At 72.0% G+C, this 57,671-nt stretch carries 51 protein-coding genes (2 of these 51 cut by a window edge); 22 read left to right on the top strand and 29 right to left on the bottom strand.

Going from position 1 to position 57,671, the window contains the following annotated elements:
- Positions 1 to 345 carry the 5' portion of a DNA gyrase subunit A gene (gene gyrA, locus KLO01_RS06435; RefSeq protein ID WP_147063699.1) on the bottom strand. It extends 2,361 nt beyond the left edge of the window, so the window shows 345 of its 2,706 coding nt (coding positions 1-345); its start codon is at positions 343 to 345; its stop codon lies beyond the left edge, outside the window.
- Positions 346 to 576: 231 nt separating this feature from the next.
- Complete coding sequence (gene gyrB, locus KLO01_RS06430; RefSeq protein ID WP_222611944.1) at positions 577 to 2,607, bottom strand: DNA topoisomerase (ATP-hydrolyzing) subunit B; 2,031 nt, start codon at positions 2,605 to 2,607, stop codon at positions 577 to 579.
- 348 nt (positions 2,608 to 2,955) lie between these two features.
- On the opposite strand from gyrB, the gene KLO01_RS06425 reads away from it, so the two are divergent.
- Positions 2,956 to 3,627 (top strand): hypothetical protein, encoded by a 672-nt coding sequence (locus KLO01_RS06425; protein WP_147063345.1) that lies wholly within the window; start codon positions 2,956 to 2,958, stop codon positions 3,625 to 3,627.
- Between the two features lie 87 nt (positions 3,628 to 3,714).
- On the opposite strand, the gene KLO01_RS17095 is transcribed toward KLO01_RS06425, so the two are convergent.
- From KLO01_RS17095 to KLO01_RS06375, 9 genes are all read right to left on the bottom strand, one after another.
- The gene (locus KLO01_RS17095) at positions 3,715 to 4,440 is read right to left on the bottom strand and encodes a hypothetical protein (protein WP_186827940.1); all 726 of its coding nucleotides are present in this window, start codon (positions 4,438 to 4,440) and stop codon (positions 3,715 to 3,717) included.
- 69 nt (positions 4,441 to 4,509) lie between these two features.
- Positions 4,510 to 5,151 (bottom strand): GNAT family N-acetyltransferase, encoded by a 642-nt coding sequence (locus KLO01_RS17090; protein WP_186827939.1) that lies wholly within the window; start codon positions 5,149 to 5,151, stop codon positions 4,510 to 4,512.
- On the bottom strand, positions 5,148 to 5,639 hold the full coding sequence (locus KLO01_RS06405; RefSeq protein WP_147063340.1) for an acyl-CoA thioesterase: 492 nt from the start codon (positions 5,637 to 5,639) through the stop codon (positions 5,148 to 5,150). Before KLO01_RS06405 ends, KLO01_RS17090 begins: the two co-directional genes overlap by 4 nt.
- Before the next feature lie 115 nt (positions 5,640 to 5,754).
- Positions 5,755 to 6,612, bottom strand: coding sequence for a MetQ/NlpA family ABC transporter substrate-binding protein (locus tag KLO01_RS06400; protein WP_147063338.1), 858 nt, complete (start codon positions 6,610 to 6,612; stop codon positions 5,755 to 5,757).
- A 128-nt stretch (positions 6,613 to 6,740) separates the two neighbouring features.
- Positions 6,741 to 7,424, bottom strand: a complete 684-nt coding sequence (locus KLO01_RS06395) for a methionine ABC transporter permease (protein ID WP_147063337.1) — start codon at positions 7,422 to 7,424, stop codon at positions 6,741 to 6,743.
- Positions 7,421 to 8,434, bottom strand: a complete 1,014-nt coding sequence (locus KLO01_RS06390; protein WP_147063334.1) for a methionine ABC transporter ATP-binding protein — start codon at positions 8,432 to 8,434, stop codon at positions 7,421 to 7,423. Before KLO01_RS06390 ends, KLO01_RS06395 begins: the two co-directional genes overlap by 4 nt.
- 116 nt (positions 8,435 to 8,550) lie before the next feature.
- A complete protein-coding gene (locus KLO01_RS06385) occupies positions 8,551 to 9,642 on the bottom strand; it encodes an ABC transporter ATP-binding protein (protein WP_246136088.1) in 1,092 nt (363 codons plus the stop codon).
- Positions 9,639 to 11,366, bottom strand: a complete 1,728-nt coding sequence (locus tag KLO01_RS06380; RefSeq protein WP_147063329.1) for an ABC transporter permease — start codon at positions 11,364 to 11,366, stop codon at positions 9,639 to 9,641. Before KLO01_RS06380 ends, KLO01_RS06385 begins: the two co-directional genes overlap by 4 nt.
- A gap of 56 nt (positions 11,367 to 11,422) precedes the next feature.
- Entirely contained in the window at positions 11,423 to 12,460 is a 1,038-nt protein-coding gene (locus KLO01_RS06375) for an extracellular solute-binding protein (RefSeq protein ID WP_246136087.1), read from the bottom strand.
- An 86-nt stretch (positions 12,461 to 12,546) separates the two neighbouring features.
- Here KLO01_RS06375 and KLO01_RS06370 point away from each other — a divergent pair, with 86 nt between their 5' ends.
- The gene (locus tag KLO01_RS06370; protein WP_147063324.1) at positions 12,547 to 15,219 is read left to right on the top strand and encodes an AMP-binding protein; all 2,673 of its coding nucleotides are present in this window, start codon (positions 12,547 to 12,549) and stop codon (positions 15,217 to 15,219) included.
- Here KLO01_RS06370 and KLO01_RS06365 read toward each other — a convergent pair.
- The 7 genes from KLO01_RS06365 to KLO01_RS06335 form a co-directional block, all read right to left on the bottom strand.
- A complete protein-coding gene (locus KLO01_RS06365) occupies positions 15,212 to 16,036 on the bottom strand; it encodes an ABC transporter permease (RefSeq protein ID WP_147063322.1) in 825 nt (274 codons plus the stop codon). The two genes, KLO01_RS06370 and KLO01_RS06365, sit on opposite strands and share 8 nt — an antisense overlap.
- The gene (locus KLO01_RS06360; protein ID WP_147063320.1) at positions 16,033 to 18,936 is read right to left on the bottom strand and encodes an alpha/beta fold hydrolase; all 2,904 of its coding nucleotides are present in this window, start codon (positions 18,934 to 18,936) and stop codon (positions 16,033 to 16,035) included. Before KLO01_RS06360 ends, KLO01_RS06365 begins: the two co-directional genes overlap by 4 nt.
- Positions 18,937 to 19,033: 97 nt before the next feature.
- Entirely contained in the window at positions 19,034 to 20,488 is a 1,455-nt protein-coding gene (locus KLO01_RS06355; RefSeq protein ID WP_147063318.1) for a protealysin inhibitor emfourin, read from the bottom strand.
- Positions 20,489 to 20,563: 75 nt separating this feature from the next.
- A complete protein-coding gene (locus KLO01_RS06350; protein ID WP_147063315.1) occupies positions 20,564 to 21,316 on the bottom strand; it encodes a copper chaperone in 753 nt (250 codons plus the stop codon).
- Between the two features lie 7 nt (positions 21,317 to 21,323).
- The gene (locus tag KLO01_RS06345; RefSeq protein WP_147063314.1) at positions 21,324 to 22,832 is read right to left on the bottom strand and encodes a tyrosinase family protein; all 1,509 of its coding nucleotides are present in this window, start codon (positions 22,830 to 22,832) and stop codon (positions 21,324 to 21,326) included.
- A 17-nt stretch (positions 22,833 to 22,849) separates the two neighbouring features.
- Positions 22,850 to 24,268: an MBL fold metallo-hydrolase gene (locus KLO01_RS06340; RefSeq protein ID WP_147063312.1), complete on the bottom strand. Its 1,419-nt coding sequence runs from the start codon at positions 24,266 to 24,268 to the stop codon at positions 22,850 to 22,852.
- Positions 24,268 to 26,541, bottom strand: a complete 2,274-nt coding sequence (locus KLO01_RS06335) for a S8 family serine peptidase (RefSeq protein ID WP_147063310.1) — start codon at positions 26,539 to 26,541, stop codon at positions 24,268 to 24,270. Before KLO01_RS06335 ends, KLO01_RS06340 begins: the two co-directional genes overlap by 1 nt.
- Positions 26,542 to 26,668: 127 nt before the next feature.
- On the opposite strand from KLO01_RS06335, the gene KLO01_RS06330 reads away from it, so the two are divergent.
- From KLO01_RS06330 to KLO01_RS06315, 4 genes are all read left to right on the top strand, one after another.
- Entirely contained in the window at positions 26,669 to 27,745 is a 1,077-nt protein-coding gene (locus KLO01_RS06330; RefSeq protein WP_147063308.1) for a T6SS phospholipase effector Tle1-like catalytic domain-containing protein, read from the top strand.
- A gap of 156 nt (positions 27,746 to 27,901) precedes the next feature.
- A complete protein-coding gene (locus tag KLO01_RS06325) occupies positions 27,902 to 29,305 on the top strand; it encodes a M12 family metallopeptidase (RefSeq protein ID WP_222611937.1) in 1,404 nt (467 codons plus the stop codon).
- A gap of 4 nt (positions 29,306 to 29,309) precedes the next feature.
- Positions 29,310 to 30,305 (top strand): MvdC/MvdD family ATP grasp protein, encoded by a 996-nt coding sequence (locus tag KLO01_RS06320; RefSeq protein WP_186827938.1) that lies wholly within the window; start codon positions 29,310 to 29,312, stop codon positions 30,303 to 30,305.
- Positions 30,306 to 30,352: 47 nt separating this feature from the next.
- A complete protein-coding gene (locus KLO01_RS06315; protein WP_147063304.1) occupies positions 30,353 to 30,703 on the top strand; it encodes a YbaY family lipoprotein in 351 nt (116 codons plus the stop codon).
- A 19-nt stretch (positions 30,704 to 30,722) separates the two neighbouring features.
- Here the strand turns inward: KLO01_RS06315 and KLO01_RS06310 are convergent, their stop codons facing one another.
- The 5 genes from KLO01_RS06310 to dnaA form a co-directional block, all read right to left on the bottom strand.
- Entirely contained in the window at positions 30,723 to 31,340 is a 618-nt protein-coding gene (locus KLO01_RS06310; RefSeq protein WP_246136086.1) for a DciA family protein, read from the bottom strand.
- Positions 31,333 to 32,529, bottom strand: coding sequence for a DNA replication/repair protein RecF (recF, locus tag KLO01_RS06305; protein WP_147063301.1), 1,197 nt, complete (start codon positions 32,527 to 32,529; stop codon positions 31,333 to 31,335). Before recF ends, KLO01_RS06310 begins: the two co-directional genes overlap by 8 nt.
- 9 nt (positions 32,530 to 32,538) lie before the next feature.
- The gene (gnd, locus tag KLO01_RS06300; protein WP_147063299.1) at positions 32,539 to 33,651 is read right to left on the bottom strand and encodes a phosphogluconate dehydrogenase (NAD(+)-dependent, decarboxylating); all 1,113 of its coding nucleotides are present in this window, start codon (positions 33,649 to 33,651) and stop codon (positions 32,539 to 32,541) included.
- 109 nt (positions 33,652 to 33,760) lie between these two features.
- A complete protein-coding gene (dnaN, locus tag KLO01_RS06295) occupies positions 33,761 to 34,894 on the bottom strand; it encodes a DNA polymerase III subunit beta (RefSeq protein ID WP_147063297.1) in 1,134 nt (377 codons plus the stop codon).
- A 606-nt stretch (positions 34,895 to 35,500) separates the two neighbouring features.
- Positions 35,501 to 37,042, bottom strand: a complete 1,542-nt coding sequence (dnaA, locus tag KLO01_RS06290; protein ID WP_147063693.1) for a chromosomal replication initiator protein DnaA — start codon at positions 37,040 to 37,042, stop codon at positions 35,501 to 35,503.
- A gap of 403 nt (positions 37,043 to 37,445) precedes the next feature.
- Between dnaA and rpmH the strand changes: the two genes are divergently transcribed.
- The 8 genes from rpmH (at position 37,446) to KLO01_RS06250 (ending at position 43,773) form a co-directional block, all read left to right on the top strand.
- Positions 37,446 to 37,583 (top strand): 50S ribosomal protein L34, encoded by a 138-nt coding sequence (gene rpmH / locus KLO01_RS06285; RefSeq protein WP_010849920.1) that lies wholly within the window; start codon positions 37,446 to 37,448, stop codon positions 37,581 to 37,583.
- A gap of 7 nt (positions 37,584 to 37,590) precedes the next feature.
- A complete protein-coding gene (gene rnpA, locus KLO01_RS06280) occupies positions 37,591 to 37,956 on the top strand; it encodes a ribonuclease P protein component (protein WP_147063295.1) in 366 nt (121 codons plus the stop codon).
- On the top strand, positions 37,953 to 38,246 hold the full coding sequence (gene yidD, locus KLO01_RS06275; RefSeq protein WP_147063294.1) for a membrane protein insertion efficiency factor YidD: 294 nt from the start codon (positions 37,953 to 37,955) through the stop codon (positions 38,244 to 38,246). Before rnpA ends, yidD begins: the two co-directional genes overlap by 4 nt.
- 66 nt (positions 38,247 to 38,312) lie before the next feature.
- On the top strand, positions 38,313 to 39,317 hold the full coding sequence (yidC, locus tag KLO01_RS06270; RefSeq protein WP_147063292.1) for a membrane protein insertase YidC: 1,005 nt from the start codon (positions 38,313 to 38,315) through the stop codon (positions 39,315 to 39,317).
- Positions 39,318 to 39,408: 91 nt separating this feature from the next.
- Positions 39,409 to 40,008 (top strand): Jag family protein, encoded by a 600-nt coding sequence (locus tag KLO01_RS06265; protein WP_147063290.1) that lies wholly within the window; start codon positions 39,409 to 39,411, stop codon positions 40,006 to 40,008.
- Between the two features lie 77 nt (positions 40,009 to 40,085).
- Positions 40,086 to 40,712 (top strand): 16S rRNA (guanine(527)-N(7))-methyltransferase RsmG, encoded by a 627-nt coding sequence (gene rsmG, locus KLO01_RS06260; protein WP_246136085.1) that lies wholly within the window; start codon positions 40,086 to 40,088, stop codon positions 40,710 to 40,712.
- 911 nt (positions 40,713 to 41,623) lie between these two features.
- Complete coding sequence (locus KLO01_RS06255) at positions 41,624 to 42,634, top strand: ParA family protein (RefSeq protein ID WP_186827937.1); 1,011 nt, start codon at positions 41,624 to 41,626, stop codon at positions 42,632 to 42,634.
- The gene (locus tag KLO01_RS06250; RefSeq protein ID WP_147063286.1) at positions 42,631 to 43,773 is read left to right on the top strand and encodes a ParB/RepB/Spo0J family partition protein; all 1,143 of its coding nucleotides are present in this window, start codon (positions 42,631 to 42,633) and stop codon (positions 43,771 to 43,773) included. The genes KLO01_RS06255 and KLO01_RS06250 overlap by 4 nt, the downstream gene beginning before the upstream one ends.
- Before the next feature lie 117 nt (positions 43,774 to 43,890).
- Here KLO01_RS06250 and trxA read toward each other — a convergent pair whose 3' ends face one another.
- From trxA to KLO01_RS06220, 6 genes are all read right to left on the bottom strand, one after another.
- A complete protein-coding gene (gene trxA, locus KLO01_RS06245) occupies positions 43,891 to 44,217 on the bottom strand; it encodes a thioredoxin (protein WP_147063284.1) in 327 nt (108 codons plus the stop codon).
- 61 nt (positions 44,218 to 44,278) lie between these two features.
- Positions 44,279 to 45,301 carry a thioredoxin-disulfide reductase gene (trxB, locus tag KLO01_RS06240; RefSeq protein ID WP_147063282.1) on the bottom strand — a complete coding sequence of 341 codons (1,023 nt, stop codon included), beginning with the start codon at positions 45,299 to 45,301 and terminating at the stop codon, positions 44,279 to 44,281.
- A gap of 101 nt (positions 45,302 to 45,402) precedes the next feature.
- On the bottom strand, positions 45,403 to 46,209 hold the full coding sequence (locus KLO01_RS06235; RefSeq protein WP_147063280.1) for an RsmA family anti-sigma factor: 807 nt from the start codon (positions 46,207 to 46,209) through the stop codon (positions 45,403 to 45,405).
- A gap of 85 nt (positions 46,210 to 46,294) precedes the next feature.
- Positions 46,295 to 46,876, bottom strand: a complete 582-nt coding sequence (gene sigM, locus KLO01_RS06230; RefSeq protein ID WP_147063278.1) for an RNA polymerase sigma factor SigM — start codon at positions 46,874 to 46,876, stop codon at positions 46,295 to 46,297.
- A 1-nt stretch (position 46,877) separates the two neighbouring features.
- Entirely contained in the window at positions 46,878 to 49,040 is a 2,163-nt protein-coding gene (locus KLO01_RS06225; RefSeq protein ID WP_147063276.1) for a protein kinase family protein, read from the bottom strand.
- A 61-nt stretch (positions 49,041 to 49,101) separates the two neighbouring features.
- The gene (locus KLO01_RS06220; protein WP_147063274.1) at positions 49,102 to 49,584 is read right to left on the bottom strand and encodes an NUDIX hydrolase; all 483 of its coding nucleotides are present in this window, start codon (positions 49,582 to 49,584) and stop codon (positions 49,102 to 49,104) included.
- Between the two features lie 102 nt (positions 49,585 to 49,686).
- On the opposite strand from KLO01_RS06220, the gene KLO01_RS06215 reads away from it, so the two are divergent.
- From KLO01_RS06215 to KLO01_RS06180, 8 genes are all read left to right on the top strand, one after another.
- Positions 49,687 to 50,817: a PucR family transcriptional regulator gene (locus KLO01_RS06215; protein ID WP_147063272.1), complete on the top strand. Its 1,131-nt coding sequence runs from the start codon at positions 49,687 to 49,689 to the stop codon at positions 50,815 to 50,817.
- A gap of 143 nt (positions 50,818 to 50,960) precedes the next feature.
- Positions 50,961 to 52,241: an NAD(P)/FAD-dependent oxidoreductase gene (locus KLO01_RS06210; RefSeq protein WP_147063270.1), complete on the top strand. Its 1,281-nt coding sequence runs from the start codon at positions 50,961 to 50,963 to the stop codon at positions 52,239 to 52,241.
- 88 nt (positions 52,242 to 52,329) lie between these two features.
- Positions 52,330 to 53,775 (top strand): CCA tRNA nucleotidyltransferase, encoded by a 1,446-nt coding sequence (locus KLO01_RS06205; protein ID WP_147063689.1) that lies wholly within the window; start codon positions 52,330 to 52,332, stop codon positions 53,773 to 53,775.
- A gap of 78 nt (positions 53,776 to 53,853) precedes the next feature.
- Positions 53,854 to 54,324: a hypothetical protein gene (locus KLO01_RS06200; protein WP_147063268.1), complete on the top strand. Its 471-nt coding sequence runs from the start codon at positions 53,854 to 53,856 to the stop codon at positions 54,322 to 54,324.
- Positions 54,325 to 54,463: 139 nt separating this feature from the next.
- Entirely contained in the window at positions 54,464 to 54,943 is a 480-nt protein-coding gene (locus KLO01_RS06195) for a hypothetical protein (RefSeq protein WP_147063266.1), read from the top strand.
- Entirely contained in the window at positions 54,940 to 55,755 is an 816-nt protein-coding gene (locus KLO01_RS06190; RefSeq protein ID WP_147063264.1) for a PP2C family protein-serine/threonine phosphatase, read from the top strand. Before KLO01_RS06195 ends, KLO01_RS06190 begins: the two co-directional genes overlap by 4 nt.
- An 11-nt stretch (positions 55,756 to 55,766) precedes the next feature.
- Positions 55,767 to 57,326, top strand: a complete 1,560-nt coding sequence (locus KLO01_RS17480) for an FHA domain-containing protein (RefSeq protein WP_147063262.1) — start codon at positions 55,767 to 55,769, stop codon at positions 57,324 to 57,326.
- A protein-coding gene (locus tag KLO01_RS06180) for a serine/threonine-protein kinase (protein ID WP_147063260.1) crosses the window boundary here: on the top strand, positions 57,323 to 57,671 show its 5' portion. Its footprint extends 1,139 nt past the window's final position; only the first 349 of its 1,488 coding nucleotides appear in the window; the start codon lies at positions 57,323 to 57,325; its stop codon lies off the right edge, out of view. Before KLO01_RS17480 ends, KLO01_RS06180 begins: the two co-directional genes overlap by 4 nt.

Raw genomic sequence — 57,671 nt, 5'->3', positions numbered from 1 at the left:
GCTGCCGAAGTTGCCCTGGCCCTGCACGAGTGGGTAGCGCAGCGACCAGTCCTGCACGAGGCGGACGAGGGCGTCGTAGATCGCGCTGTCACCGTGCGGGTGGTACTGACCCATGACGTCACCGACGACGCGGCTGCACTTGTTGAAGCCGCGGTCGGGCCGGTAGCCACCGTCGTACATCGCGTAGATGACGCGCCGGTGCACGGGCTTGAGCCCGTCGCGCACGTCGGGCAGGGCACGGCTGACGATGACCGACATCGCGTACTCGATGTAGGAGCGCTGCATCTCGGTGTTGAGGTCGATCTCCTCGACCCGGTCGGTCTCACCGGGAGAGCGGTCGTGCATGACCGAGCCCTGCTCGCCCGTGTCCTCGGTGTCCAGGTCGTTCTCGGTGCCGTCGATGTCGTCAGCCATCAGTTCCCTTGTCTCTCAGTGCAGTTCGCACACGGCGAGGTATGCCGTGAAGTCAGTTCGTGGGCCGTGCGCCGGTCCCCGGCGGTGCTGCGTCCGCAGATGTGGTCGAGCTCTCGACCATGGCTGCGGACGCAAGCGGGAGGTGGGCGGACGGCATACGGGTCAGATGTCCAGGAAGCGCACGTCGCGGGCGTTGCGCTGGATGAACGAGCGGCGCGACTCGACGTCCTCGCCCATGAGGACCGAGAAGATCTCGTCGGCGGCAGCGGCGTCGTCGAGCGTCACCTGGAGGAGCACCCGGTGGTCGGGGTCCATCGTGGTCTCCCACAGCTCCTGGTAGTCCATCTCGCCCAGACCCTTGTAGCGCTGGATCCCGTTGTCCTTGGGCATGCGCCGGCCCTTGCTCTGGCCCTCGGCGACGAGGGCGTCGCGCTCGCGGTCGGTGAACGCGAACTCGTGCGGGGCATTGCTCCACTTGATGCGGTAGAGCGGGGGCTGCGCGAGGTAGACGTAGCCGGCCTCGATCAGCGGCTTCATGAACCGGAAGAGCAGCGTGAGCAGCAGCGTCCGGATGTGCATGCCGTCGACGTCGGCATCGGCCATGATGACGATCTTGTGGTAGCGGGCCTTCTCGATCGTGAAGTCCTCGCCGATGCCGGTGCCGAACGCCGAGATGAGCGCCTGGACCTCCTGGTTGGCGAGGGCCTTGTCGAGGCGGGCCCGCTCGACGTTGAGGATCTTGCCGCGGATCGGGAGGATCGCCTGGGTGAAGGGGTTGCGGCCACGCACGGCCGAGCCGCCGGCGGAGTCACCCTCGACGATGAACACCTCGGAGACGGCCGGGTCCTTGGCCTGGCAGTCGCGCAGCTTGCCGGGGAGTCCACCGGACTCGAGCACGCGCTTGCGGGTCGCCTCACGCGCCTTGCGGGCGGCGAGACGCGCCGTCGCGGCCTGGATCGCCTTGCGGACGATCTCCTTGCCCTCGGCGGGGTGGCGCTCGAGCCAGTCGCCGAACGAGTCGGTCATGGCGCGCTGGACGAAGCCCTTGACCTCGGAGTTGCCGAGCTTGGTCTTGGTCTGGCCCTCGAACTGGGGCTCGCCGAGCTTGACGCTGATGACGGCGGTGAGGCCCTCGCGCACGTCGTCGCCGGTGAGGTTCTCGTCCTTGTCCTTGAGCTGGTTCTGCTTGCGGGCGAAGTCGTTGATCATCTTCGTCATCGCGGCGCGGAAGCCCTCTTCGTGGGTGCCACCCTCGTGCGTGTTGATCGTGTTGGCGTAGGTGTGGACCGACTCGCTGTAGGCGGTCGTCCACTGCATCGCGAGCTCGAGGCTGAGCGCGCGCTCGGTGTCCTCGACCTCGATGCTGATGATGTCGGGATGCACCGGGTCGGACTTCTTGCTCGACACGAGGTGGGTGACGTAGTCGACGAGGCCGTTGTCGTAGCGGTAGGAGACGGTGCGCTTGCGCGACTCGTTGCCCTCGACCGCCTCGGCCGCCTCGTCCTCGGAGGCCTCGGCGACGCGCTCGTCGGTGAGGTTGATCGTCAGGCCCTTGTTGAGGAAGGCCATCTGCTGGAACCGCGCGCGGATCGTCTCGTAGTCGTAGGCGACGGTCTCGAAGATCTTGTCGTCGGCCCAGTAGGTGATCGTCGTGCCGGTCTCGTCGGTCTCGCCGACCTGCTCGAGCGGCGCGAGGCGCTCACCGTGGTCGAACTCCATCCGCCACACGTGGCCGAGCTGGCGCACCTCGGCGATGAGCCGGGTGGCGAGCGCGTTGACGACGGACGAGCCGACGCCGTGGAGACCACCGGAGACCTTGTAACCGCCGCCGCCGAACTTGCCACCGGCGTGGAGCTGGGTGAGGACGAGCTCGACGGTGGAGATGCCGTAGGCGTCGTTCATGCCCGTCGGGATGCCACGGCCGTTGTCCTTGACCCGGACACCGCCGTCGGCGAGGAGGGTGACGTCGATCGTGTCGGCGTGGCCGGCGAGGCTCTCGTCGACCGCGTTGTCGACGATCTCCCAGACGAGGTGGTGCAGGCCGCGCTCACCGGTGGACCCGATGTACATGCCGGGACGCTTGCGGACCGCCTCGAGGCCCTCGAGCACCTGGATGGCGGAGGCGTCGTATGCCGCGTCCGCGTCGACCGCGGAGGAGCTGCGTGCCGGTGTGGTCGTCTCGCTGCCGGTCACCTCGGCCGGGGCCGCGGCGGTGTCCTGCGGCGCCTCCTGCCCGGTGGTCTCGGGCGTCTCGATGCTGTTGTCGTCGGGCGTGCTGGGCACGGTGCTCCTTCAGCTGGTCTGGCTCATGCCACGCGCCCGGGACGGAGATTCGCCCTGGGCGCGATGTTCGCCCTCCAGTTTACCCGTCAGTCCTGTCAGCGCACGTCGCTGGAGGCCCGTCAGCGGTGTTTCTTCGACTTTTCACTCCTCTTTCCGACCCGGCATACGGCCCCCACCCCTCTCAGGGCGTCTGGTGGCGTTTTCCGAGGGTTGTGGAAAAGGCGCTCCCACGCACGTTCGTCTGGTTACTCTTCGGCCATGCTCAAGCCGTGGGTCCCTCTGGCGACCGTCCTGTCCCTCGCCCTCACCGCGTGCGGGGTCCTCGAGGGACCGCCCACCCGGCCGGCCGGCTCTGCGGTCAGCTCCTCCACGGCCGCTGGCTCGCCCAGCACGGCGCCGACGCCGACCCCGGACCTCCCGGCCGGGCACGCTTGGCAGACCGTCGACGAGGTCTCGGTGACGTTCGCCGTCCCCGAGACATGGACGGCGATGAACCCCAAGAAGCTCCTCGAGGGTGGCGACACCTCGGCCTTCGACGAGATGGCCTCGAAGATGGGCGTGACGTCGAGGCAGATGATGCAGGCCGTCGGCAACGCCGACCTGCTCATGCTGGCGCCGCCGCGCAGCGGCTACGCCGACAACATCTCGGGGCTCGTCGTGCCGCTCGAGGGCCTGCCCACCGACGCCCAGCTCATGGCCGAGCTGGGCAAGGTGTCCGAGGCCCCCGTGGTCGTCACGCCGGGGGAGTCCCCGGCCGGGCCGACGATCTCGGCCGACTACTCCCTCCAGGTGTCCGGGCGCACGGTGACGGGGCGCTCGCTCTTCGTCGAGACCCAGGACGGCGTCCTCAACCTGTCGGTGTCGGCCCTCGACCCGGCGACGACGAAGGCGGTCGCCGAGACCATCGCCTCCACGATGCACCCGGCCTGAGCCACTCCGGCCTCAGCCGCCCGGGCGTGGGCCGACCCGGCCTGAGCCGCCCCAGGCCCGTTCGAGCCCCGCGAGTCGGAGGGCTCGTCAGCGACCGGTGGTGAAGTAGGTCCAGGTGCCGTCCTCGGAGATGCCGACCCGGTAGCCGGTGTAGCCGCCGTCGTCCTGGCGCATCTTGGTCGCCTGCGCCCGGGTGATGAGACCCGCGCTGACGACCTTGTCCCACTCGGCGTCGCTCTGGGCGAACTGCTCCGAGAAGACCTTGGGCTGGATCGTCCCGTCGAACGCCTCGGTGGGGGCCATCGACAGCAGGATCGCGAGCGCGACGTAGCTCGAGCCGGCCTTGCTCGTGAAGACCGAGGCGGCAGGCTGGTCGCCGGCGAGGCCGGTGGCGTCGGCGCGGGCCAGGGTGACGAGGGTCGCGGCGTCACATGCACGTGCTGCCGTGGAGATCTTCTTGGCCTTCGTCGCAGCGGCGGCCGACATGCCCGCCGTGTTGGCGGGGGCCACCTTCGAGGCCGCACAGGCGGGCGCGGCGGTGCGGGTGGGCGTCGGCGTGGGGGACGCGGTGGTGGGTGTGGGGGTCGGCGTCGGGGTCTGCGTGGGGGTCGGGGTCGGTGTTGCCGTTGCCGTCTCCGTCTCCGGGGTCGGCGTCTGCGACGGTGTCTCGCTGGCGCTCGAGCTCGTCGAGGGGGACGGTGCCGCCGTGGGCTCGTCGTCCGAGCAGGCGCTGAGCGCGAGCGCGGCGAGCAGCAGCGGTGCCACCGTGCGGGTGACCCGGCGGGTGGACAGGACGGAGCCCCGGTGCGTCATGCGGTCACTGTAACGGGAGTGACGGGTGTGACTCCAGAGCGCCGCGGCGCCGGGAAGGACTCGAACCGGTCACGGCCGGTAGAGCTGCACCGACCCCACGGGCTCGAACCCGGCGGCGAGGGCGGCGCGCAGGCTCGCGACGTTGCCGGGCGAGACGAGGGCCAGCACCGGCTCGCCCGCCGGCACCAGCGCACGGGCCTCGCGCACCGTCCGGGTCCCGAGACCGGTCCCACGGGCCGACGGCGCGACCTCGTAGCTCACGACCGCGAGCCCGCCGAAGGACCGGCCCAGCGTGACCACGACGTCGTCGCGCCCCGGCCAGCCGTGCACCGAGACGTCGTCACGCACCTCCGCGGCGTGCACGGCACGCGGATGCTCGACCAGGTCGGGCCGCTCGACGAGGGCGCCGCCGTCGGCGTCACCGCCGGTGCCGGGCGCGACGAGGACGGCGTCGAGCACGTCCACCCAGCCCGTGTCACCGACGAGCCGCGCCATGACCCGCGGGTCGTGGGCGCCGCCGAACCCGTCGACGCCCCACGCGGTGAGGTCGTCGTCGGACACCTCCGGCGGGGCACTCACGGCGGCGTGTCCCGTGAACGCGAGCACGGCATACAGGTCGGTTCTCCACGGCGCGATCCGTTGCCACGACCCGTCGGCGGGGCGGTGCCGGCCGCGCCACGCGTCGACGACGAGGTCGGCGGCGGACGTCACGGCTGGGCGGGACGGACGGACTCGGCGGGCTGGGCGGCGAGGGCCCGCTCGACCACGGACCGCACGTCGTCCGGGATCGCCACCGAGTGCCGCCCGGCGCGGTCGATGTAGACCTGCGCCCACAGCCCGTGGGCCGCGATCTCGTCGCTGCCGTCGGCGAAGAGCCCGAACGCGAAGGTCACGCTCTTGGTGCCGACGCGCTCGACGCGGACCCCGACGTCGACGGGGTGCGGATAGGCCAGCTCGGCATAGAAGCGGCACGACGACTCGGCCACGACACCCAGGGTCGGGGTGCTCGTCTCGTCGGTGCCGGTCTCGCGGATGAGCCACGCGTTGAGGACCGAGTCGAAGAGCTCGTAGTAGACGGCGTTGTTGAGGTGGCCGTACATGTCGTTGTCGGCCCACCGGGTCGTGACGCGCTGGAGCTCGGGGAAGTCGGCGCGGGTGAGGGTGCGGGGGTCGGGGGTGGCGCCGGTCTCCGAGGTCATGCCGCCGAGCGTAGTTGCGCCCCGCTGCGGTTCCACTGATTGCCCTTCCGTGAGGAGCTCGCCGGGGCTGGCCGGAGCTCGCCCTCACGGAAGGGCAATCAGTCGGGGGGTGCGGTCAGGCAACGAAGCCCGGGAGCACCGAGCCGTCGGGCCAGGTCTTCTCGATGTAGGCCTTGACCTCCGGGGAGTGGAGCAGCTCGTCGAGCTTCTTGAGCGCCGGGTTGTCCTCGTCCTTCTTCTGCACCGTGAGGAAGTTGGCGTAGGGGTTGCCCTCGGCCTCCTCGACGAGGATCGCGTCCTTGGTCGGCGACAGCTTGGCCTCGAGCGCGTAGTTGCCGTTGATGACGGCGACGTCGAGGTCGTCGAGCGAACGCACCAGCTGGGCCGGGTCGGTCTCCTTGAACTGGAGCTTCTTCGGGTTCTGGTCGATGTCGTAGACCGTCGCGTTGGTCGCGTCCTTACCGGCCTTGAGCGTGATGACCTTGGCCTTGGCGAGCAGCTCGAGCGCCCGGCCCTGGTTGGACGGGTCGTTGTTGATGCCCACCTGCGCGCCGGTCGCGAGCTCGGAGACGTCCTTGACCTTCTTCGAGTACAGCGCGAACGGCTCGATGTGGACGCCCTCGTAGTGCGCGAAGTCGTAGCCGCGGTCCTTGACCTGCGCCTCGTAGTAGGGCAGGTGCTGGAAGTAGTTCGCGTCGAGCGTGCCCTCGGCGAGCTGGACGTTGGGCTGGACGTAGTCGTCGAAGCTCTTGATCTCGAGGTCGAGCCCGGCCTTGGCGGCGAGGTTGGCGTCGACGAACTCGAGGATCTTGGCGTGCGGCGTCGGGGAGGCGCCGACGACGAGCTTCGTCACGCCCTTGTCGTCGGCCTCGGGACCGCTGGAGTCGCCACCGCCCGCACCACAGGCCGAGAGACCCGTGACGGCGACGAGGGCGAGACCGGCGACGAGTCGGGAGCGGGCCGGGGTGTTCATGGTGGTGTCCTTTCGTGGTGCGGCAGGTTTGCCGCGGGGTGGGGGTGAACAGCGGAGGTATGCCGTCCGCCCAGGTGGGCGGCCGGCATACCCGGTCGTCCTTGACCGGAGAGGGAGGGTGGTGTGGCTCAGCGGTGGTCGACGGCCCTGGCGACGCGGTCGCCGACGACCTGGACGAGCTGGACGACGACGACGAGCAGCACGACGGCCGCGATCATGACGTCGGTCTGGAACCGGTTGTAGCCGTACGACATCGCGGTGGCACCCAGGCCTCCACCGCCGACGGCACCGGCCATCGCCGAGTAGCCGATGAGGGCGATGACGGTCGTGGTCAGCCCGGCGACGATGCCGGGGAGCGCCTCGGGCAGGAGCACCTTGCGGGTGACGTCCCAGCGGGTGGCGCCCATCATCGTCGCGGCCTCGACCTTGCCCGAGCTCACCTCGCGCAGCGAGGTCTCGACGAGCCGGGCGAAGAAGGGCACGGCGCCGACGGTGAGCGGCACGATCATCGCCCGCCAGCCGACGGTCGTCCCGGCGATGAACCGGGTGATCGGGATGATCGCGATCATGAGGATGAGGAAGGGCAGCGAGCGGCCGACGTTGACGACGGCGCCGAGGACGCGGTGCAGGGCGGGCTGGGGGTTGACGCCGCCGGGTGAGGAGTTGTGGAGCAGCACCCCGACGACGACGCCGAGGACCGCGGTGATGAGCGCGGACCCGGCGGTCATGGCGAGCGTCTCCCACAGCGCGGTGGGCAGGCCCTGGGTGATGACGGGGTTGTCGAGCCAGGTCGGGTCGCCGTCGAACCTCATGCCGCCACCTCCGGGTGGAGGCGAGCCTGCTCGAGCAGGTCACGGGCGCGGTCGGTGGTCGTGGCGTCCGCAAGCTCGACGAGGAGACGGCCGACTCGGCGGCCGGCGATCGTCTCGACCGTGGCCGCGGCGACGTCGGCCTCGATGCCCTCGTGGCGGAGCAGCGCGATGATCCCGTCGATCGACCCGACGGTGGAGTCGGGGTGGCCGAGCGCGACCTGGAGCCGGACGAGCCCGTCGGTCGCCGGCTCGACGAGCGGGATGAGCTCGCGGTGCAGGCGGGTGGTCGGGTCGGCGATGACCTCGCTGAGCCGACCCTGCTCGACGACGGCGCCGTCACCGAGGAGGGTCACGGCGTCGCAGATCTCGCGGACGACCGAGGGCTCGTGCGTGATGATGACGACGGTGATGCCGAGACGGTCACGCAGCTCGCGCAGCAGGGCGAGGATCGAGCCGGTGGTGGCCGCGTCGAGCGCCGAGGTCGGCTCGTCGCAGAGGAGGATCTCGGGTCGGGCCGCGAGCGCGCGGGCGATGCCGACGCGCTGCTGCTGGCCACCGGAGAGCTGACCCGGGTGGTTGCCGGCGCGGTCGGTGAGCCCGACGAGGTCGAGCAGCTCGGTGACGCGGGCGTCGCGGTCGGCCTTGTCCCAGCCGGCGACCTCGAGCGGCAGCGCGATGTTGTCGGCGGCGGTGCGCGAGTCGAGGAGGTTGGCGTGCTGGTAGACGACGCCGAACCGGCGACGGGCCGCGCGCAGCTCGGCGCCGCGCAGGGCGGTGATGTCCTCACCCGCGACGACCACCTCGCCCGACGTCGGGCTCTCCAGACCGGTGAGGCACCGGATGAGCGTGGACTTGCCCGCTCCCGACCGCCCGACGATGCCGTGGATCTCGCCCCGGGGGACGGTGAGCGACACCGCGTCGAGGGCGGTGACCCTCGTGCCCCGGGCGTCGAAGACCTTGGTCAGGTCGCGGACGGCGAGGGCCGTCCCTGCTGATGACTGTTCAACCACTGGACAATAAGTAGACGTTATCCTAAGGATAAGCAAATCAGCAGTGAGGATGTCTCAGGGACTGGGCCCGCCTGCGTCTGCGGAATCGGCGCCTCTAGCAGCCGCATCCGCAGACGTCAGCGGTCGGGGTGCGCTGTGGGGGTCGGCGTGGGCGTCGGCGCCAGGGCGGCGTCACCGCTGAGCAGGCTCGGCACGATCCCCGCGGAGATCGAGGCGAGCACCTCGGTGCCGACGGGGTAGCGCACCGAGTGCGGCTGCCACGACCGGACGGTGCGGCCCGACGCGAGCCGGACGGTGTGGAGGATGAACGGGCCCTGGTACTCGACCCGGTCGACGACGGCCGGCGCCCCGGTGACCCCGGCGGCGGGCAGGCGCAGGCTCACCTCGTGGGGGCGGACGACGACCTCGGCGTCGGGCACGTCCTTGCGGATGGTGACGAGCCCGAGCTCGCAGGCCAGCCCACCGTCGACGAGGGAGGCGGGCAGGAAGTCGGCGTCACCCATGAACGACGCGACGAACCGGCTCACCGGGCGCTCGAAGACCTCGACCGGGCGACCCCACTGCTCGACGACCCCCGCGCGCATGACGCCGATGTGGTCGCCGATCGACAGGGCCTCGGTCTGGTCGTGGGTGACGAGGATGGCCGTCGTGCCGGTGGCACGGAGCGCGCTCACGGTGTCGGCGCGCACGCGGGCACGCAGCGACTCGTCGAGCGAGGAGAACGGCTCGTCGAGGAGAACGACCTCGGGGCGGGGGGCCAGGGCCCGGGCCAGCGCGACGCGCTGCTGCTCGCCGCCGGAGAGCTCGTGAGGGTAGCGGTCGACGACGTGCGCGAGGTGGACGAGGTCGAGCACCTCGCGCACCCGGGCGTCCTGGTCGGGGGGGGGCTGCCGGTCGAGCCCGAAGCGGATGTTGTCCCCGACGGAGAGGTGCGGGAAGAGCGCGTGCTCCTGGAAGACGAGGCCCACGCGCCGCCGCTCGGGCGGCACCCACTCGGCACCGGCGACGACGCGGTCACCCACGGCGACGGTGCCGGCGTCGGGACGCTCGAGCCCGGCGACGAGGCGCAGCAGGGTGGACTTGCCGCAGCCGGACGGGCCGATGAGCGCGACGATCTCGCCCTGCTCCACGGTGAGGTCGAGGGCGCTCACGGCAAGGGTCTCGCCGTAGGACTTCGAGACACCCCGCAGGGTCACCGCGCTGCTCACGAGGTCACCTGCCGGTGCGGCTCGGCGAGGCGCACCTGCCGGACGAGGAACCACACCGGGATGATCGCGAGCGCGACGATGAGGAGGGCGGGCAGGGCGGCCTGCTCCCAGAAGTTCTCGTTGGCGAGCTCGTAGACCCACACAGAGACGGTGGTGAAGCCGAAGGGTCGCAGGAGCAGCACGAGGGGCAACTCTTTCACGGCGTCGACGGCGACGAGCACGAGCGCCACCGCGATGCCCGAGCGCGACAGCGGCAGGTGCACCCGTCGCAGGACCCGCAGCGGCGAGGCGCCGAGCGAGAACGCCGAGTTCGTCACCGACGGTGAGATCGTCGCGAAGCTCGCGTCGACCGCCTGGTATGCCGGCGCGAGGAACCTCACGACGTAGCTCGCGAGCAGGCCGATCACCGACCCGGTGACGACGAGCCCCGTGCCACCGGGGACCCCGAGCGCCTCGAGCGAGCGGTCGAGGGCCGCGAAGGAGACGAGGACGCCGATCCCGATGACGGCGCCCGGCACGGCATACCCGAAGGTCGTGAGCTGGGCGGCGGTGCGCGCGAGCCGGCCCCCGGTCATGCGCACCCCGTGGGTGACGAGCAGCGCGAGGGTGACGCAGGCGAGCGCGGCGAGCGCGGCCATGACCGCGCTGTTGGTGAGGTTGGTGGCGAAGCGGCCGGTCGACAGCGACGACGAGTCGGCCAGGGTCGCGGTGACCGCCCACCAGAGGAGCTGGAGCACCGGGAGGACGAACCCGGCCGCGAGGACCGAGGCCGCGGCCGCGAACGCCCACCAGCGACCGGCGCCGGTGAGGACGGTCGGCGAGGCCGGGGGGCGGTGCGAGCCACGTGCGTCGTAGCGGGCGCCGCCGCGCAGCAGCCGCTCACCGGTGAGGACCATGACGGCGAAGGCGAGGACGAGGACCGAGAGCTGGGCCGCCGAGGCGAAGTCGAACGTGCCCTTCCACGTGAGGTAGACACCGACCGAGACGGTGCGGACCCCGAAGTACTGGACCGTCGCGAAGTCGGTGAGCGTCTCCATCATGACGACGGCGAGGCCACCGGCCAGCGCCGGGCGCGCGAGCGGCAGCAGCACCTGGCGGAAGGCCCGCCACGGCGTCGCGCCGAGCATCCGCGCGGCGTCCCACGTCACCTGGCCCTGGCCCCGGAACGCCGCCCGCGCCAGCAGGTAGACGTAGGGATAGAGCGTCAGCGAGAGCACGACCGGCGCACCCATCCAGCCCGACAGCAGCTCGACGACGCTCGACCCGCCGAACACCGAGCGTGACGCATGGGCTGGGCCTCCCGCGGGACCGAACGTCGACAGGAAGAGGAACCCGAGGACGTAGGCCGGCATCGCCAGCGGCAGCACGAGCATCCACGAGAAGAGCCGCCGGCCCGGGAAGTCGTAGGCCGTGACGAGCCACGCCAGACCGACGCCGAGCACCGACGTGCCGAGCCCGACGAGCGCGAGCAGGGCCACGGTCGTGACGACCATCTCGCCGAGGTTGCCCGGCAGCGCGAGGTCGCCCGCGCTCGCGAGCGCCTGGACGAGCACCGAGACGACGGGCACCGAGACGACGAGCGCGATGACCACGACGAGCGCGGACCACCACGGCCGACCCGTGCCCGAGAGCCGGGCCGCGCGGCTGTCGCCGGCGCGCGGGCGCTCACCGGCGTCCGGGCGCCCACCGGCGTCCGGGCGGGCGTTCTCCACCTCGGCGCTCACGCAGGCATCATCCCAGCGCTCCCGGGCGGTCCCACGAGCAGGTCACGCGCCGAGACTCACTTGTAGCCGGCCTCGGAGAGGAGCTTGACCGCCTCGGCGTTCTCGGAGCCGTAGGCCTCGGCGGAGATCGGCATGCGCTTGAACTCGCCGAAGTCGGCGATGAGCGGCTCGGGCTTCACGCTCGGGTTGACGGGGTACTCGTGGTTGCCGTCGACGAACGAGCTCTGGCCCTTGGTCGCGAGCCACTCGATGAGCTGCTGCGCCTTGGCCGGGTTGTTCGAGGTCTTGACGACGCCGGCGCCCGAGATGTTGACGTGCGTGCCGGCACCGGACTGCGAGGCCCAGAACGGCTTGACCTTCATGTCCGGCTTCTTCTTGAGCTCGCGCGCCAGGTAGTAGTGGTTGGTGATGCCCACGTCGCACGTGCCGGCGTCGATCGCCTTGAGCAGCTCGACGTCGTTGGACTTGATGTCCACGCCGTTGGCGACCCAGCCCTTGACCGTGGCGAGCGTCTGCTCGCGTCCCTCGAGCCCGATGAGGCTCGCGACGAGGCTCTGCGTGTAGGCCGAGGTGGCGTCGCGCATGCAGAGGCGACCCTTCCACTTCGGGTCGGCGAGACCGGCATACGTGTCGGTCGGGTCGAAGTCCGCGGGCTTGACCTTGTCGGGGTTGTACATCGTCGTGCGGGCCCGCATCGCCAGGCCGAACCACTGGTTGCCGCTGTCGCGCAGGTCCTCGGGGACGGCCTGGGTGAGCGCGGCCGAGTCGACCGGGCGGAGCACGCCCTGCTCGGCGGCGTTCCAGAGGTTGCCGGCGTCGACGGTCATGAAGACGTCGGCCTCGCCGTCCTTGCCCTCGGCCTTGATCCGCTGGAGGAGCTCGGCGTCGCTGCCCGAGATGAACTCGACGGTGACCCCGGTCTCGTCGGTGAACTCCTTGAACGCACCCTCGAGGTCGTAGTGCCGCGCCGAGTAGATCTGGAGGTCGGCGTTGCTGCCACCGATCCCGAGGACGCCGCACCCCGCGAGGGGCAGGACGGTGGCGGTGGCGACGAGACCGGCGAGACCGGCACGCGTGAGGCGGCGAGAGGGCACAGGGGACTCCTGGGAGGCGGAACGCGGACGATGCATTGTTGCCCAGGTTAGGTAAGCCTGTCCAAATCCCCCTATCATCCTGCGGTGTGACGGCCCGGGTCCTGCCCCAGCACCGCGTCGCCCTCGTCGGGCGGTTGCGGTCGTTCGGCGACGCCGTGGCGCTCACGTGGGCCGGCCGGTCCGGGATGCAGACCCTCTCGTATGCCGGCCTCGCAGCTCGCGTGGACGTGCGCCGGTCCGCGCTCGGGACGACGCCACGGCTCGTCGTGCTCGAGGCGGGCAACGACGTCGAGTCGGTCGTGACGCTGCTCGCGGCGCTCACCGGCGGGCACCCGGTGGTGCTCGCGGCTCCCGGTGGCAGCGCCGGTCTCGTCGAGGCATGGGACCCCGACGTCGTCGCGTGCGGGGCCGAGATCGAGTCGCGGCGCGAGGGGAGTGCGCACGCGCTGCACCCGGACCTCGCCCTCATGCTCTCGACGTCGGGCAGCACCGGCTCTCCCAAGCTCGTCCGGCTCAGCACCGCCAACCTCGACTGCAACGCGGGGCAGATCGCCGACGCGCTCGGGCTGCGGCCCGACGACGTCGCCGCGACGACCCTGCCGCTGCAGTACTGCTACGGCCTCTCGGTTCTGCTCAGCGCCCTCTCGGTCGGCGCCGGGGTGCTGCTCACCGACCTCTCCGTCGTGGACACGTGCTTCTGGTCGGCCTTCGAGGAGTCGGGGGGCTCGATCCTCGCCGGGGTGCCCTACACGTTCGACCTGCTCGACGCGGCCGGGTTCGCGTCGATGTCGCTGCCCCGGCTGCGGCTGCTCACCCAGGCGGGGGGCCGGATGGACCCGGCGGCGGTACGGCGCTGGGTCGCGCTCGGCGAGGAGCGCGGGTTCGACCTGCTCGTGATGTACGGCCAGACCGAGGCCACCGCCCGGATGGCCACTCTCCCCACCCACCTCGCCGCCGACCACCCGTCGAGCATCGGCGTCGCGGTGCGTGGCGGTCGCTTCTCGCTCGCCTCGGTCGAGGGTGCTCCGGTGGGCGTCGGCGAGCTCGTCTTCGAGGGCGGCAACGTCATGATGGGCTACGCCTCGTCGGCGGCTGATCTCGCACGTGGTGCCGAGGTGTCCTCGCTCCACACCGGGGACCTCGCGCGGTTCACCGCCGACGGTCTCGTCGAGATCGTCGGCCGGCGCAGCCGGTTCGCCAAGGTCTGCGGGCTGCGCATCGACCTCGACCGCGTCGAGGCCGACCTCACGAGGGGTGGGCGCACGGCATACGTCATGGACGGCGGCGACCGCCTGCTCGTCGCGGTGACCGAGGACTCCGGTCGGGTCGACGTCGCGGCCGTGCGTCGCGAGGTCGGCGAGCGGTATGCCGTCCCGCGCGCCGCCGTCGTCGTCACCGACGTCGGCGAGGTCCCCCGGACGGCGTCGGGCAAGGTCGACCGTCCGGCCCTGGCCGCACTCGTCGACGCGTTCGGTGAGGGCACCTGCCCCACCCCGGGTCGACTCCTTGCCCGTTCGGGCGAAGACTCGGCTGGCGCACCCGCCCTCGACGGCGCCCGAACGGACAAGGGGTCGGAGGCGGTGCGGGCGCTCTATGCCGAGCTGCTCGACCGGCCCGACGCCACGCTCGACGACTCGTTCGTCACGCTGCGCGGCGACTCGCTGTCCTATGTCGAGGCCTCGGTGCGGCTCGAGGGCCTGCTCGGCACGCTCCCCGAGTCCTGGCACGTCCGGCCGGTGCGTGAGCTCGCCGCCGAGGTCGGTCCCGTGGAGGAGGCGACCTCGCGGTCGACCGGGGCTGCAGCCAAGGGTCGGTGGGGTCGGTTTGGTCGATGGGGTCGGTGGCGCTCGCTCGAGACCTCCGTCCTCCTGCGCGGCGTCGCCATCGCCGTCATCGTCCTCACCCACGCCGGCGTGCTCGACGTGCGCGGCGGGGCGCACGTGCTGCTCGCGGTCGCCGGGTTCGCGTTCGCCCGCTTCCAGCTCTCGGCGAGTGCGCGGACCGAGCGGGTGGCGCACGCCCTCGAGTCGGCGACCCGGATCGCCGTCCCGGCCATGGTGTGGCTCGGGGTGCTCTTCCTCGTCGACGAGCGCTACTCCCCGTGGAACCCGGTGCTCCTCACCTCGATCGGTGGCAGCAACGTCCACCCGCAGTGGCGCTACTGGTTCGTCGAGGCAGTCGTCCACATCCTCGTCGGGGTCACCGCGCTGCTCGCGGTCCCGACCCTCGACCGGCTCGAGCGCGCGCGGCCCTTCGCCGTGCCGCTGGGGCTGGCGCTCGTCGCTCTCCTCTTCCGCTACGGCGTCATCGACGTCGGGTCGCACCACGTCAACGGGCGGCCGGCGGTCGTGCTCTGGCTCTTCGCCCTCGGGTGGGCCATGGCCCGCACCCGGGTGACGTGGCATCGGTGGCTGCTCACGGCATACGTGCTCGTCGTCGTCCCCGGCTTCTTCTCGGACCCGGTGCGCGACGCCACCCTGGCCGGCGGGCTCCTCGTCCTGCTGTGGGTGCGGTCGGTGCGGGTGCCGGCGTTCGTCGTGCCCGTCGTCGTGCCGGTCGCGTCGGCCTCGCTCTTCATCTACCTCGTGCAGTGGGAGGTCATGGGCCGGGTCGGCTACTCGCCGCTCGGCGCGGCCGTGGCCATCCTCACGGGGTGGATCGCCTGGCGCGGTGCGAGCCCGGTCATCGAGCCGGTCGCCCGACGGGTCGGCGCCGCGGCCACGCGGGTCCTCACGAGGTCCGGGTCGACCCTCAGCTGAGGATGTCCTGGCGGCGGAAGCGGCGGTAGCCCAGCGCGAGGAACAGCACGGTGTAGAGGGTCGCCCACAGCGCCCCGTGCCGCAGGTCGGTCCAGTCGACCGGACCGGAGACGAGAAGGTCGAGCCACGCCCGTGAGTAGTGCCCCGGCAGCGCCTTGCGCCAGTCGCCGAGTGCGTCGATCGAGTCGAGGATCCCCGAGACGATGAGCAGGACGAGCGCGCCACCGACCGCCGCCAGGGGGGTCTGGCTCCGCACGCCCACCCAGAACGAGAACGCCCCGATGGGCAGGATCATCACGAGGACGTAGACGACCGCCACCGCCATCCGTGGCAGCCACTCGGCCCACGGCAGCTCGCCGCCACCGAGGATGCTGAACGGCTGGGGCCCGTAGGCGAGCGTGCCGACGACGAGCGACCACGCCGGCAGGGCGATGACGAGCGTGGCCGTCGAGAGGAAGCCGATGACGAGCTTGCTCGTGAGCAGCCGGGCGCGCGACACCGGCGCGGTGAGCAGGTAGCGCAGCGAGGCCCACGACGCCTCGGCCGGGACGGGGTCACCGGCGAAGAGCGCGGCGACGATGAAGAGCAGCAGCTCGGCGGAGACGACGAAGGCGAAGACGGTGAAGTTCGGACCACCCCCGGTCGCGAGGTCGACGAGCCGCACGGTGGGGTCGCCCGGGCGGCCGGGCTCGTCGTCGAGCGAGAACGCGGCGACGAGGACGAGCGGCAGCGCGACGACGATGCCGATCATCCACAGCGTGCGTCGTCGCCCGAGCTGGCGCCGCAGCTCGGCCCGCCAGGAGAGTGGCTTGCTCATCGGGCACGCACCTGTCGTAGTCGCTCGACGATCGAGCCGGCCCCGTCGCCGTCGCCCGAGCCGTCGCCCGACGGCCCCTGCGAGGAGGCGATGACCCCGAGGAAGACCTCCTCGAGGTGGCGGCGGCTGCCGACCCCGACCACCTCGGCGCCGGACTCGACGACCGCCCGGACGACCGCCTCGCGGGCCCGGTCGGAGACGACCGTGACCGTGGGCTTCGTGGGGTCGTCGACGACCTCGACCGACCGTATGCCGTCCGCCCCCGCGAGCGCGGCCCGCGCCGGGGCGATCGAGGCGACCGACGCGAGCTCGAAGACCGTGGTGTCCTCGCTCGCGAGGAGCTCGGTGACGGGACCGGCCGTGACGACGCGGCCCGCGTGCATGACGACGACGTGGCTGCAGGTCATCTCGACCTCGGCGAGCAGGTGGCTGGAGACGACGACGGTGCGTCCGGTCGCGGCATACGACTGCAGGATCGGGCGCATCGCCGCGATCTGCGGCGGGTCGAGGCCGTTCGTCGGCTCGTCGAGGAAGAGCACCTCGGGCCGCCCGAGCATGGCCTGGGCGATGCCGAGTCGCTGCTTCATGCCGTGGCTGTAGGTGCGGACGGGGCGGTCGAGGGCCCCGCCGAGCGCGGCGACAGCGAGGGCCTCGTCGAGTGCGGCCTCCTCGGCGGGGCGTCCGGTCGCGGCCCAGTAGGCCTCGAGGTTCTGGCGACCGGTGAGGTGGGGCAGGAAGCCGGGTCCCTCGACGAGCGCGCCCACCCGGCCAAGGACCTCGGACCCGGGGTGGACGGGGCGGCCGAGAACGTGGACCGACCCCGAGTCCGGGGTGATGAGGCCGAGCATCATCCGCATCGTCGTCGTCTTGCCGGCGCCGTTGGGCCCGAGGAGTCCGACGACTTGGCCGCGCTCGGCGCGCCACGAGACGTCGTCGACCGCGCGGTGGCCGTCGCTGTAGGTCTTGACGAGCGAGTCGACGACGAGCGGGATGTCGGCGTAGTCCTCACGCACCGCCTCGCGGTGGCGGCGACGTCGCCGCAGCAGGGCGGCGCTGGTGATCCCGGCGAGCAGGCCGAGGATCGCGCTGGCGAGGGCGAGCGTCTCGGTGTCGCGCTCGGTGGACGACGCGGCGATCCGGCCCTGCGCCGTCGGGACCTCGAGGACGGGGTCGGCCAGCGTGATCCGGTCGGCCCGGGCCTCCCGGGGTGTGGTGAACGAGCTGTCGGTCGAGGTGACGAGCACCCGCCAGCGGCTGCCGGCGGCCATCGACCACACCGAGGCGGGCAGGTCGACCGTGACGTCGGTGGCCTTGCCCGGGGTCAGCGCCACCCGCACCGGGGTCGTGAGAGAACGCTGCTGCACCGCGTCCGTGCCCTCGACCCGCCACATCGAGACGAAGAGCGTCGCCTCGGCGCCCGTCGACGTCACGCTGAGCCGGACGCTCGGGGTGCCGACGACCGTGAGCGACCGGTCGAGGACAGTGCTGTCGAAGGCGGCGGACATGCCGGGCAGCGCGGCGAGCCGGTAGGTCGGCAGTTCGGTGGCGCCGAGCCCGGGGATCGAGGTCATCGAGCTCGGCTGCCCGCCGGGCGGGGTGAGGACGACCGCGGGCCGGTCGGGCCGACGCAGCGGCACCTGCTCGAGACCATCGCGCAGCCCGGGATAGGTGTCGAGGGTCGCGACCGGCGCCGTGTCGGTGCGTCGGGGGATGGGCAGCGAGTAGGTGAACGCGGGCACCGGCAGGGCGTCGGTGCGCGTGCCGGCGAGATAGGTGCGCACCCAGGTGCGGGCGGCGTCCTCGTCGAGGCCGGGGTTGGACGACGCACCGTCGTGGCCGCCGTCGGTCCACCGCACAGCGTGGCGGGTGCCCGCGGTGGCCAGGCCGGCGGCGTTGGCGTCGGCCTGGTCGAGCCCGAAGAGGGTGTCGGACTCGCCCTGGACGAGCAGGGTCGGCGCGGTGACCTCGGCGATCGTGGGCCGGGGGCTGTTGCGGTGCAGCGTCGCGAGCAGTGCCGGGCTCGGCCGACCGGTCTCCGCGGCGTCCTGGAGCTGCCGGCAGAGCGTCACGTCGAAGCGGCCGCACAGCACGTCGGCGGGGGACGTCGCGCCGGCCGGGGTCGTCCCGCCCGTCCCGCCAGACGAGGGTCCTGTCGCGCCCGTCGCCCCGGCCGGGCCGGTCGCACCCGTCGCACCGCCGGCGGAGCCGACACTCGCACCGAAGAACCGCGCGCCCCACAGCTGCTTGTAGGGGCCGGGGTCCGTGCTGCCCTCGGCACCCTGCGGGAACAGCGAAGTGGCCAGGTCGTTCCACGTGATGGCGGCGACGGTGGCATCCACCCGTGGGTCGACCCCCGCGAGCATGAGGGCGAAGGCGCCACCGTAGGACCCGCCCGCCACGGCGACACGCGGGTCACCCGTGCCGTCGCGGCGCACCTCGGGCCGCGACCCGAGCAGGTCGAGCAGGGCCTTGCCGTCGGCAATCTCGAAGTCGGGGGAGTTGAGGTGGATGCGCCCGCCGGAGCGACCGAAGCCGCGCGCGGTGAAGGTGAGGACGACGGTGCCGTCGGCGGCGTACTGCCGCGCCTCCTTGTCCACGGACTCCTTGCTGCCGCCGAACCCGTGGGCGAGCAGCACCGCCGGGTGGGGTCCCGTGCCTGCCGGCAGGTAGAGCCGGGTGTCGAGGCGGACGGCCGTGCCGTCGCTCTCGGGCCCGACGTCGACCATCTGGTCGGTCGTCCGGACCCCCGACTCGGCCGGGACGACGCCCGGTGCGGAGGGTGCGGCGGGTACGGCGGACGCGGGTCCGGCCGGCGCAGCGACGAGCACGAGTGCGGCGAGGGCGGCGACGGCCGCGGACGCGACGGCACCGCGACGACGTTGCCGAGCGAGCCGCTGCATGGCTCATCCTCTCGCGACGACGTCAGGGGTGCGGGCTGTGCCCGCCGCACACCCCACGAACGCTTCGACCTCCTCGGTGGTTCCGGGGGGCGTCGGGTCAGGGCTCGAGGGTCCTGTCGAAGAGCGCGCGCACACCCTCGGGCAGCGCGGGCTCGGGGATCGTCACGTCGAGCGGTGGGGCGTCGCAGCTCACGGCGTAGCGGAACGCGTCGGGAACCATCCGCCCCTGCGCGAGCGCCATGAGGGTCGGGCTCGCGAGCAGGGTGCGCCAGGCGGTGGCGTCGTCGTCGGGCAGCTCGTCGAGGGTCACCGAGCGCTCGCGCACCTGCCCGGCGAACCCGCCCGTGCGTCGCACGAGCAGCTGGCTCGGGCCACCGTCACCCGGGGCAGGTGCAGGCGTCGGCGAGGGCTCGGGCTCCGGCTCCGGCGCAGGCTCGGGAGCCGGGTTGGCCGCCTGGGTGACCCCGACCTCGCGCCACGCGTCGCGCACGGCACGCACCTCGTCGGAGTCCTCGCCGTGGGCCTCGACGGCGGCCACCTCGGTGAGCCCGGCGAAGGTCACGAAGTCACAGTCCGCCTTGATGTCACCGGTGACCGCGGCATACCAGATCGCGCCGGCGCGCTCCCAGGCGTTGCCGCCGAGGGCGGTCGCGACGAGGTGGAAGGCGCGGTTGGCGATGCCGGAGTTGATGTGCACGCCGCCGTTGTCGTCGTCGGTGACGACGAAGTCGCGCATGTGGCCGGGCTGCGGGTCCTTCCCCAGGCGCGGGTCGTCGTAGGCGGTGCCCGGCTCCTTCATCGAGCGCAGCGCGACGCCCTTGACGTCGGGTCCGAGCAGCTCGGCACCGATGAGCCAGTCCGACTCGTCGGCGCTCTGGCCGAGGGCGCGCTGCTTGACGAGGATCCCGAAGACGTCGGAGACGTGCTCGTTGAGCGCACCGGCCTGGTCTTGGTAGACGAGGCCCGAGGTGTACTGGGTGACGCCGTGGGCGAGCTCGTGACCGATGACGTCGAGGCTGCGGGTGAACCCGAGCAGCACGACCCCGTCGCCGTCGCCGAAGACCATCTGCGACCCGTCCCAGAACGCGTTGTCGTAGTCCTTGCCGTAGCGGACGGTGGCGACGAGCCCGAGGCCCTTGTCGTCGAGGCTGTTGCGACCGTATGCCGCGTTCCACAGCTCCCAGGTGGCGCCGAGCCCGTCGTAGGCCTCGTTGACGGCGGTGTCGTCGACGGCCGGGTCGCCCTCGCCCCGGACCTTGGTGCCGGGCAGCGTCGTGCCGCCGGCGGCGTCGTGGACGACCCGGTTGGGCGCCTCTGTCGTGGCGCGGTTGGCGCTGCGACTCACGCGCGGCCGGTCGGGACGCAGCGCGTGCTCGCGGGCGTGCTCCTCGTAGCGGCGCCGATCGAGGCGAAGCGTCTCGCGGGCACGCTCCTCGAGGTGGGGCTCACCCGAGGACGAGAGCGCCTCGAGCAGGTAGGGCGGCACGATCCCGCACCGCACGGCCGGGCGCGGGTCGCTGGTCGGCTGAGGCGTGGGCTCGGTCGTCGTCATGTCCCCATCCTGTGCCAGCCCTCCGACACCCGCACCTCGGCGAGGCACCAGGGGCGCGGACCAGCACGCGCCGTCTCACGCCACCGCGAGGACCGTGGCCGCGAGCGCCAGCAGGGCCGCGGCCTGGGCGGGGCGCGCCGGCCGGTCGGCAGGGTTGGGCCCGCGCACCCGCTCGCTCCACAGCACCAGCGTGACTCCGAGCATGAGGAGGACCCCGTGCGACAGGAGCATCACCGCCATCGCCGGACCGCAGGTGCCGACGCACCGCACGCCGATCGTCCACCCGTTGCGCAGGGCGTCGACGCTCGCCCGTCGTCCGGCCAGGGCCCCCGGCTGCACCGCACCGCACCGGGTCATGAGCCGGCGCCGGGGTGGTGCGACGTGCCAGGCCGCGGCGACGACGAGCACGCCGGCGACCACGCGCGGCCCGGCCACACCGCCCATACCTCCCATGCCGGCCACCCCGGGCAGCACCACCTGCACGACCACGAGCCCGACGAGACCCACCGCGAGCCACGGCGCCGCGTAGCCGACCACGACCTCGGTGACCGTCCGCCGACGGCGAGCCCACAGACCCCCGGCGGCGACCCGGCATACGACGGGGGTGACGAGCGGCAGCATCATCGCCGTCACCATGAGCGACCACAGGAGCCAGCCGCGCAGCAGCGAGCCCTCGGCGTGGTGACCCATGTGCCCGGAGGCGTTGCGCGACAGCGCGACCAGGAGCACGACGGCGGAGAGCGAGACCGACCAGAGCCACAGCGCCGGCCGCCGGTCCGGCCGGGTCACCCGCGACCAGCCGCGGACCGGCAGTGCGAACGTCGTCATCGCGGGCTCACGCGCTGAGCACGACGACGCGCGCCGCGCGCAGGTCCGGGGGCTGCGGCGCACCGGTCGACGCCTCGGCCAGCGCGTCGGTGTCCGAGGGTGCGGGCAGCACCGGCTCGAAGCTCACCGCCACCTGCGCCGGGTCCCACCGCCCCCGGTCGGCGAGGGCGTCACGCACCCGCGTGATCTCGAAGACCTTGGTGAGCCCGGCGCCGCCGTGCACCGAGTCTCCCTTCGACGCCTCGGCCAGCCCGAACGTCGCGAGCCGTCCGGCGAGCAGCTCGGGGTGCTCGGCTCCCGTCGAGCCTGCCGGGAGGTTGACGTAGACCTCGTATGCCGGTGCCGCCGCGGTTCCCGTGATGCCCTCGAGCCGGAGGTACACGCGGGTCGCAGCGGCGGCGTCGGCCTCGCCCAGCCCGAGGTCGGAGGGTTCGCTCAGGTCGACGACGGCGGGTGCCGGCGCGGCCAGCGAGACGTCCTGCGTCGCCCCGACGACCTGCGGCGTGACCCGGCGCCGGGGCGGGGGAGCCTCGGCACCGCCCATCCCGATTCCTCCGTCGGCAGGCGCGTCGGCCGGCGCCGCGCCCGGGGCCGCCACGAAGGTGCTCGGCACCGACAGGTCCTCGTAGGTGTAGCCCAGCGCCTGCGGGTCGAGGACGTCGCCGACCCGGAAGGTGCGGGTCCCACCACCCGGTGCCGGGAAGCGGAACGACGTGCGCAGCCACGCCGCGTCGTCGTCGGGCGGGTTGCGGTGCTCCGGGTCCGCGTCGAGCCACACCTGCCAGAGCCGGTCGAGGTTGGCGTGGTGCAGCCAGAAGATCGGGTCGAGCCCGGCGGTGAAGAACGAGCCCATCCAGCCTTCGCGCACGGTGTTGCCCTGCGCGTCGAAGTCGTTGCCGACGACGACGTGGACGAACCCGTGGGGCGTGTCCTCGATGGCGCCCATCTCCTCGCCGAAGAAGCTCGGCTGCGAGCGCTCGCCCCCACCGAACGACGCGACGCCGGTGTCGGTGGCGAACACCTCGACCTCGAGCGCCTGCGTCACCGATCCGGAGACGTCGGGGAGGGGGTCGCCGCCGTTGGCGAGGACCGACCGGTGCTCGGTGAACAGGGCGTTGTCGGCGCGGGCCTCGCGGAACGCCGGCGGCAGCACCGCGGTGCTCGGGCGGTCGGGGTCGAGGGCGTACCAGTAGGGCAGGGACCAGTCGTCGTCGCCGAGGTGGTGCTGGACGACGGCCTCGAACGTCGCGAGGTACATCCGGTGCCACGGCAGGAAGAACCAGCTGCCGTGCTGGCACCTGCTCCACAGCGAGTTGCTCCGGTCGGCGCGGCCGGTGCGGGTCGCGCGCCCGTGCATCGCCGCCTGGAACTGCCACGACAGCGGGTCGCGCGGCTTGCCGGTCGGCGGGTCGAGGCCGCGCATCCCCTCGACCGCCCGCGCGTAGGCGACGAGGACGTCGGGCCAGGTGCCCTCGTCGTCGGTGCGGGTCCAGACGTCCATCCGCGTGCGTGCCATGTCTCCTCCTCGGTGGGCTACACCTCGATGTCGAGGAACGGCTGGTCGTCCGGGAGGACGCGCACGGTCACCTGCCCGGTATGCCGTGCCTCCAGCCGTCGTGCTTCGTCCAGGGCCGCGCGCATCGCCTTGCGTCGCGGGGGGACGGTCCGCTGCTCGGAGCAGGTGAACCAGACCGTGAAGGGCCGCGGGTCGGCCTCGGCGCGGGTCTCGAGGAGCGTGCGCACGACCGACGGGTTGGGGTTGCCGTGCGCGCCGTCGGCGCAGAAGACGTAGTGCTCCGCGAGGACCCTGCTGGCGAAGCTCGTGCTGAGGTTGTACTCGGAGCCGTGGTGCTGGACCTTGACGAGGGTGCACCAGAACGGTGTGTCCTGGGTGAGGTGGCCGGCCGCGGTGAGGCCCTCGAGGATCTCGTCCTCGGCGGCGTCACCGCTGAGCAGCGCCGTCCGTCCGGCCTCCTCGGCGAGCAGGATGATCGAGGCACAGTTCGGTGCGGTGACCCCGGTCGGGCTGAGGTGCTCGATGAGCGCCGGCGGTCCGGCGTCGTGCGGCTCGGCAGCGGGGGCGGCCGGTGCGGGGGGCGCGGCGGCAGCCGCCGCCTCTGCTGCTCGCGCCACCTCGCGGACGAGGTCGCGGGCCTGCGGTGGCGACATGGGCAGCGAGCTCGTCGCGGTGCCCGGACCCGCACCGCCTCCGGCCGCTCCGCCGGCCGCGCCGGGTCGTGCCCCGGCGTTCCTCGCGGACGCCGGCTGGCGGGCGATCCACGCCCGCCACTCCTCCCGCAGCTTCTTGAGGTGGACCTCGGCCGGGCCGAGGACCTGCAACGCCATGGAGCCGACCTGCTCGACGTGCACCGGTGACCGGAGCAGCACGAGGCCGTGGTCGAACGCCGCGTTGCGGGCGACCGGGGTCTCGTCGTCGGCGAGCCGCAGGAGCGTGACGCCGTCGGCGATGCTCTCGGCGAGGCCGGAGAGCGAGTCGAGTGCCAGCCGGGCCGCGCCGGTCGCGTCGTCCGCCTCACCCGAGGCGAGCGAGAGGGCCTCGGCGGTGTGGGCCGCGAGGGCGGCGACCGGGCCCTCGAGGTCGCCGAGCTGGGCGCGCCACGCGTTGTGCCAGAGCCCGACGACCTTCGGGGGGCGGGGTGTCGGTGGCGCCGGGTGGGTCGGGTTGCCCCCCTCGCCCACCTGGTAGTCGTGGACCTCCCAGGCGGCGACCTCCTTGAGCAGCGAGATGACGCCGGCGATGTGGTCGGCGTCGATGTGGCTCACGACGAGCAGGTCGACCTGCTCCCCGGCGCTCGCGAGGTCGGCCAGGACGGGTCGGGCGTTCTCGCGGAACGGCACGGTGCGGCCGCCGTCGACGAGCACGTGCCGCCCCTCACCGGTGGTGAGCAGGAGGCAGTCCCCGTCGCCGGCGAAGAACACGCGCAGCCGCATCACCTCGCCGCCTTGCGCCGTTCGTCCTTGAGCATCGCCAGGTGCATGTCGGCGAACTCGCGGGTGCGGGTCAGGCAGGACTCGGCGTCGATGACACCGAAGCCGGTGTCGTTGCGCCACCCGAACGTCTGGCCGGGCAGCGGGGACGAGGTCGAGCGCATGATCCCCTGGATCTGCGCGGAGGTCAGCGTCGGCGACACCCCGAGCATGAGCGCCGCGACCCCGCAGACATAGGGCGAGGCCATGCTCGTGCCGGTCATCTCGATCCACGGGAACCGCGCGTCGAAGCCCCGCGCCGCCACGACCTCGGTGCCGTCCGCCGCGATGTCCGGCTTGGAACGGCCGTCCCGGGTGGGTCCGCGGCTCGAGGTGACGTGGGCCGCGCTGTGGCCGAGGTCGGCGTTGGCCACCGAGAGGATCCGGTCGGCGCAGGCGAGAGAGCTGATCATCCGGTCGTCGGTGTAGGAGCCCGGACCGAACGACGACGGGTAGCGCCACTGGTTGCCCGTCCCGGGGAGCCGGACCGGGTCGTCGCGCTCGATCCATGCGTCGAACCTGCCGTCGCGCACGACCACACCGGTGAGGCGCACCCGCCAGCTGCCGGAGGCGATCGGCCCCAGGGACCGGGAGCCGTCGGCCGCGACCTCGCCGAAGAACGGCGAGAGGAGGACCGAGATCCGGTTGAGCCCGTTCGCCGGGTGGTAGGCCTCGTTGTAGATGCTGAGCACGGTGCCGTTCTCGAGGATCTGGTTGCGGATCTTCGAGCCCTGCGCGACCTTCGGGAGCCACGGCATACCGGGTGGTTTGACCTCGACGTCGAAGCGGTCCTGGGGGCCGTACCAGATCTCGAGCTCGTTCTCGGAGACGTCGAGGATCTCCTCGCCACCCACGACCCACTCGAGCTCGTGGCGCAGGCTGGTCGCGGGCAGCGAGCCGCCCGCGTGGATGCGGCCCTTGACGTAGTCGCGGTCGTCGGGCCAGCGCGGCTCGACCTGCCCCGCGTTGCCGGCGGCGACCGAGACGCACCGGCCGCGGGTCGCGAGCGCGTTGTCGATCCAGCGGGCCATCGAGCTCGAGGTGTCGTGGGCGTGCCCGTTGGTGCCCAGGCTGATGTTGATCGAGACCGGCAGCGGGCTCTTGTCGGGGTGACGCTCCTCGCCGAGACGGGCGGCGAGGTCGATGAGGTAGTCGACGGCGTCGGCGATCCGGGTGGAGTCGTAGAAGCTCGAGGCGGCCTCCTTGTCCTCGGGGCGCAGCGCGACGAGGACGCCGGCGATGAGCGCCCGACGGGCGACACCGCGGTTGCCCGCGGCGATCGACGCGACGTGCGTGCCGTGCGAGGCGACCGCCATCTGCGACTGCGGCTCGAGGGCGGTGGCCGCCATGGAGCGCTTGGCCGAGGCCGCGATCGCCGCGTTCATGTGGGTGGCGAGGATCTCGGAGCCGTAGCTCAGGGCCTCGCGGTCGTCGCGCCTCGAGGAGGCCGGAGGCGGACGGGTCACACCGCCCTGGTCCCAGATCGCGGCCCACCGGGTGGTGTCGCCGTCGAGGAAGTCCGGATGGGCGAAGTCGAAGCCGCCGACGTCGATGATGCCGACGAGCACGTCGCTGCCGTCCTTGTGCCGCCGTCGTTCGGAGGCGACCCGACGCGCCGCGCGGTCCGGGGCCTGGGTCTGCGCGCCGACGGCCGGCTCGGGTCCGCGCAGCGACTGGCCCGGCTCGACGTACGAGACACCCGGGATCTGCAGCAGCCGGGCGACCTGACCGGCCGGCACCTCGACCGAGGCCATGTCGAGCTTCCACCGCACCCGGGTCGCGCACCCCTGCACGGCCGCGACCGCCTCGGCATGGGCCACCGGGTCGAGGTCGCGGTCGATCTGGACGAAGAGCGAGAAGCCCACCTGGGTCGGGGTGACGTCCTGCGGCAGGGACGCTGCCAACCGGGCCACCTTGGCCGCGGGCAGGATCCGGATCGACCGGGCCGGCTCGTCGCGGTCGGGCCCCGACGCCTTCGCTGGCTGCGTCGCGAGCGAGACGTTCCCGGGGCTGGCGACCGCGTCCGCCGCGTCCGCCGCGTCCGCCGGGTCCCCCCGCGTCACCGCGCCAGTCGCCACCCACGACCCGGAGCCGCCCGACGGCGAGGCGACCGCGGACATCGCGACCGAGGGGCACTGCTCGGCCCGACCGGCGTTGACCTCGTCGGAGCCACCGAGGAACACGTCGAGCTTGGGGGACAGGCGTGGGTTGAGGGCCCTGACCTCAGCAGGCTTCATGCGTGACCCCTAGCGCCGGCCCCCCGTGTTCCTCGTGGTGTGCGCCGGCAGAGCGACGCATTCTCCTGACAGACCTCGCCTCTCCCACGATGATGGACCTCAGCTCGGCACGGAGAAGGGCGAAACGATGAAAAACATCGTCATCTGCTTCGACGGCACGGGGAACCAGGTCAGGGCCCGCGACAACACGAGCGTCGTGCGGCTGTTCTCGCTCCTCGATCTCTCCGACGCGGCCCGGCAGGTCGGCTACTACGACCCGGGCGTCGGCACGATGGGATCGTCGCGGTCATGGACGCCGTGGGGCCAGGCGACGACCAAGGTCCTCGGGCTCGGGTTCGGCATGGGCCTGCGCGAGAACCTCGGCGAGGCCTACGAGTTCCTCATGCGCCGCTACCAGGACGGCGACGCCATCTACGTCTTCGGGTTCAGCCGGGGCGCCTACACCGCCCGCGCGCTCTGCGGGATGCTCCTCAAGCTCGGGCTGCTGCGCGACGGCGCCCAGAACCTCGTTCCGTATGCCGTGAGCCTCTTCACGGCGCGCGACCCGGACTGGGTGCGGTTGGGTCAGTTCGGAAGTGCGCTGTCCCGCAAGGGCATCGACGGCCGGATGGGCGTGCGGGTGCACTACCTCGGCATCTGGGACACCGTGAAGGCCGCGGGCATGCTCCGTGGCGGTCTTAAGTGGCCCGACACCCGCCAGCTGCCCAACGTCGACCGGATCCGGCACGCGGTCTCCATCGACGAGAAGCGGCGACCGTTCGAGGAGTACCTCGTCCACGACGTCGTCAAGCCCGCGAAGAACGCCCCGCCCCGCTCGCTGTCCGAGGTCTGGTTCGCCGGGGTCCACTCCGACGTCGGCGGGACCTTCGAGGACCACGAGCTCTCGGACATCGCCCTCAAGTGGATGGTCGAGGACGCCGTCGCGTGGGACCTCCTCGTCCGGCCCGAGCCCTATGCCGAAGCGGTGACCGTCGAGCGCGACTACGCCCACGGCCGCGTCCACGAGATGGGCCGCACCTGGGCGCTGCTCGGCTACCGGCACCGCACCGTGCCCGATGACGCCCTCGTCCACGCGAGCGTGCAGGACCGCGTCGCCCGCGACCCGGCATACGCCTCGCGTCTCCCGGCCCGGCACCGCTGGGACGATCCGCAATGGTTCGAACGGAGGGCCCCGGAAGAGCCAGCCGCGACGTCACCGAACTGACCGGGTCGGCGCAGTGCGTCCTGCTCATTGCCCGCCCCCGACGCTGGTCCTAGGTTGCGCTTGGGTGGCGTCGGCCGCAGCCGCTGGTCACGAGGTGTGCCGGGTGACGGCCGCCACCGACGTGGCCACCCATTCGCCCAACGCAAGGGGTCGGACATGTCCGAGACACCACGGCGTGGCGCCAAGAAGGGCTCCGCCAGGAAGAGCACCGCCAAGAAGTCAGCATCGCGCTCGAGCGCATCGTCGTCGGCAGGGTCGTCCGGATCCGGCGACAACCCCGAGCTGATGAGCTCGCCCGAGGTCGGGACCGCGATCATCGCCGGCCTCACCTTCGGGCCCAAGGCCGTCCAGTACTCCGTCGTCGACGGCCGGGCGATGTTCGAGGGCGACATCGACCTCGGCAGCGTCGAGGAGGTCACGGCGGCGACCGAGGCCATGCGGGGTGAGGGCCTCGAGCAGGGCGTCGTCCTCCCCGGCAGCCAGTTCCGCTGGCCCGGTGGGCAGGTGCCCTACGAGATCGACCCGGCGATGCCGGACCAGCAGCGGGTGCACGACGCCATCGCGCACTGGGAGCAGAACACCGTCATCCGGTTCGTGCTGCGCACCGCGGCCAACGCGGCGGGGTTCCCCAACTTCGTCCACTTCATGCACGGCACGGGCTGCTCGTCGCAGGTCGGCATGCGTGGCACCGGACGCCAGGACATCTCGATGGGCACCGGCTGCGACGCCGGTCGCGGCATCCACGAGATCGGGCACGCGGTCGGCCTCTGGCACGAGCAGAGCCGCGAGGACCGCGACCAGTTCGTCACGATCCACTGGCAGAACATCCAAGCCGGCCGGGAGCACAACTTCAACCAGCACATCGTCGACGGTGACGACGTCGGGGCCTACGACTACGGCTCGATCATGCACTACGAGCGGACCGCGTTCTCGAGCAACGGCCAGGACACGATCACCCCGACGAGCCCCCCGACCGCGCAGATCGGGCAGCGCGTCGCGCTGAGCCAGGGCGACCTCGACGCGGTGGCGTCGATGTACGGCGCACCCGGAGGCCTCAAGCCCAAGAAGAACCTCGACGACGGCGGTGGCGTCGGCAAGTTCAAGAAGTTCCGCGACGACGGCGGCGGCGGCAAGACGCCGTTCACCGACCCTCCGCAGTCGCTCAAGAAGCTCCGGGACGACGTGCCCAAGCAGCCGTGGACGGACCCGATCAAGAAGTTCCGCGACGACGTGCCCGGCGGCGGGATCAAGAAGGTCGTCGACGACCTCCCCATCGACCCCGGTCCGCGCTTCCCCCGGCCCCCGATCTTCCGCGGCCTCTCGCCGTTCCTGCTGTCGACCGGTCACCACGCCGACGTCGGCGCCGCGGCGCAGGGCGGGATGGGCGCCGATGCCGAGGCGGTGCTCGCCGAGGCCTTCGGTGCGGCGACTGCAGCGGTCGACGAGGCCCGACGCAACGTCGTCGCGCTCCAGACCGCCCTCACCTCGGCCACCTCGGAGCTCGCGCGAGCCCAGGAGGGCTACGACGCGGTCGTCGCGGCGATGCAGTCGCTCGGCTGACGTCGTGATCCTGCTCGTCTCTCACGACGAGGACGACCACCTCGCCCCGATGCTCGCCGAGCTGGCGAGCCTCGGGAGCGAGGCCGTCGTCGTCGACACCTCGGGCCTGCCCGGCAGGGTCGCCGTCGCGGCCGAGCACGGGCCGCAGGGCGACCGGCGACGGCTCCGGCTGGCCTCGGGCGACTGGCTCGACCTCGACCGTGTCGGGTCGGGGTGGTGGCGCCGGCCGCTGCCACCCCCACCCGACTCCCGGATCACCGACCCGGCCGAGGCGGTGTGGGCGGCCAACGAGACCTACGAGGCGCTGGCCGGCTTCTGGGACGGGCTCCCGATCGCCTGGGTGAGCCCGCCCAAGGCCATCGAGACGGCGATGATGAAGACGTGGCAGCTGCCCGCGGCCCGGGCCGCAGGACTCGAGATCCCCCGGACCCTCGTGACGAGCGACCCCGGCGAGGCTCGGGCGTTCGTCGACCGGCTCGGGCTGGGACAGGTCATCTGCAAGGCCTTCTCCGCCACCGAGGAGCACTGGCGCGAGACCCGGCGGGTGGGGCAGGCGGAGTACGACCTGCTCGACCGCGTCGAGCTCGCTCCCGTGATCTTCCAGGAGCTCGTGCCAGCCGAGGTCGACCTGCGCGTCACGGTCGTGGGGGAGGAGGTCTTCGCTGCGGCGATCCACAGCCAGGAGCTGTCGTACCCGCTGGACTTCCGGATGTTCCTCGACTGGGGCGCCGGTGTGCGGATGACGGCGACGACCCTGCCCGACGACGTCACGCAGTCCCTGCTCCACCTGCTCAAGGCGGCGGGTCTGCGCTACGGCGCCGTCGACATGCGGCGCACACCCGACGGTCGCCACGTCTTCCTCGAGGTCAACCCCGCGGGACAGTGGAGGTTCGTCGAGGAGGTCACCGGCCAGCAGGTCACCAGGGCCATGGCCCGGCTGCTCACCGACCTCGACGCGACACGGCACCCACGCACGGCCCCCGTCACGGCATGCTGCTGAAAGTCGGTCACCGCCCGGACCCCGGCCCACCCCACGAAGGAGCATCCATGGCCACCGTGCACGTGCAGATCGAGTGGCCCGACGGCGCACCCCTGCCGGAGGACCCGTGCGCCCGCGTCACGGTCGAGGACGTCACCGACCTTGACGCCGCCTCGACCGTTGTCGCCGAGACCGTGCTCGAGGACCTCGACCCGACGGCAGGGCCGGCGACGACGTCGCTCGAGGTGCCCGAGGTGGACCCGGCGTCCGACCTCGTCGTGCGGGTGCACGTCACCCAGCGGGACCGTCGGGGAGGACCGGTCGCGGTGGGTGACCTGCTCTCGATGCAGGCAGACCCGGTGCTCACCCGGGGGCACGGCGCCACCGTCGTGGTCCGTCCCCGCGTCGTCGGCGGCTGACCCTGCGTCTGACCCTGCGTCAGCCGTAGGTGTCGCGCGGGCCCCGACCGTCCTGGACCCGGCGAGCACCGCGCGACCACGACGGCGCGCTCGGTCCGACGACCCGGATCTCCCTCACCGTGCCCTCGCCCACCTCGCGGGTCAGCGAGGCCATGAGGGTGTTGGCCATGAGCCGCAGGTTGGTCGCCCACGCCGTCGAGTCGGCCCGGACGGTGAGCACCGAGTCGACGAACTCCACGGGCTGGCAGTGCTGGGCGACCTCGGAGCCGACGATCGAGGGCCACCGCCCGATGACCGAGCCGACGGCGACGTCGACCTTCCACCCGCGCTCGCTCACGAACGCGTCGAGCTCGTCGCCGAGCGTCTGCGGGTCTCGGCCACCGCGCCGCCCCTCGCCACCGGTGCCGCTGCCGGGCATGTCCTTGAACCGCCGTTTCGGCTTGACCCCCGGCCTCAGCCCGCGCGCCCTCGCCGCGGCGCGCGCCCTCGAGAGCGCGTCGGCCGGCGCCGACTGGAGGTCCTCGGTCGTTTCACGTGAAACGAGCTCGTCCGGCCCGGGGCGCCCGTCGGTCACGCCGCCACCGTGGCTCACCCCCGAACCCGCCTGTGCCGCAACCGGATCCACGTCGTCACTCACGCGCGGTCACCTCACCCAGGGTCACGGCATACGTGCGCCCGCGCAGCTCCGGTGGGACGTCGGCCTCGACGGCGGCAGTGATGAGGACCTGCTCGCAGTCGGCCACCATCGCCGCGAGGCGTTCACGCCGACCTGCGTCGAGCTCGGCGAAGACGTCGTCGAGGATGAGCACCGGGTCGTCCCCGAGGTCGTGCCGCAGGAGGTGGTATGCCGCGAGCTTGAGTCCCAGCGCGAAGCTCCAGCTCTCGCCGTGGCTGGCGTAGCCCTTGGCCGGCAGCTCGCCGAGGGTGAGCACGACGTCGTCGCGGTGCGGGCCGACGAGGGTCACGCCGCGCTCGATCTCCTGCGCACGGACCTCGGCGAAGGTCTCGAGCAGCTCGGCGTGCAGCTCGTCGAGCTCGGGCACCTCGCCGTCGGCGATCCGCGCCGCCATCGCCTCGCGCAGGGACGACCGGTAGGCCACACGGGCGTCGGACTGACCGGCACTCACCTCGTCGTAGGCCTTGCCGAGCAGCGGGGCGAGGTCGCGCAGCAGCCGCAGCCGGGCATAGAGCAGGGGAGCGGCCACCTGGGCGAGCTGGGTGTTCCACACCTCGAGGGTGTGCAGGGCGCTCTCGCGCTCGGACACCGTGTCGGACCCCTCGACGGGGCGACGCTGCTTGCCCCGTCCGCGCAGCACGGGGGCCGCGGACTTGAGCAGGGCGTTTCGCTGCTTGAGGATCCGGTCGTAGTCGCCGCGCGCACCGGCCCACCGCGGCTGGCGCGCGACGAGCAGGTCGTCGAGGAACCCCCGTCGCTCGGAGGGGTCACCCTTGACGAGGGCGAGGTCCTCGGGGGCGAAGAGCACCGTGCGCACCTGGCCGAGCACGTCGCGGGTGCGCGTCAGTGCCGACTTGTTGAGCCGCGCCCGGTTGGCCCGGCCGGGGTTGATCTCGATCTCGACCATCGACTCGCGCCCGTCGCGGACCACCGCACCGCGGATGATCGCCTGCCCGGCACCGAACCGCACGAGCGGCGCATCGCTGGACACCCGGTGCGACGACAGCGACGCGAGGTAGCCGATCGCCTCGACGAGGTTGGTCTTGCCCTGCCCGTTGAGCCCGACGAACGTCGTGATGCCCGGCTCGAGCGGGAGCTCGGCGCTCGGATAGCTCCGGAAGTCGCCGACGGTGAGGTGCCGAACGAACACCGAACCCGCTCAGGCCTTCTTTGCGGCGCGCTTCCGCGTCGACGCGGTGCCCGAGGTCGGGCCGCTGGCAGCGCCGGTCGCCCCCGAGCCGGACGACGGACCGGCGGACGCAGCCTGGCGACCCTTGGACGCGGCCTTGGCAGCGCTCTTGGTCGGCTTCTCCTTGGCGGCAGCCTTGGCCTTGGCGGTCTCGGCGGACTTCGGCCCGGCCTGGGCCTCGGTGCGCAGCTTCTCGCCCTCGGCGGTCGTCATGACCTGGTGGCCGCCGAACTGGCCGCGCAGGGCGGCGACGGCCTGCATCGTCGGCGAGGACTCCTGGCGGGAGGCGAACCGGGCGAAGAGCGACGCCGAGATGACCGGCATGGGCACCGAGTTGGCGATGCCCTCCTCGACGGTCCAGCGACCCTCGCCGGAGTCGGCGGTGTAGTCGGAGACGTCCTCGAGCTCGGGGTTGTCCTCGAGCGCCTTGACCATGAGGTCGAGCAGCCAGGAGCGGACGACCGTGCCACGGCTCCACGCCTTGAACGACCCGGGGACGTCCTTGACGATGTCCTTCTTGGCGAGCAGCTCGTAGCCCTCGGCGTAGGCGTGCATGAGGCCGTACTCGATGCCGTTGTGGACCATCTTGACGTAGTGGCCGGCGCCGATGTCGCCGGCGTGGACGAAACCCTCGTCGCGCGGACCCTCGGGACGCAGCGCGTCGAAGATCGGCATCGCCTTGGCGACGTTGGCCTTGGTGCCACCGACCATGAGGCCGTAGCCGTTCTCGAGGCCCCAGATGCCACCGGACACACCGCAGTCGAGGTAGCCGATGCCCTTGGCCTTGAGCAGCTTCTCGTTCTCGATGTCGTCGGTGAAGCGGCTGTTGCCACCGTCGATGACGAGGTCGCCCTTGTCGAGCAGCTCACCGAGCTTGGCGACGGTCTCACGCGTGGGGTCGCCGTGGGGGACCATGACCCAGACGGTGCGGGGCGCCTCGAGCTTCTTGACGAGCGCGGCGAGGGTCCGGACGTCCGAGACGTCGGGGTTGCGGTCGTAGCCGACGACCTCGTGACCGGCGCGGCGGATGCGCTCGCGCATGTTGCCGCCCATCTTGCCGAGCCCGATGAGTCCCAGTTGCATTGCTACCCCTTCGCGTACGGAGAATTCGTGCCGGTCGTGTGCTCGTATGCCGTGTGCTCCCGACAGCGGCCCGCGTGGCGGACCCGGGTGCTCGTCAGGCTACGCCCGCTCAGCTCGCGAAGCGCACGGGCATGATGACGTAGCGGTAGCTCGTGTCCGCCTCGCCGTCGACCTCGGCCTGTCCGCTGAGCACGGCCGGGCGTGAGGGCTGGGTGAAGGACAGGCGGCTGAAGTCGGTGCCGACGGCGCCGAGCCCGTCGAGCAGGAAGCCGGGGTTGAACGCCACCTCGATGTCGGGACCGGTGAGCGTGGCCTCGACGGCCTCGCTCGCCTGGGCGTCCTCGCCGGTGCCGGCCTCGATCGCGACCTGGCCCTCGGTGAAGCGCAGGCGGACCGGGGTGTTGCGCTCGGCGACGAGGGCCACGCGCTTGACGGCCTCGACGAGCTCGGCGGTGTTGATGACCGCCTCGGTCTCGGAGGACGAGGGGAAGATCGAGCTGACCTTGGGGTACTCGCCGTCGAGCAGGCGCGTCGTCGTGCGGCGCGAGCCGGCCTCGAAGCCGACGAGCCCGTCGCCACCGGCGGCGGAGCCGAGCGCGACGTCGATCGAGCCGCTGGCACCGAGCGAGCGGGCCGTGTCGGCGAGGGTGCGGGCCGGCACGAGGACGATGTGGCTCGCGGCGCTGTCGGTGGGGTTCCAGGTGAGCTCACGCATCGCGAGGCGGTAGCGGTCGGTGGCGAGCAGCGTCATCTTGTCGCCCTCGATCTCGACACGGACGCCGGTGAGGATCGGCAGGGTGTCGCCGCGGTCGGCCGCGACCGACACCTGGCTCACGGCCTGGGTGAAGACGTGGCCGTCGATCGAGCCGCTGGGCTCCGGGGAGGCCGGCAGCGTCGGGTAGTCGTCGGAGGGCATCTGGAGCAGGCTGAACCGGCTCGAGCCACACGTGACCTGGACCTTGGAGCCCTGCACCTCGACGTCGACCGGCTTGTTGGGCAGGTTGCGCGAGATGTCGGCGAGCAGGCGGCCGAGCACGAGGACCGTGCCGGACTCGCTGACCTCGGCCGGGACGGTGAGCCGCGCGGAGACCTCGTAGTCGAAGGCCGACAGCGTCACCGTGCCCTCGTCGCTGGCCTCGAGCAGGATGCCGGCGAGCACGGGGACGGGCGGACGTGCAGGAAGTCCGCGAGCCACCCAGGTGACCGCCTCGGCCAGGACTTCACGCTCGACGCGGAACTTCACGGCATACCGACCTAACTGAAGAAAAGAGGTGCACGGGGTGGAACGACAGGAACGACGCGCACGGACATGGCCCGGGAACGCGGGAAGCATGACCCTAGTGCACGAAGGTGCGCGGGGTCACCCGAGTCGGAATGTGTCATTTCGTCCGGGTTTGGCTCGGGGTTCCACAAGCAGGTTCTCGGGGCAGGACAGGAGATAGATGGATCTCGTCAGGTTTGTAGGAGGTGTGGATTCTGTGGACAACCTGCCATTCATGCAGGTCAGGGGCCCTGTGTCGCCGGTGGACGAACGGTGGACCCGGTGTGGAGCGTCGTGCCTCGCCTGTTGACGCCCGGTATGCCGTCCGCTCCGGTCCACCGGAACGACACCGTCCGTCCACTCCCCCAGGGGTGGTTGTCCACAGCTGTCCACAGGGTGCTGGGGATGGAGGGTTTGTACAACGTCTGGGAATCGCGAGTTGTCCACAGAGTTGTGCACAGCCCGTGGATGGTGCGCGGAACCACCCAGGCGGATCAGCCCCAGGTGACGAACGGGTGTCGCCACACCCACAGCTGTGGATGGCCCTGTGGACAACCGGTCTGCCTGTGGACGGGCGAGCGGGTCGGGTCAGCGCGACTGCTGCTTGATCCGGTTGGTCAGCTCGGTGACCTGGTTGTAGATCGCGCGGCGCTCGGCCATGAGCTGGCGGATCTTCTTGTCCGCGTGCATGACGGTCGTGTGGTCGCGGCCGCCGAACTGCTGCCCGATCTTGGGCAGCGAGAGGTCGGTGAGCTCACGACACAGGTACATCGCGATCTGGCGGGCCGTGACGAGCACCCGTGAGCGCGACTGGCCCTGGAGGTCCTCGAGCGTGAGCCCGAAGTAGGCCGCAGTCTGCGCCATGATCGTCGCGCTCGTGATCTGGCTCGAGCTGTCGTGCGGGATGAGGTCCTTGAGCACGATCTCGGCGAGCGAGATGTCCACCGGCTGCCGGTTGAGGCTGGCGAAGGCCGTGACGCGGATGAGGGCGCCCTCGAGCTCGCGGATGTTGGTCGTGATCCGCGAGGCGATGAACTCGAGCACGTCGTCGGGGACGCTGAGGCGCTCCTGGGCGGCCTTCTTGCGCAGGATCGCGATCCGGGTCTCGAGGTCGGGCGGCTGCACGTCGGTCATGAGGCCCCACTCGAACCGGCTGCGCATGCGCTCCTCGAAGCCGCTGAGCAGCTTCGGGGGGAGGTCGCTCGTGATGACGACCTGCTTGTTGGCGTTGTGGAGGGTGTTGAACGTGTGGAAGAACTCCTCCTGCGTCTGCACCTTGCCCTGGAGGAACTGGATGTCGTCGATGAGGAGCACGTCGACATCGCGGTAGCGACGCTGGAAGTTCGCGGCCTTGTCGTCACGGATGCTGTTGATGAAGTCGTTGGTGAACTCCTCGGAGTTCACGTAGCGCACCTTGACGTGGGGGAAGAGGTTGCGGGCGTAGTGCCCGATGGCGTGCAGCAGGTGGGTCTTGCCCAGGCCGGACTCGCCGTAGATGAAGAGCGGGTTGTAGGCCTTGGCCGGTGTCTCGGCCACCGCGAGGGCGGCGGCGTTGGCGAACCGGTTGCTCGCGCCGATGACGAAGGTGTCAAAGGTGTACTTCGGGTTGAGCCGGGTGAGCTCCACCTGCTCGGGGACGGCGGCGCCGGGCCGCGGGCGCAGCGCGCCGGGTGACCTCGTGTGTGCCGTGGCCCGGTCGGTGCGGGCGGCGTTGTGGTCGTCGTCGTCGTCGACCAGTGCGATCCCGTCGAGCTCGGCGCGGCGCTCGGCGCGGCGCCCGTCGGCGTCACCGGGCCCGCCGGAGGGGACGGGGTCGGCCAGGTGCGGTGCCCCATGGGGCACGTCGTCGGCGATCGGGGCCGGCGGCTCCTGGACGGGGATGTCGCCCAGGCTCTGGTCGACCGTGACCGCGAGACGGACCGGGTGGCCGAGCTGGCTGCTCAGGGTCTCGGTGACCCGGTCGCGCAGCCGCGTCTCGACGATGTCCTTGGTGAAGTCGTTCGGCACGGCGATGAGCACGGTCTCGTCGAGCAGGCCGACGAGCTTGGCCAGCGAGAGGAAGGCGCGCTGCTGCACGGGGATCCCGTCGGAGTCCAGCGCGTCGAGCGTCGTGCGCCAGATCTGGTCCATCCCCACGTCCGGCACCTGACCACTCAACCTTTCGACGTTCTCCTCGTGCGACCCCGGGGATGTTTCCACAGAGTTGTCCACAGACTGTGGGTATGCCGAAAGACGCTAACAAGGGGCATCCCACGCAGCAACCTGCCGGGGCCCTCGATCACAAGGTGCGCACAGAATTGCCCGCGTGTCGTAGGCCGATCCACCCCTCGTGAGGTGAGACCATAACCGTTTTGGCGCAAATGTGAAGACCCTCGGCGCGAGTTTGACCCGGATGCACGCTCTCCCGTACCGTTGACAGGCCTGTTGCGGCGGCCAATGCTGCCTGCCCACAGCCCCAGAACCTGCACCACCCTGACAGCCCCAGACCCTGCGGATCCCGTCCGTGGAGGTCGTCTCGTGAAGAGAGATTTCCGTGAGCAAGCGTACGTTCCAGCCCAACAACCGTCGCCGGGCCAAGACCCACGGCTTCCGTCTGCGCATGCGGACCCGCGCCGGCCGCGCCATCCTGGCTGCCCGTCGCCGCAAGGGTCGCGCCGAGCTCTCCGCCTGAGGCCTCGGTGCTGCCGGCGCCGAACCGACTGCGTGAGCGGTCGGACTTCGCGTCGGCGATCCGGGCCCCTGGTGCGACGCGAGCGGGATCGAGGATCCTCGTGGTGCACGCCAACGTGACCGACTCTCGTGCGGGACTTCCGCCGCGGGTCGGTTTCGTCGTGTCCAAGGCCGTCGGCAACGCCGTGGTCCGCAACCGCACCAAGCGCCGGCTGCGCGCCGCCGTCGCGAGCCAGCTGCCCGGCATACCGGCGGGGGTCGACGTCGTGGTCCGCGCCCAGGCCGCGGCAGCCTCCGCGACGTTCGCGGAGCTCTCCGAGGCCCTGAACCCGTTGTTGCACAAGGTCGTTCGCCGTCTCGAGGCCGCCAGATGAGCGTCGGACAGGTCGCAGCCAAGCCCCTCGTGTGGCTCGTGCGCGCCTACCAGCTCGTCCTCTCGCCAATGCGGCCGGCCACCTGCCGCTACTACCCCTCCTGCTCCGCGTATGCCGTGACCGCCCTGACGCGCTACGGCCTGCTCCGGGGAACCTGGCTCACGATCCGTCGGTTGGGCAGGTGCAACCCCTGGTCGCCCGGCGGAGTCGACCACGTGCCGGCCCTGCCCGGACATCCCGACGACGCTGACCTCGTCGCTCGTCACATCCCCCACGAGACCACCACCTGACCCACACACCCGGTTCCACCGTGTGGGCCCACTCCGGCCGAGACGCCGGAACTATCGAAGGACAGCATGGGAGACTTCTTCAACAGCCTGCTCTACCCGATCGAGCTCCTGGTCGCGTGGATCATGTACGGCTTCCACCAGGCATTCACCACGATCGGCCTCGACCCGGCGTCGGGCCTCGCGTGGGGCCTGTCGATCATCGGGCTCGTCATCGTCATGCGTGCCGCGATGATCCCGCTGTTCGTCAAGCAGATCAACGCCTCGCGCAAGATGCAGATGATCCAGCCCGAGCTGCAGAAGATCCAGAAGAAGTACAAGGGCAAGACCGACCCCGAGTCCCGCCAGGCGATGACCCAGGAGACGATGGCGCTCTACCGCCAGGAGGGCACCAACCCGTTCTCCTCGTGCCTGCCGATCCTCGTGCAGTCGCCGTTCTTCTTCGGTCTCTTCCGCGTGCTCAACGGCCTGCAGGGCATCTCCGAGGGCACCAAGGACCCGATCGGCCCGATCACCAAGGCGGTGGCGTCGCAGGCCGAGTCGGCCACCCTCTTCGGGGCGCAGCTCTCCGACAAGTTCATCGGTGCCGAGACGACGACCACCAAGATCGTCACGATCCTGCTCATCGTGCTCATGTCGGCGACGACGTTCACGACGCAGCGCCAGCTCATGACCAAGAACATGCCGGCCTCTGCACTGGACAACCCGTTCGCCAAGCAGCAGAAGCTCATCATGTACGTCATGCCGGTCGTCTTCGCCGTCTCCGGCGTCAACTTCCCGATCGGTGTGCTGCTCTACTGGTTCACCACCAACGTGTGGTCGATGACCCAGCAGTTCTACGTCATCCGCCGGATGCCGGCCCCCGGCTCGGCTGCCGAGAAGGCGCTGCACGAGCGGCTGGCCAAGCGCGGCAAGCCGATCCCCGGCGAGGCCGAGCGCAAGGCCCGTGAGGCGGCCGAGGCCGAGGAGGCCGCGGAGCGCACCCGTCAGCGGGTGCAGCCCAAGGGCAAGAAGCGTGCGAAGAAGAGTGGCCCCGGGTCGACCCCGGCGAAGGCCAAGCAGACCGACAACTGAACCCCACCCCCACCGCATCAGGGCTCTGACCTGCGACGATGCGGCCCGGACCGGCCAACGAGGACGTCGGCCGCCACGAGAGGAACCACCCATGAGTGAAGTGACCGACCAGGCTGTCGAGCCGGTGAAGGTCGACGAGAGCGACGTCTCCGTCGAGTCGGCGGAGGAGCAGGCCGAGGCCGAGGCGACCGCGGACGCTGGTGCCGAGCGCACCCCCGCCGCCCCGGCGGACCTCGAGAAGGAGGGTGAGGTCGCAGCCGACTTCCTCGAGAACCTCCTCGACATCTGCGACCTCGACGGCGACATCGACGTGGACATCGACGGCGACCGCGCCGCCGTGGCGATCGTCGACTCCGAGGAGGGGCGCGTGCCGCGTCGTCTCGTCGGTGACAACGGCAAGGTGCTCGACGCCCTCCAGGAGCTCACCCGTCTGGCCGTGCAGTCGGCCACCGGTCACCGCAGCCGCCTCATGCTCGACGTCGCCGGTCACCGCTCCGGTCGCCGCGCCGAACTCGTCGAGATCGCCAAGGAGGCCATCGCCTCGGTCAAGGAGAGCGGCGAGAAGTCGTCGCTCGAGCCGATGACGGCGTTCGAGCGCAAGGTCGTCCACGACGAGGTCCTCGCTGCCGGCCTGTCCTCCGAGTCCGAGGGCGTCGAGCCGCGCCGTCACGTCGTGGTCCTGCCCGCGTGAGCGATGTTTCACGTGAAACGGTGACGGACCCCGAGTTCGTCACCACCCCGCCAGCCGCACCTTCGGGTGCGGCTGGCGTGTTCGGGGACCGTCTCGGGTCGGCCAACCAGTTCGTCGAGATCCTCGCGGACACGGGCGTGAGCCACGGGCTCATCGGCCCGCGCGAGGTGCCGCGCCTGTGGGAGCGCCACGTCCTCAACTGCGCGGTCATCGAGGACGCCTTCCCGCAGGGCGCGAAGCTCATCGACGTCGGCTCCGGCGCCGGCCTGCCCGGAGTGGCACTCGCCCTGGCTCGGCCCGACCTCGACATCCACCTCGTCGAGCCCATGCAGCGCCGCACCGAGTGGCTGTCGGCGACCGTGGCGCAGCTCGAGCTGGCGAATGTCACGGTGCACCGCGGCCGGGCCGAGGAGTTCGTCGGCGTGCTCTCGGCGCCGTGGGTGACCGCACGGGCCGTGGCGCGGATCGCCAAGCTCGCGCGCTGGTGCGTCCCCCTGCTCGACGGCCGCGGGACGGTCGTCGCCATGAAGGGCCGCTCCGCCCAGGAGGAGCTCGACAGTGATCGGCGCGAGCTCACGAAGCTCGGTCTCGTCGAGTCCACCCTCTCCGAGCACGGCACAACGGTCCTCGAGGAGCCCACGCTCACGCTGGACCTGACGTTCCAACCGAAACAGCGCGTCACCAAAGGCAAGAAGAAGCGCTGACTAGTTGCCGCGTGAGGAAGGGCGCCCACGCGCCGGCAGGGAAGCAGGAGGTGCGTCGCGGTCGATGTTTCACGTGAAACATGCTCATGGGGGCAGGTGACTGGGGGAGCGCAGCAATGACGGATCGCCGCTGGCTGGGTCTGGCGGGAGCGCGCAGCGCGGTCAGCGCGCAAGCGCGGATGGGACTACGGCGATCCGTTGTTGGGGCGCGACCTACGCAAGCCACATGGACGTCAGGCGGCTGGACGTGTGATCGCTGGCGAGCGCGGGAGGATGGTTCGACAGAGGCGCGTGGGGACATGTTTCACGTGAAACGTTGCGCTGTGGGCGGAACTCCGTCGATGGCGCGCCGGGCGGTTTGGCGTGTCGGGGGGTGCCGGGGTTGGATTGGGTCTTCTTGACCGACGAGTGTGAGGTGGATCCCGACGATGGCAGTCGAGACCGAACGCCGCGTGACCCCGGGTCTGGGCTTTCCCGCCCTTCCTGGCACCGAGACCTCCCCGCTCGGGTGGCCCGGACCGGACGGCGTGTTCCGTGGTGATGTTTCACGTGAAACGTCCGCGGGTGAGGATGGAACCGATGTCGACCACGGGGGCGCCCCCGCCGCGACAAACTCGGAGCACGGGTCAGGTGGGTCCGGAGACGCCACGACGACCTCCGCGCCGGCTGTCGGGTCCGACGCGGAGCCGGACGTGGCCAAGGGGGAGACGGACCTGCCCGAGCCTGCCTCAGACACCGACGTCCTCCGTCAAACCACGGCGTCCTCGGCAGGGCTCAGCGAAAGCGCTGAGGACGCCGTAGTGGCATCCGCGGATTCGGCTGCCGCCGTTGTTTCACGTGAAACACAGGTCGACACTTCCACACGCTCCGCTGCAGGGACCGGTGGGGGCGAGCGGGCCGACAACGGGTCCATGGCCTCTGTTTCACGTGAAACGGAGCCGACCGACGCCGAGCGCGCCGCCGATGCCCTGGCGAACGTCGCTCGCGAGGCGCACGAGGACGTCGCCGATCTCCCGGTGGCCGGTGCGGACACGCCGCTGGCCCAGGCCGTCGCCGAGGATGCCCGCAAGCGGATCACCCTCTCCGGTCGGGAGCTCCCTCGCCCGGCGCAGACGCGCGTGCTCACCGTCGCCAACCAGAAGGGTGGCGTCGGCAAGACGACGACGACCGTCAACGTGGCCGCCGCCCTCGCGCAGGCCGGGGCCACGGTGCTCGTCATCGACCTCGACCCGCAGGGCAACGCGAGCACGGCCCTCGGGATCGAGCACCACGCCGAGGTGCCGAGCATCTACGACGTCCTCGTCGACGGCGACCCGATGAGCAAGGTCGTCCAATCCTGCCCGGACATCCCGGGCCTGTTCTGCGCGCCGGCCACCATCGACCTCGCCGGCGCGGAGATCGAGCTCGTCTCGCTCGTCGCCCGCGAGACGCGTCTGCAGAAGGCGGTCACGGCATACCGGAACGAGCTCGCCGAGCGCGGCGAGAGCCTCGACTACGTCTTCGTGGACTGCCCGCCCAGCCTGGGGCTGCTCACGGTCAACGCGTTCGTCGCGGCGAGTGAGGTCTTCATCCCCATCCAGTGCGAGTACTACGCGCTCGAGGGACTCTCGCAGCTCCTGCGCAACATCGAGCTCATCAGAGACCACCTCAACCCGACGTTGCACGTGTCGACGATCCTGCTGACGATGTACGACGGCCGGACCCGGCTGTCGGCCCAGGTGGCCGAGGAGGTCCGGACCCACTTCCCCGACCAGACGCTCAAGGCCACCGTGCCGCGCTCGGTGCGCATCTCCGAGGCCCCGAGCCACGGACAGACCGTCATGACCTACGACCCCAACAGCAGTGGCGCCCTCTCCTACCTCGAGGCCGCCTCAGAGATGGCCGCGCAGAACGCCGCCGAGAACAGCGAGGACCGTTCATGAGTGACAAGCGACGTGCCCTGGGCCGCGGCCTCGGAGCCCTCATCCCGCCGGGCGGCGGTGGCGGCGCGACCCGACCGACCGATGTCTTCTTCAAGGAGCGCACGGAGCCCGTGGGTGCACCGGCCGGCTCGGTGGACACCGTCGAACGACCGGCCGACGCCGCGGCCGACAGCTCCCCGGTGGCCGAGCCGACGACACCGCACACACCCGACGAGACCGCATCCGTGCAGGTCAGCGACTCGGGCGCGTCCGCTGACGCCACGCAGACGCCGTCCAGGGACGCCGTCGACGGCTCCGACCTCGTCGCCGTCCCCGGTGCACAGTTCGCCGAGCTCGACCTCGACTCGATCCGGCCGAACCCGCGTCAGCCGCGCACCGTCTTCGACGAGGACGACCTCGCCGAGCTCGTCCACAGCATCCGCGAGATCGGTGTCCTCCAGCCGGTCGTCGTGCGTCGCGTCCCCGCCGACGCCACCGACGTGCCCGAGGGTGTCGAGTACGAGCTCATCATGGGTGAGCGCCGGTGGCGCGCCAGCCGCGAGGCCGGCAACGACACGGTCCCGGCCATCATCAAGGCCACCGAGGACGACGACCTCCTGCGGGACGCGCTCCTCGAGAACCTCCACCGCAGCCAGCTCAACGCGCTCGAGGAGGCGGCGGCCTACCAGCAGCTGCTCGACGACTTCGGCTGCACCCAGGAGGAGCTCGCCGGGCGCATCGGGCGGTCGCGACCGCAGATCAGCAACACCCTGCGGCTGCTCAAGCTGCCCCCGATGGTCGCTCGCCGCGTCGCCGCCGGGGTGCTGTCGGCCGGGCACGCTCGCGCCCTGCTCGGTGTCGGTGACGGCGCCGCCATGGAGCGGCTCGCCCAGCGGATCGTCGCCGAGGGCCTGTCGGTGCGTTCGGTCGAGGAGATCGTCTCGCTCGGTGTCGAGGACGAGAAGCCGGCTCGGCGCCGGCCGCGGGCCGGTGGACGCCACCCGCAGCTCGACGACATCGCCGCCGGTCTGTCGGACCGGCTCGAGACCGGCGTCGGCATCACGCTGGGCAAGTCGCGCGGCAAGGTGACCATCGACTTCGCGTCCGTGGAGGATCTCAACCGGATCCTCGACGCCATGCACCTGCGCGACTCCGTCTGACCGAAGGCTCACGCGCAAAGTGCGGATCAGCCCAATCGGGTTGTGGCACAACGGTTTTGAGCCGACGAACGACGAAGCGCCGGTCCGACGGACCGGGGCTTCGTCGTGGGGTTCTCGTCAGGCGAGGAAGGGCTCGAGCTCGCGCAGGAGGGCGGGCTTGGGCTTGGCGCCGACGATCGTCTTGACGATCTCGCCGTCCTTGTAGACGTGCATCGTCGGGATCGAGGTGATGCCGAGCTTGCCGGTGATGGACGGGTTCTCGTCGGTGTTGAGCTTGACGACGTCGATCTTGTCGGCGTGGTCACGCGCGATCTCCTCGAGCACGGGCGCGATCGCCTTGCACGGGCCGCACCAGGGCGCCCAGAAGTCGACGAGGGTGACCTTGGAGTTCTTGACGACGTCGGCGTCGAACGAGGCGTCATCGGTGGTACGGGTGGCTCCCATGGCGGGGGTCCTTCCTGGGTTGGTGCGGATCAGGTCTGCGGGGTGGGGGGCGTGAAGCCGGTCAGGGGGCGATGAGGGCCGCGTCGGGGGCGGGCGCCCCGGCGTGCTCGGCCTCGGCGAGGAAGCGCTCGGCGTCGAGCGCCGCGGCGCAGCCGGAGCCGGCGGCGGTGATGGCCTGGCGGTAGGTGTGGTCGACGAGGTCGCCACAGGCGAACACGCCCTCGATGTTGGTCAGGGTCGAACGACCCTGCACGAGGACGTAACCCTCGCCGTCGAGACCGACGCGGGTGCCGTCGGTGGTCTCCTTGAGCAGCTCGTTGCGGGGGTCGTGACCGATCGCGATGAACAGGCCGGTGACGTCGAGCTCGCTGTCGGCGCCGGTGACGGTGTCGCGCAGGGTGATGCCGGAGAGCTTGTCGCCGCCACGGATGCCGACGACCTCGCTGTTCCAGGCGAACCGGATCTTGTCGTTGGACAGGGCGCGCTCGGCCATGATCTTGGAGGCGCGCAGCTCGTCGCGGCGGTGCACGATCGTCACCGAGCGGGCGAACTTCGTGAGGAAGGTGGCCTCCTCGACGGCGGAGTCGCCACCACCGACGACGGCGATGTCCTGGTCGCGGAAGAAGAACCCGTCGCAGGTCGCACACCACGAGACACCGTGGCCGGAAAGGCGCTTCTCGTCGGGCAGCCCGAGCTCGCGGTAGGCCGAGCCCATCGCGAGGATGACGGCGCGGGCGCGCCACGTGCGACCCTCGCCGTCGACGACGGACTTGATCTCGCCGTCGAGCGAGACCGAGGTGATGTCGTCGGTGACGAGCTCGGCGCCGAACCGCTCGGCCTGCGCGCGCATCTGCTCCATGAGGTCGGGCCCCATGATGCCGTCGCGGAAGCCCGGGAAGTTCTCGACCTCGGTGGTGTTCATCAGGGCGCCACCCGCGGTGACCGCACCCTCGAAGAGGACCGGCTGGAGGTTGGCGCGGGCGGCGTACACGGCGGCCGTGTAGCCGGCCGGGCCGGAGCCGATGATGATGACGTTGCGCACGTCCTGGCCGTCAGTCGTGTGGGCGGGGGAGCTCACGAACACCGTCCCTTGTGTCTGTCATGGTGAACCACCGCTACATGCGGTGGTCTCGATTCAACTGATCCTAGGCGCTGGGGATTCCCGACACACCGCCCGACCCGCGGTCAGGGCAGCTGGATCGGTCCCGCGATGAGTGACGGGTTGCCCAGGGTGCAGTCGCGACCCACGGCGTATGCCGTCCGCCCACCGTCGCGGGTCACCACGAGGACCGCGGCGGGGGTGGCGTCGACCAGGGCCAGGTCGACCCGCGCGGCGGCGTTGCGGGGGAGTCCGAGGGCCACGAGGCAGGAGCGCACACCGATCTCGGTGCCGATCGGGCCGATCCCCGGGGACTCGGCCGTGAGCGGCGCCGTGGGTGCCGCCGCGCTGTCGCGGTCGACCTCCGTGGCGAGACCACCGGCCGTGTAGGTGCGTCCTGACTTCGTCACGACGACTTGGCCGGTCTGCACCGGGCCCGCGGCGGACCGACCGTCGTTGTCGCTGCCCGACTGGGGGCCGGACTCGTCGCCGTCGGTGGGACCCTCGGCCCGCTGGTCGGCCGGGCTCCCGCCCGCGGACGAGTCCGCTGTCGTTCCGGACGAGGCCGAGTCGCCACCGGAACCGAGCAGACCCAGCTGGTCGGACGCGACCGCCCCACCGCCGAGCAGCACCACGGCGGCCACCGCGGCCCGGGACCCGTTGCGGGCCCACCACGAGGGTCGGGGAGCACCGTGCGCGGACTCCGTTCCACGTGAAACGGCGCGCAGTCCGTCCTCGCGACTCGTGCCGGGCCGTGCCTCAGGCAGGGGCAGGTCGGCGAGCGAGGACTGGATGCGGGCGACGAGGTCGTCGGGCATCGGCCCCGGGTCGGGGAGGCCACGGAGCAGGGCACGCATCCCCGTGGGGTCCGTGTCGTCGTCGGGCGTGCTCACCACCATCTCCTCCGGTCGCGGTCTGCGGCGCCGGCGCAGCCCCGCGGGGCACGCCGAACCGCATCAAGGGCTCGTGGGTAGGACGTCACGACTGCCCCCGAGGTTCCCGGGGGCCGTCGTCGACACGGGACGGGCCCAGCAGGGCGGCGAGCGCCTCACGGCCGCGTGCACACCGTGACTTCACCGTGCCCACCGCGACGCCGAGGACCTCTGCGGCGTCCGCGACCGGCATACCGTGCATGTCCACGAGAACGAGGGCGAGCCGCTGGTGCTCCGGGAGCCGTGCGAGGGCCGCGCGCACGTCGAGGCCGGTCTCGGCCTCGCCGTGGCGGTCGTGGGCGTCGATGACGTCGAGGTCGGCCACGTCACCGGCGCGGCGCAGCACGTCGCGCTCGCGGCGCAGGCGGTCCAGGCAGGCGTTGACGACGATGCGGTGCAGCCACGTGGAGACCGCGGCGTCGCCACGGTAGGACTCCGCGCGCCGGAAGGCGTTGACGAACCCGTCCTGGACGCAGTCGGCGGCGAGCTCACGGTCACCGGTGGTGCGCACGGCGACCGCCCAGAGACGGTCACGGTGGCGGCGGAAGAGCTCGCCGAAGGCGTCCGGGTCCCCGTCGACGTGACGGGCCATGAGGGCGCGATCGGGTGCGTCCTCGAGCCCGGCCATGTCAGCTCTTGACCTCGACCTCACCGAGGATCGCGCGGTAGCGGCCGTTGCCGTCCTGGCTGAGCTTCGTGAACCAGACGATGACGTACTGGCCGGTGGTGCCGGCCTTGACCGGGAAGGTCACGGTGCCGTCGGCGCTCGCCTTCGTCCCGACCTTGACGGCGCCGGTCAGCGACTTGTCCGCGCCGATGTAGACCTCGACGTCGGCGCGGTTGCCGAGCGTCAGCGAGATCTCGCGGGCCGCGACGTTGGGCCCGAGGTCGACGACCACGCCGACACCCTGCTTGAGCCCACCGAGAGCAGCGGACGAGTAGCCCTCGGACTGCCAGGCGGTCGAGGGGTCGCCGTCGAAGACGCGGGGCGCGCGGGTGCCGTTCTCGCGCCCGTCACCCTGGGGGTCGAACCCGTCGGCGGCGAGGATCTGGAGCTTCTCGCCGCTCGAGTTGGGTGTGGCGCCCGTCTTGGCGGGGGTCGGGCTCTTGGTGGCGGCGCCCGCGGAGGCACTGGCCGCACGGTTGGGCACCCCACCGAAGTCGACGTTGGTCTTGGAGCCGATCTGCATCACGCCGTAGATGCCACCGATGAGCGCGACGACGAGGAAGGCCGCGACGATGGCCAGTGCGACCTTGGACTCGTCCTTGGTGAGCGGCTCGGCGGGGACCAGGGGCGCGGGGGGCTCGAGGAAGGCGTCGCTGCCCGTGCCGGGGCGCACGTGGTCGCCGTCGTCGGTGAGCCCAGGTGCGTTGGGCGCGGTGATCCGCTCGTGGAACCCGCGGCGCTCGGCGGCCTTCTCGGCCGCGCGCTCGCCGACCTGGCGTCCGAGCGACCCGACGCGGGACCCGGCCCGGCTCATGGCCTCGGCGACGGCTGATCCGGCGCCCGCCATGGCAGCACCGGCCGCCGCAGCGGCTGCGGCCGCCGTGGTGGCGGCGCGGGGTGCCGCGTCGCCGTCCCCCGACGGGTCGGAGCCCACGGGGCCGGCCTCGGCGCCCGTGGCGGTGGGCTCGGGGACCGTCGAGGAGGGACGGACCCGCGGCAGCTCGGCCGTGCTGTCAGCCGGCGGAGGAGTGGCGCCGGCGCTCGCCGCACCGGTCACCGGGATCGCCTCGGTCGGCGCCGAGGTCGAGGTGGGGCGCTGGAGCACCCGGGTGGGCTCGTCGTCGTCCTCGGTCGGCGCGTCCTGCGCGTCCGGGCCGGCCAGCGGCTCGGAGTCGGGGTCCGCGCCCGTCGACGGGTCAGGCTCCGGGGCCGTCGTCGGGAGCACCTCGGTCGAGGCCTGCGGCGTGAGGGCAGCGGGCGTGAGGGCAGCGGGCGCGAGTGCTGCGGGTGCCAGCGCCGCGGGAGAGAGCGCCGTCGGCACCCGGGGGTCGACCGCAGCGGTCGTGGCGATCGTCGAGCGACCGGCGACCTGGCGCGAGGGCCACGGGGCGATCTGGCGGGCGAAGTCGCCCGGCGACGTCGGCCCCTGGTCGTCGCCGAGGGTGAGGCGGCAGAGCGCGTCGAGGTCGCGCGGCACGCCGGCGGCGATCTCGGAGGGCGCGGCGACGCCACCGAGGACACGCGGGGCGGAGCCGAGCGACGTCGCTCCGGGACCGGGCCACAGACCGGTGAGGCCGGCATACGTCAGCGAGACGACACCGATCGCGTCGCGACGGGAGGCGTCCTCGGACTCGACGTCGTCGAGCTCGACGATCGCCGCGCTCGTGGCCACGCCACGCAGGCGGACCTCGCCGTCGACGGTGCGCAGGACGTCCTCCGGACGCAGGTCGAGGTGGTGCAGGCCGCGCTGGCGGGCAGACTCGAGGGCCGTGGCGACCTCGCCGACGATGCGGCGGACCTCGTCGGCGGGCAGGCCACCGTCGTGCACGAGCTGGGCCAGGGATCGCGAGTCGGCCACGTCGCTCTCGATGACCCACGCGACGCCGCGCTCGCGACCCGCGTCGAGGACGCGGTGCAGGGTGGGGGTGTCGAGCCCGGCGGCGCGGCGCCCGGCGTCGAGGACGGCACTCGCCCGGTGGTCGCTGTCGGGCAGGCAGAGGACGACCACGGAGCGGCCGAGCGTGGTGTCGTCAGCGGTCCACCGCTCGCACCCGTGGCGTTGCTCGATCCTGCGCTGGGTGGTGTACCGCCCGTCGAGGGTGGTTCCGGGTCCGACGCCCTCCAACGGGTGCCCCTTCCGATCGGTGTGTCGACCATCCTAGGTGGGCCGTGGGGCGAAGCCGGGCTCAGTCTCCGGCGAGCCGCTGCCAGGCCAGACGGGCGATGCGACGCTCGTTGGGGAAGGTCAGGTGCCGGTGCGCGTCGCGCAGCGGGAACCAGGCGACGTCGATGGCCTCGTGGTCCGGGTCATTCTCGATCGTGAGGTCCCCACCCACCGCCTCGAGGAGGTAGTGGTGGACGTACTTGTGGATCCGTCGCTCGCCGACCGCGAACCAGTAGTCGATGGTGCCGAGCTCGATGAGGACGTTGCCCTGTATGCCGGTCTCCTCCGCGACCTCGCGCGCTGCGGTCTGCGGGAGGGTCTCGGCGCCCTCGATGTGTCCCTTGGGCAGGCACCACTCGACGCGTCCGGCCCGGTTGCGGCGGGCGATGACGGCGATCCGGGCCTCACCGTCGTGGACGTCGACGACGATGCCGCCGGCCGAGCGCTCCTCGACCGCAGGCAGCCGCCGGGTGACCCGGGGTGGCTCGGCTGCGGCATGGCTCATCTGGTCACTCTAACCACGTCGTCACCACAGGGACCGGCCCGCGGCGGCTCGCCTCCCCACCGGCGCGGGGCGACCGTGCGGGCCCGGCCGTATGCTCGCCGCGTGCCCCTCGACATCGACGGCGACCTGTTCGACCTCGCCACGTCGCTGGCGGGTCTGCTCGGGGCCCCGGTGACGATCGAGGACCGCGACACCATCGTCATCGCCTTCTCCGGCGGCAACCAGGACGTGGACGACGCGCGGATCAGCACGATCCTCGGGCGCCAGGTGCCGGTGCGCTACCGGGAGGCCATCGCCGCCACGGGGGTCTTCGAGCGGCTCCGGGTCTCGGACGAGGTCATCACCGTGGACCTGCCCGAGGAGGACATGGTGGCGCGCGCCGTGGTCGCGGTGCGCGACGAGGGCCACCTCGTCGGGTCGATCTGGGCGGCGATCCCGCAGGGCCCGAGCCGGGCCCAGTCCGACACCCTCGTCGCCGCCGCCCCCCAGGTCGCGAGGCGGCTTCGGGCCGAGCGGGACCTGGCGGACCGGGGCCGCCGCGAGCGCACCCACCTCGTCACGACGCTGCTGGCCGGTGGTGACGCCGCCGACGACGTCGCCTCCGACCACACGATGACCGGCCAGTGGGTGGCGGTGTCGATCCGCGGACCCGAGGCGGTGCGCCGGGCCCTCGGGCCGCTGAGCCTGCACCTGTCGGCGGTGGCGCCCGCCGCCCTCTGCGCGGCCCACGACCGCGGGATCCTCGGTGTCATGGCGGCCGAGTCCGCCGGGCGCATCCTCGGGGACTTCCTGCGCCGCTTCGGTGGTGGCGAGCAGCTCGTCGTGGGCATCGGGACCCCCGCCGAGGCGGGCGACCTCGCCGAGTCGCGTCTCGTCGCCGACCAGGTGGCCGAGGCGCTCTCACGTCGTGGCCGCACGGGGGTGGTCGCCACGCTCGAGGACGTCTTCGCCGACGTCCTCGTCGACCGGCTCGACGGCTTCCTCAAGCGCCACGGAGGGTCCAGCCCGCTGGCCAGGCTGCGCGAGCACGACCGGGTCCACGACAGTGGGCTCGTCGACGCGGTGCGCGCGTTCCTCGACGCCGGGGAGGTCAGTGGGGCCGCGCAGGGGCTGACCGTGCACCCGAACACGGTGCGCAACCGCCTGCGCAAGGCGCGCGAGGCGTGCGGGGTCGACGTCGGGGACCCCGCGACCCGGCTGGCGCTCATGGTCGACCTGCGGTCGGTGCGCTGAGCCACGGCGTCCCGCGGACCGATGCCGGGGCCACCCGAGTGCCGGACGCAACCTCGCCGTTGGCCGATCCCACAACGCCGCGCTTGCACGGGTGGCGCTTCGGGCACAGACGGCGGCTCCGTCGCTGACCACACTTGGGAGGCATGGCACAGCATCCTCAGCACGTGGTCGTCGTCGGCGCCGGCATCGTGGGTCTCTCCACCGCCTGGTACCTCCAGGAGCAGGGCGTCACGGTCACCGTGCTCGACGCCGACGGTGTCGCCGCCGGCTCGTCGTGGGGCAACGCCGGCTGGCTCGCCCCCGCCCTGACCCTGCCGCTGCCCGAACCCGCCATCCTCAAGACGGGCATCCTCGCGACGCTCAAGCCGGACTCACCGGTCTACGTGCCGGTGCGGGCCGACCGCCGGCTCGTCCAGTTCCTCGCCGGCTTCGCGCGCCACTGCACCTCCGGTCACTGGAATCAGGCCATCGAGGTCTTCAACCTCGCGAACGCCGGCGCGCTGTCGGCCTACGACGAGCTCACCGGGCACGAGGGCACCGGCCGGGTGGAGGAGCCCACCCTCGACGCCGAGCCCTTCCTTGCCGGGTTCGTGAGCGAGGCCGACCGCTCCGTGCTCGTCGAGGAGTTCCGCCACGTCGCCGCGACCGGTGGCCTCACCGACTTCGAGCTGCTCGACCGCGACGACCTGCACACCCTCGCGCCCTCGCTCGGCGACGCCGTGACGCACGGCGTGCGCCTCAACGGCCAGCGCTACCTCAACCCGGGCCGGTTCGTGCACGCGCTCGCGGACGCCGTCACCGCCCGTGGCGGCGAGATCGCCACCGGCGCCCGCGTCACCGACGTCAGCCAGCGGGGCCCCGAGGTCCGCGTCACGCTCGAGAACGGCGAGTCCGTCGTCGCCGACTCGGTCGTCCTCGCGAACGGCAGCTGGGTCGGAGGGCTCGCGCGAGCACACGGCATACGCAAGCTCGTCCAGGCCGGACGCGGCTACAGCTTCACGGTTCACCCTGACCAGGTGCCCACAGGACCGGTCTACTTCCCGACGCAGCGGGTCGCGTGCACGCCGCTCGGCAAGCCCGAGGAGGGCCTGCGGGTCGCCGGGATGATGGAGTTCCGCAGCCCCGACGACCCGCTCGACCCGCGCCGGGTCCAGGCCATCGTCGACGCCGCCACCCCGATGTTCACCGGTGTCGACTGGTCGGAGCGCCACGACGAGTGGGTCGGCTCGCGCCCGTGCACCACGGACGGGCTGCCGCTCGTGGGAGCGAGCCGCTCGGACCGGGTCTTCGTCGCCGGCGGCCACGGCATGTGGGGCGTCGCGCTCGGACCGCTCACCGGCAAGCTCCTCGCCGGGGCGATGACCGGCACCTCCAGCGCCGGCGACCGGGCCCTGCTCACGGCCTTCGACCCGCTGCGGAAGTAGGGGCCAGCGCACCACGGCGGGCGGGGGCCCGCCGCGGCGACACCTACTCTTGTTCCTCGTGTCACCCTCTCCGCCCCCCGCCGCTCTCATGAAGCAGGCCGTCGCTCGTCTCGCGCCGGTGCTGCCGCTGCTCACCGACCTCGGCACCCGCTTCACGCAGGCGGGCCACGAGCTCGCACTCGTCGGCGGGCCGGTCCGCGACGCCTTCCTCGACCGGACGCCGCCGGACCTCGACTTCACGACGAGCGCCTCGCCCGACGAGACCGAGGCGATCCTGCGCTCCTGGGGCAGCTCCACCTGGGACATGGGCCGCGAGTTCGGGACCATCGGCGCCGTGCGGCGTGAGGGCGGCAGCGAGACCACCGTCGAGGTGACGACGTACCGGGCCGACGCCTACGACGGGGTGACCCGCAAGCCCGTCGTCGCGTTCGGCGAGTCCCTCGAGGACGACCTCGTCCGTCGTGACTTCACCGTCAACGCCATGGCCCTGCGCCTGCCCTCGCTCGAGTTCGTCGACCCCCACGGTGGGCTCGACGACCTGCAGGCCGGGCTGCTGCGCACCCCCTCGACCCCCGAGGTGAGCTTCGGCGACGACCCGCTGCGGATGATGCGGGCGGTCCGCTTCGTTGCGCAGCTCGGTCTCGTCCCGGCTCCCGAGGTGTATGCCGCGATGCAGGAGATGGCCTCCACCATCGGGATCGTCTCGGCCGAGCGGGTGCGCGACGAGCTCGTCAAGCTGCTCATGGCGCCGCGGCCCCGGCCCGGTCTCGAGCTGCTCGCCGAGAGCGGCCTGGCCTCTCATGTGCTGCCCGAGCTCCCGGCCCTCCAGCTCGAGGTGGACGAGCACCACCGCCACAAGGACGTCTACGTCCACTCGCTCATCGTCCTCGACCAGGCGATCGCCCTCGAGGGTCCGGTCGACGGCCCCGAGGAGTCGGTGCCCGGGCCCGACCTCTGGCTGCGGCTCGCCGCGCTGCTCCACGACATCGGCAAGCCCCCGACCCGACGCTTCGAGGCCGGCGGGGGTGTGAGCTTCCACCACCACGAGGTCGTCGGCGCCAAGATGACGGCCAAACGGCTCAAGGCGCTGCGCTTCGACAAGGACACCGTCAAGGCGGTGGCGCGTCTCGTCGAGCTGCACCTCCGCTTCCACGGCTACGGCGACGGACAGTGGACCGACTCCGCCGTGCGCCGCTACGTCACCGACGCCGGGCCGCTGCTCCAGCGGCTGCACCGCCTGACCCGGGCCGACTGCACCACCCGCAACGTCCGCAAGGCCCAGCGGCTCTCGCGCACCTACGACGAGCTCGAGGCCCGGATCGACAGGCTCCTCGAGGCCGAGGAGCTCGGCGCCGTGCGGCCCGAGCTCGACGGCAACGAGATCGCGGCAGTGCTGGGGATCAGCCCCGGACCCGTGCTCGGCCGTGCCTACAAGTACCTCCTCGCGGTGCGGCTCGACGAGGGGCCCCTGGGCAAGGAGGCCGCCACCGAGCACCTTCTGCGCTGGTGGTCCGAGCAGCCCGAGTCGACGTAGCCACGGCCCGATCACGCCCGCCTAGGTCCCGCAGAACGCGGGTTAGAGCACTCGTTCTGCGGGACCTAGGCTGCGCTCATGCCCGCCGCGCAGTACAACGACCACAGGAACCGGGAGCTTGCGGTCGGGCTCGGTGCGCTGGTGCTCACTGCTGTCTTGGCCTGGCAGCTCACTCCATGGGTTCTGCCCGTCGGCGCGGCGCTGGGTGCCCTCGCGGCGAGGGCAGTTCATCGCCGAGCGGACTCGCAGCGATGGATGTTGAAGGACCACGCCCTCATCTACGTCAGCGGTCGTCGCCGACAGGTCCTGAAACTGGCCTATGTGCGGCGCGTGTCGGCCTACCCACTGGCCGACATGATCCGAGAGGTGTCGTTCGAGTCGCGCCGTGGCGCCTACCTCGCCGTACCCCTCGGTGCGGACGATCTGCTGCTCGCCATCGGGGGTGAGCTGAAGGATCTCGGAGTCGATCCCGACCTCGGCGGCGAAGCTCGAGAGTTGTTGGGTTGGTCCAATCGCCAGGACTCGGGTGGAGGATCCTCGGGGCCCTGACCCCGGCGATCGTCCGATCGGGCGGGGACCGAAGGGGAGAACTCCCCATCGCGACCGGTGCAGCACGGGGATAGGGTTGTTCGGTCCTTGCAGAGCGCCCCGACCCGGGCTCTCCACCAACCCTCACGGAGGTGGCCCGATGCCCACGGTGGGCCATCCCAGCGCTCTGAGCCCGGCACTCCCGCGCATCGAGCTGACCCTGCCCGACGGCTGGGTCGCCGAGCCCGGTGGCGACGCCCTCCTGCGCGCCGTCCACGGCAGGGGAGGGGACCTCGCTCCCGAGCTCACGGCATACGTCCACACGACGCGCGGGGCGAGCACCGACGACCTCGTCGACGACCTCGCGAGCCAGGCCGACGGGCACGAGGAGGGTGAGGCCGAGGAGACGTTCACCGTCGAGATCGGCGAGCGCGACTGGACCGGTCTCAACGTCTCGTGGATCGAGGACGGCGAGCCGGTCTACCTCGTGCACCTCGTCACCGCGGTCCCGGCCGGCGACGTCACCCAGCTCGTGCGGCTCACCGGTCGCATCGCGGGCCCCGACTCCGAGCAGGACTACGAGGACGTCCAGTCGATCCTCGAGACGGTGCAGCTCGACCCGATGGGTGGTGGCGCGTGAGCGCCGCGCACTACGCCGCGCTCACCGGGCCGGACGTCCGCATCCGCTCGGGCGCGGCGACGCACGTCGGCCGCGTCCGCAACCACAACGAGGACAGCCTCATCGCCGAGGGTCGCGTCTACGCGATCGCCGACGGCATGGGTGGTCACGCCGCGGGCGAGGTCGCGAGCGGCATCGCCGTCCGGGTGCTCGGCGAGCTCAACACGAGGGCGCAGGTCCGGTCCGAGGACGTCGTCGCCCTGCTGCGCCGCACCAACGCGCAGATCCTCGAGTCCGCCGCCCACAACCCCGAGCAGACCGGAATGGGCACGACCGTCGCCGGCCTCACCGTCGTCGACGCCGGCGGCGCGGACCACTGGATCGTCTTCAACGTCGGCGACTCGCGGGTCTACCGCTACCTCGGCAACCGGATGAGCATGGTGACGCAGGACCACTCCGAGGTGCGCGAGATGGTCGATGCCGGTCTCATCACCGCCGAGGAGGCGCTGCGGCACCCGCTGCGCAACATCATCACCCGGTCGCTCGGCACCGACCCGGGCCCCAACGCCGACGTCTGGGTCTTCCCCCCGCACCCGGGCGAGCGCTTCGTCCTGTGCAGCGACGGGCTGTCCAACGAGGTCGACGACCGCACGATCATGGTCGCGCTGCAGAAGTACGACGACCCCCAGCAGGTTGCGGACGCTCTGTGTCAGGCTGCTCTCGACGCGGGTGGGCGTGACAACATCAGTGTCGTCGTCGTTGCCTTCGACTCGGACGACGACGACTCGGACGAGGCCGACACCGCCCCGCGCCACACCCTGATGCCGACCTGAGGACCGACACCGTGAGCAGCACCGAGGTCACGACCCAGACCCCCGCGGGCTGGGTCGCGTTGTCAGCAGGCGACCGTCACCTGGTCGTCCAGGGCTCGGCGGCGATGGCCGAGGACCTGCGCGGTCCGCTCGAGACGGGCCTCGTCGAGGTCCTCGAGGCGCTGTCGCGCGACGGGCTGCGGGCGCTCCCGGACTTCGCGCTCGCGGACACGTCCGGACAGCAGGCGCGCGTCGTCGTGCGGGGTTCCGCCGTCGTGCGCGCCGACGGTGACGAGGTCACCGCAGACGGTCGTATGCCGTGGCGCGACCTGGATCTCGCCGCGGCCGCTCTCGAGCTGGCCGGGCCCGGTGGCCGGGGCGGCTGGAAGCGACCCAGGCGTCTGGGACGACCCGCTGCTGCTGCTGTTGCGTCCGTCCCCGAGCCCGAGCGTGTGCCGGCGCCCGAGGTCGACGACCTTCCCGAGGCCGCCGAGGATCCCGAGGCTCCGGCGCAGGCCGACCCTCCGGACGAGCCTGCCGTCGACGAGCCGTCCGCCGTCGACGAGCCGTCCGCCGTCGACGAGCCGTCCGCGGAGAGCCAGCTCTCGCCCGCGGCCCTGGCACCCCCGGCGCCTCCGCCCGCCGACCTCACCCTGCCCCCGTCCGAGGAGTACGCCGGGGCCGCTCCCGCCGAGCGCGTCGCCCCCGAGCCGCAGCCCAAGGCCGAGAAGAAGGTCCTCATCGACAGCGTGCCGTGGCGCACGCTGCCCGACGGCGACCGCCCCGCGACACCGGCACCCGCGCAGGCGGCTCCGGCAGCGGCCGCCCCACCGGCCCCCGAGCCGGCCATCGCGGCCGAGCCACCGGCAGCCCCGGTGCCCGACGCGGCCGACGGCCCCACGGGTCCCGACAACTGGGGTCTCACCGGTCCGCCGCCCTCGCCGCCGTCCTTCGAGGACGGGCCCGCACCCGCCCCACCTGCCGGTGGCGGCATGCCCGCCACCGAGGCGATGCCGGTCCCGGTCGCCGAACCCGAGCCCGAGGCACAGGCCGCGAACCTCCCCCCGGTGCCCGACGTCACGATGGACCGCAGCTCGCTCAACCCGGCCACCGACGGTCCTGCCGACAGCCCGATCGTCCTCGCCGTCATCTGCCCGGCGGGTCACCACTCGTCCCCCCACGCGAGCAGCTGCCGGGTGTGCGGCCGAGACATCCCGACGCAGCAGCCGTTCCAGACGCCGCGACCCCAGCTCGGTGTCTTCCGGGTCTCGACGGGCGGGCTCGTTTCCCTCGACCGGGGCATCCTCCTCGGACGCTCGCCCAAGGTGAACTCGGACCTGCCCCCGAGCAGCCGTCCCCACCTCGTGCGTCTGGCCTCCAAGGACAACGACATCTCGCGCAACCACGCCGAGGTCATCCTCGAGGGCTGGCACGTGCTCGTGCGCGACCTCGGCTCGACCAACGGCACCACGGTGACCCTGCCGGGGCAGGAACCCGTCCGGCTGCGTCCCACCGAGGACTTCGGCATCGAGCCGGGAGCGGTCGTCACCCTCGCCGACGAGGTCTCCCTCACCTACGAGGTCGCGGAGTGACCCGACCACCCGTCACGGCCCCGGAGATCCCCGGGCTGGTCTACCGCCAACCCCTGGGTTCCGGCGGCTACGCCGACGTCTTCCTCTACGAGCAGCAGCAGCCGCGGATGCCGGTCGCGGTCAAGGTCCTCAAGCGCGAGGGCCTGACCCCGGCGATCCTGCGGCAGTTCGTCGAGGAGGCCGACACCATGGCCCAGCTCGCGGACCACCCCTACATCGTCCAGGTCTTCCGCAGCGAGCAGCTCGCCGACGGCGGCGCCTACCTGGTGATGAAGTACTACCCGCCGCCCAACCTCGCGACCCGCGCCAAGCGCGAGCGGCTCAGCGTCGAGGAGGTGCTGCGGA

Origin of the sequence: Knoellia locipacati, from assembly GCF_007992835.1 — a bacterium.
GTDB lineage: Bacteria > Actinomycetota > Actinomycetes > Actinomycetales > Dermatophilaceae > Knoellia > Knoellia locipacati.
This window is presented reverse-complemented; position numbering and strand designations above follow the sequence as displayed.

Bases quoted from the DNA above. Each gene is read 5' to 3' on its own strand.
- gnd (WP_147063299.1), bottom strand. From the start codon at position 33,651: ATGCAACTGGGACTCATCGGGCTCGGCAAGATGGGCGGCAACATGCGC.
- KLO01_RS17095 (WP_186827940.1), bottom strand. From the start codon at position 4,440: ATGACGCACCGGGGCTCCGTCCTGTCCACCCGCCGGGTCACCCGCACG.
- KLO01_RS06205 (WP_147063689.1), top strand. From the start codon at position 52,330: ATGAAGCAGGCCGTCGCTCGTCTCGCGCCGGTGCTGCCGCTGCTCACC.
- KLO01_RS06345 (WP_147063314.1), bottom strand. From the start codon at position 22,832: ATGGCACGCACGCGGATGGACGTCTGGACCCGCACCGACGACGAGGGC.
- KLO01_RS06405 (WP_147063340.1), bottom strand. From the start codon at position 5,639: ATGACCTCGGAGACCGGCGCCACCCCCGACCCCCGCACCCTCACCCGC.
- sigM (WP_147063278.1), bottom strand. From the start codon at position 46,876: ATGGCCGGGCTCGAGGACGCACCCGATCGCGCCCTCATGGCCCGTCAC.
- KLO01_RS06335 (WP_147063310.1), bottom strand. From the start codon at position 26,541: ATGAAGCCTGCTGAGGTCAGGGCCCTCAACCCACGCCTGTCCCCCAAG.
- KLO01_RS06200 (WP_147063268.1), top strand. From the start codon at position 53,854: ATGCCCGCCGCGCAGTACAACGACCACAGGAACCGGGAGCTTGCGGTC.
- yidD (WP_147063294.1), top strand. From the start codon at position 37,953: ATGAGCGTCGGACAGGTCGCAGCCAAGCCCCTCGTGTGGCTCGTGCGC.
- KLO01_RS06340 (WP_147063312.1), bottom strand. From the start codon at position 24,268: ATGCGGCTGCGCGTGTTCTTCGCCGGCGACGGGGACTGCCTCCTGCTC.
- KLO01_RS06325 (WP_222611937.1), top strand. From the start codon at position 27,902: ATGTCCGAGACACCACGGCGTGGCGCCAAGAAGGGCTCCGCCAGGAAG.
- KLO01_RS06350 (WP_147063315.1), bottom strand. From the start codon at position 21,316: ATGACGACGTTCGCACTGCCGGTCCGCGGCTGGTCGCGGGTGACCCGG.
- KLO01_RS06265 (WP_147063290.1), top strand. From the start codon at position 39,409: ATGAGTGAAGTGACCGACCAGGCTGTCGAGCCGGTGAAGGTCGACGAG.
- KLO01_RS06365 (WP_147063322.1), bottom strand. From the start codon at position 16,036: ATGAGCAAGCCACTCTCCTGGCGGGCCGAGCTGCGGCGCCAGCTCGGG.
- dnaA (WP_147063693.1), bottom strand. From the start codon at position 37,042: ATGGACCAGATCTGGCGCACGACGCTCGACGCGCTGGACTCCGACGGG.
- KLO01_RS06195 (WP_147063266.1), top strand. From the start codon at position 54,464: ATGCCCACGGTGGGCCATCCCAGCGCTCTGAGCCCGGCACTCCCGCGC.
- KLO01_RS06360 (WP_147063320.1), bottom strand. From the start codon at position 18,936: ATGCAGCGGCTCGCTCGGCAACGTCGTCGCGGTGCCGTCGCGTCCGCG.
- KLO01_RS06210 (WP_147063270.1), top strand. From the start codon at position 50,961: ATGGCACAGCATCCTCAGCACGTGGTCGTCGTCGGCGCCGGCATCGTG.
- KLO01_RS06315 (WP_147063304.1), top strand. From the start codon at position 30,353: ATGGCCACCGTGCACGTGCAGATCGAGTGGCCCGACGGCGCACCCCTG.
- KLO01_RS06330 (WP_147063308.1), top strand. From the start codon at position 26,669: ATGAAAAACATCGTCATCTGCTTCGACGGCACGGGGAACCAGGTCAGG.
- KLO01_RS06400 (WP_147063338.1), bottom strand. From the start codon at position 6,612: ATGAACACCCCGGCCCGCTCCCGACTCGTCGCCGGTCTCGCCCTCGTC.
- yidC (WP_147063292.1), top strand. From the start codon at position 38,313: ATGGGAGACTTCTTCAACAGCCTGCTCTACCCGATCGAGCTCCTGGTC.
- KLO01_RS06250 (WP_147063286.1), top strand. From the start codon at position 42,631: ATGAGTGACAAGCGACGTGCCCTGGGCCGCGGCCTCGGAGCCCTCATC.
- KLO01_RS06395 (WP_147063337.1), bottom strand. From the start codon at position 7,424: ATGAGGTTCGACGGCGACCCGACCTGGCTCGACAACCCCGTCATCACC.
- KLO01_RS06355 (WP_147063318.1), bottom strand. From the start codon at position 20,488: ATGACGACGACCGAGCCCACGCCTCAGCCGACCAGCGACCCGCGCCCG.
- KLO01_RS06425 (WP_147063345.1), top strand. From the start codon at position 2,956: ATGCTCAAGCCGTGGGTCCCTCTGGCGACCGTCCTGTCCCTCGCCCTC.
- KLO01_RS06255 (WP_186827937.1), top strand. From the start codon at position 41,624: ATGGCCTCTGTTTCACGTGAAACGGAGCCGACCGACGCCGAGCGCGCC.
- KLO01_RS06220 (WP_147063274.1), bottom strand. From the start codon at position 49,584: ATGAGCCATGCCGCAGCCGAGCCACCCCGGGTCACCCGGCGGCTGCCT.
- trxA (WP_147063284.1), bottom strand. From the start codon at position 44,217: ATGGGAGCCACCCGTACCACCGATGACGCCTCGTTCGACGCCGACGTC.